At 55.6% G+C, this 57,671-nt stretch carries 43 protein-coding genes and 1 tRNA gene (2 of these 44 cut by a window edge); 20 read left to right on the top strand and 24 right to left on the bottom strand.

Features of this window, described 5'->3' with window-relative positions; genetic code table 11:
• The 3 genes from treC to treR all read right to left on the bottom strand — a co-directional run.
• On the bottom strand, positions 1–1,152 hold the 5' portion of the coding sequence (gene treC, locus ABLU86_RS15615; RefSeq protein ID WP_047037338.1) for an alpha,alpha-phosphotrehalase. The gene continues 504 nt to the left of window position 1, outside the view; only the first 1,152 of its 1,656 coding nucleotides appear in the window; the start codon lies at positions 1,150–1,152; its stop codon lies beyond the left edge, outside the window.
• Positions 1,153–1,203: 51 nt separating this feature from the next.
• A complete protein-coding gene (gene treB, locus ABLU86_RS15610) occupies positions 1,204–2,622 on the bottom strand; it encodes a PTS trehalose transporter subunit IIBC (protein WP_015368560.1) in 1,419 nt (472 codons plus the stop codon).
• Between the two features lie 131 nt (positions 2,623–2,753).
• Positions 2,754–3,701 carry a trehalose operon repressor TreR gene (gene treR / locus ABLU86_RS15605; RefSeq protein WP_015368559.1) on the bottom strand — a complete coding sequence of 316 codons (948 nt, stop codon included), beginning with the start codon at positions 3,699–3,701 and terminating at the stop codon, positions 2,754–2,756.
• A 381-nt stretch (positions 3,702–4,082) separates the two neighbouring features.
• Here treR and mgtA point away from each other — a divergent pair, with 381 nt between their 5' ends.
• Together mgtA and ABLU86_RS15595 are read left to right on the top strand one after the other, a co-directional pair.
• The gene (gene mgtA, locus ABLU86_RS15600) at positions 4,083–6,791 is read left to right on the top strand and encodes a magnesium-translocating P-type ATPase (protein WP_348796215.1); all 2,709 of its coding nucleotides are present in this window, start codon (positions 4,083–4,085) and stop codon (positions 6,789–6,791) included.
• A gap of 158 nt (positions 6,792–6,949) precedes the next feature.
• Complete coding sequence (locus ABLU86_RS15595) at positions 6,950–9,343, top strand: family 20 glycosylhydrolase (RefSeq protein ID WP_126027730.1); 2,394 nt, start codon at positions 6,950–6,952, stop codon at positions 9,341–9,343.
• A gap of 57 nt (positions 9,344–9,400) precedes the next feature.
• Here ABLU86_RS15595 and ridA read toward each other — a convergent pair whose 3' ends face one another.
• The 4 genes from ridA to ABLU86_RS15575 all read right to left on the bottom strand — a co-directional run bounded on the left by ridA (position 9,401) and on the right by ABLU86_RS15575 (position 11,415).
• The gene (ridA, locus tag ABLU86_RS15590; protein ID WP_020079786.1) at positions 9,401–9,787 is read right to left on the bottom strand and encodes a 2-iminobutanoate/2-iminopropanoate deaminase; all 387 of its coding nucleotides are present in this window, start codon (positions 9,785–9,787) and stop codon (positions 9,401–9,403) included.
• Between the two features lie 73 nt (positions 9,788–9,860).
• Positions 9,861–10,322, bottom strand: a complete 462-nt coding sequence (gene pyrI, locus ABLU86_RS15585; RefSeq protein WP_015368555.1) for an aspartate carbamoyltransferase regulatory subunit — start codon at positions 10,320–10,322, stop codon at positions 9,861–9,863.
• A gap of 13 nt (positions 10,323–10,335) precedes the next feature.
• On the bottom strand, positions 10,336–11,271 hold the full coding sequence (pyrB, locus tag ABLU86_RS15580; protein ID WP_015704213.1) for an aspartate carbamoyltransferase: 936 nt from the start codon (positions 11,269–11,271) through the stop codon (positions 10,336–10,338).
• 36 nt (positions 11,272–11,307) lie between these two features.
• Positions 11,308–11,415: a pyrBI operon leader peptide gene (locus ABLU86_RS15575; RefSeq protein WP_020079785.1), complete on the bottom strand. Its 108-nt coding sequence runs from the start codon at positions 11,413–11,415 to the stop codon at positions 11,308–11,310.
• A gap of 191 nt (positions 11,416–11,606) precedes the next feature.
• On the opposite strand from ABLU86_RS15575, the gene ABLU86_RS15570 reads away from it, so the two are divergent.
• On the top strand, positions 11,607–12,059 hold the full coding sequence (locus ABLU86_RS15570; protein WP_015368552.1) for a YhcH/YjgK/YiaL family protein: 453 nt from the start codon (positions 11,607–11,609) through the stop codon (positions 12,057–12,059).
• Between the two features lie 56 nt (positions 12,060–12,115).
• Here the strand turns inward: ABLU86_RS15570 and argF are convergent, their stop codons facing one another.
• Positions 12,116–13,120 carry an ornithine carbamoyltransferase gene (argF, locus tag ABLU86_RS15565; RefSeq protein WP_015368551.1) on the bottom strand — a complete coding sequence of 335 codons (1,005 nt, stop codon included), beginning with the start codon at positions 13,118–13,120 and terminating at the stop codon, positions 12,116–12,118.
• A 163-nt stretch (positions 13,121–13,283) separates the two neighbouring features.
• On the opposite strand from argF, the gene rraB reads away from it, so the two are divergent.
• Both rraB and miaE read left to right on the top strand, forming a co-directional pair.
• Positions 13,284–13,709, top strand: a complete 426-nt coding sequence (gene rraB / locus ABLU86_RS15560; RefSeq protein WP_015368550.1) for a ribonuclease E inhibitor RraB — start codon at positions 13,284–13,286, stop codon at positions 13,707–13,709.
• 71 nt (positions 13,710–13,780) lie between these two features.
• Entirely contained in the window at positions 13,781–14,545 is a 765-nt protein-coding gene (gene miaE, locus ABLU86_RS15555) for a tRNA isopentenyl-2-thiomethyl-A-37 hydroxylase MiaE (RefSeq protein WP_042894224.1), read from the top strand.
• Between the two features lie 69 nt (positions 14,546–14,614).
• Here the strand turns inward: miaE and ABLU86_RS15550 are convergent, their stop codons facing one another.
• The 4 genes from ABLU86_RS15550 to pepA form a co-directional block, all read right to left on the bottom strand.
• Positions 14,615–15,118 (bottom strand): GNAT family N-acetyltransferase, encoded by a 504-nt coding sequence (locus ABLU86_RS15550; protein ID WP_015368548.1) that lies wholly within the window; start codon positions 15,116–15,118, stop codon positions 14,615–14,617.
• 123 nt (positions 15,119–15,241) lie between these two features.
• Positions 15,242–18,097, bottom strand: a complete 2,856-nt coding sequence (locus ABLU86_RS15545; protein ID WP_015368547.1) for a valine--tRNA ligase — start codon at positions 18,095–18,097, stop codon at positions 15,242–15,244.
• Positions 18,097–18,540: a DNA polymerase III subunit chi gene (gene holC, locus ABLU86_RS15540; protein ID WP_015368546.1), complete on the bottom strand. Its 444-nt coding sequence runs from the start codon at positions 18,538–18,540 to the stop codon at positions 18,097–18,099. The genes ABLU86_RS15545 and holC overlap by 1 nt, the downstream gene beginning before the upstream one ends.
• Positions 18,541–18,661: 121 nt before the next feature.
• A complete protein-coding gene (gene pepA, locus ABLU86_RS15535) occupies positions 18,662–20,173 on the bottom strand; it encodes a leucyl aminopeptidase (protein WP_008807121.1) in 1,512 nt (503 codons plus the stop codon).
• 390 nt (positions 20,174–20,563) lie between these two features.
• Between pepA and lptF the strand changes: the two genes are divergently transcribed.
• From lptF to ABLU86_RS15520, 3 genes are read left to right on the top strand one after another with little or no spacing between them, the layout of a single operon-like run.
• Positions 20,564–21,661 (top strand): LPS export ABC transporter permease LptF, encoded by a 1,098-nt coding sequence (gene lptF / locus ABLU86_RS15530; protein WP_020079782.1) that lies wholly within the window; start codon positions 20,564–20,566, stop codon positions 21,659–21,661.
• Positions 21,661–22,743 (top strand): LPS export ABC transporter permease LptG, encoded by a 1,083-nt coding sequence (gene lptG, locus ABLU86_RS15525; protein ID WP_015368543.1) that lies wholly within the window; start codon positions 21,661–21,663, stop codon positions 22,741–22,743. The genes lptF and lptG overlap by 1 nt, the downstream gene beginning before the upstream one ends.
• A gap of 55 nt (positions 22,744–22,798) precedes the next feature.
• Positions 22,799–23,278 (top strand): hypothetical protein, encoded by a 480-nt coding sequence (locus ABLU86_RS15520; protein WP_045360294.1) that lies wholly within the window; start codon positions 22,799–22,801, stop codon positions 23,276–23,278.
• Between the two features lie 94 nt (positions 23,279–23,372).
• Here the strand turns inward: ABLU86_RS15520 and ABLU86_RS15515 are convergent, their stop codons facing one another.
• Both ABLU86_RS15515 and ABLU86_RS15510 read right to left on the bottom strand, forming a co-directional pair.
• The gene (locus ABLU86_RS15515; protein ID WP_126027731.1) at positions 23,373–24,875 is read right to left on the bottom strand and encodes a helicase HerA-like C-terminal domain-containing protein; all 1,503 of its coding nucleotides are present in this window, start codon (positions 24,873–24,875) and stop codon (positions 23,373–23,375) included.
• Positions 24,876–24,962: 87 nt separating this feature from the next.
• Complete coding sequence (locus ABLU86_RS15510; RefSeq protein ID WP_126027732.1) at positions 24,963–25,784, bottom strand: TIM barrel protein; 822 nt, start codon at positions 25,782–25,784, stop codon at positions 24,963–24,965.
• Positions 25,785–26,139: 355 nt separating this feature from the next.
• Between ABLU86_RS15510 and ABLU86_RS15505 the strand changes: the two genes are divergently transcribed.
• Together ABLU86_RS15505 and iolB are read left to right on the top strand one after the other, a co-directional pair.
• A complete protein-coding gene (locus ABLU86_RS15505; protein WP_348796216.1) occupies positions 26,140–27,645 on the top strand; it encodes a CoA-acylating methylmalonate-semialdehyde dehydrogenase in 1,506 nt (501 codons plus the stop codon).
• A gap of 18 nt (positions 27,646–27,663) precedes the next feature.
• Positions 27,664–28,464, top strand: a complete 801-nt coding sequence (gene iolB / locus ABLU86_RS15500; protein ID WP_020079778.1) for a 5-deoxy-glucuronate isomerase — start codon at positions 27,664–27,666, stop codon at positions 28,462–28,464.
• An 84-nt stretch (positions 28,465–28,548) separates the two neighbouring features.
• Here the strand turns inward: iolB and ABLU86_RS15495 are convergent, their stop codons facing one another.
• Both ABLU86_RS15495 and iolC read right to left on the bottom strand, forming a co-directional pair.
• Positions 28,549–29,403 carry a MurR/RpiR family transcriptional regulator gene (locus ABLU86_RS15495; protein ID WP_015368536.1) on the bottom strand — a complete coding sequence of 285 codons (855 nt, stop codon included), beginning with the start codon at positions 29,401–29,403 and terminating at the stop codon, positions 28,549–28,551.
• Between the two features lie 148 nt (positions 29,404–29,551).
• A complete protein-coding gene (iolC, locus tag ABLU86_RS15490) occupies positions 29,552–31,465 on the bottom strand; it encodes a 5-dehydro-2-deoxygluconokinase (RefSeq protein ID WP_348796217.1) in 1,914 nt (637 codons plus the stop codon).
• A 527-nt stretch (positions 31,466–31,992) separates the two neighbouring features.
• On the opposite strand from iolC, the gene iolD reads away from it, so the two are divergent.
• The 5 genes from iolD (at position 31,993) to ABLU86_RS15465 (ending at position 38,493) form a co-directional block, all read left to right on the top strand.
• Complete coding sequence (gene iolD / locus ABLU86_RS15485) at positions 31,993–33,933, top strand: 3D-(3,5/4)-trihydroxycyclohexane-1,2-dione acylhydrolase (decyclizing) (protein ID WP_348796218.1); 1,941 nt, start codon at positions 31,993–31,995, stop codon at positions 33,931–33,933.
• Positions 33,934–33,980: 47 nt separating this feature from the next.
• A complete protein-coding gene (locus ABLU86_RS15480; RefSeq protein ID WP_015704222.1) occupies positions 33,981–34,994 on the top strand; it encodes a Gfo/Idh/MocA family oxidoreductase in 1,014 nt (337 codons plus the stop codon).
• Positions 34,995–35,035: 41 nt separating this feature from the next.
• Positions 35,036–35,920, top strand: a complete 885-nt coding sequence (locus ABLU86_RS15475; RefSeq protein ID WP_015368532.1) for a sugar phosphate isomerase/epimerase — start codon at positions 35,036–35,038, stop codon at positions 35,918–35,920.
• Positions 35,921–35,943: 23 nt separating this feature from the next.
• Positions 35,944–36,843 carry a myo-inosose-2 dehydratase gene (gene iolE / locus ABLU86_RS15470; RefSeq protein WP_020079776.1) on the top strand — a complete coding sequence of 300 codons (900 nt, stop codon included), beginning with the start codon at positions 35,944–35,946 and terminating at the stop codon, positions 36,841–36,843.
• A 153-nt stretch (positions 36,844–36,996) separates the two neighbouring features.
• A complete protein-coding gene (locus ABLU86_RS15465) occupies positions 36,997–38,493 on the top strand; it encodes a sugar porter family MFS transporter (protein ID WP_015368530.1) in 1,497 nt (498 codons plus the stop codon).
• A gap of 101 nt (positions 38,494–38,594) precedes the next feature.
• On the opposite strand, the gene ABLU86_RS15460 is transcribed toward ABLU86_RS15465, so the two are convergent.
• The 8 genes from ABLU86_RS15460 to ABLU86_RS15425 all read right to left on the bottom strand — a co-directional run bounded on the left by ABLU86_RS15460 (position 38,595) and on the right by ABLU86_RS15425 (position 46,941).
• Positions 38,595–39,905, bottom strand: coding sequence for an ABC transporter substrate-binding protein (locus ABLU86_RS15460; protein ID WP_045386809.1), 1,311 nt, complete (start codon positions 39,903–39,905; stop codon positions 38,595–38,597).
• Complete coding sequence (locus tag ABLU86_RS15455; protein WP_149271447.1) at positions 39,898–40,971, bottom strand: ABC transporter ATP-binding protein; 1,074 nt, start codon at positions 40,969–40,971, stop codon at positions 39,898–39,900. The genes ABLU86_RS15460 and ABLU86_RS15455 overlap by 8 nt, the downstream gene beginning before the upstream one ends.
• 5 nt (positions 40,972–40,976) lie before the next feature.
• Positions 40,977–41,801 carry a phosphodiesterase gene (locus ABLU86_RS15450; protein ID WP_046883295.1) on the bottom strand — a complete coding sequence of 275 codons (825 nt, stop codon included), beginning with the start codon at positions 41,799–41,801 and terminating at the stop codon, positions 40,977–40,979.
• Between the two features lie 10 nt (positions 41,802–41,811).
• Positions 41,812–42,699: a carbohydrate ABC transporter permease gene (locus ABLU86_RS15445; RefSeq protein WP_047078557.1), complete on the bottom strand. Its 888-nt coding sequence runs from the start codon at positions 42,697–42,699 to the stop codon at positions 41,812–41,814.
• Positions 42,689–43,561 (bottom strand): sugar ABC transporter permease, encoded by an 873-nt coding sequence (locus ABLU86_RS15440; RefSeq protein WP_348796219.1) that lies wholly within the window; start codon positions 43,559–43,561, stop codon positions 42,689–42,691. The genes ABLU86_RS15445 and ABLU86_RS15440 overlap by 11 nt, the downstream gene beginning before the upstream one ends.
• A 142-nt stretch (positions 43,562–43,703) precedes the next feature.
• Positions 43,704–44,723 (bottom strand): NAD(P)-dependent alcohol dehydrogenase, encoded by a 1,020-nt coding sequence (locus ABLU86_RS15435; protein WP_032709732.1) that lies wholly within the window; start codon positions 44,721–44,723, stop codon positions 43,704–43,706.
• Between the two features lie 113 nt (positions 44,724–44,836).
• Positions 44,837–46,306 carry a SulP family inorganic anion transporter gene (locus ABLU86_RS15430; protein WP_348796220.1) on the bottom strand — a complete coding sequence of 490 codons (1,470 nt, stop codon included), beginning with the start codon at positions 46,304–46,306 and terminating at the stop codon, positions 44,837–44,839.
• Positions 46,303–46,941: a carbonic anhydrase gene (locus tag ABLU86_RS15425; protein WP_045386821.1), complete on the bottom strand. Its 639-nt coding sequence runs from the start codon at positions 46,939–46,941 to the stop codon at positions 46,303–46,305. The genes ABLU86_RS15430 and ABLU86_RS15425 overlap by 4 nt, the downstream gene beginning before the upstream one ends.
• Before the next feature lie 571 nt (positions 46,942–47,512).
• On the opposite strand from ABLU86_RS15425, the gene ABLU86_RS15420 reads away from it, so the two are divergent.
• From ABLU86_RS15420 to ABLU86_RS15400, 5 genes are all read left to right on the top strand, one after another.
• Positions 47,513–47,597 (top strand) — tRNA-Leu (locus ABLU86_RS15420).
• 198 nt (positions 47,598–47,795) lie between these two features.
• On the top strand, positions 47,796–49,061 hold the full coding sequence (locus ABLU86_RS15415; protein WP_192986720.1) for an integrase arm-type DNA-binding domain-containing protein: 1,266 nt from the start codon (positions 47,796–47,798) through the stop codon (positions 49,059–49,061).
• A gap of 1,139 nt (positions 49,062–50,200) precedes the next feature.
• The gene (locus ABLU86_RS15410) at positions 50,201–54,910 is read left to right on the top strand and encodes a hypothetical protein (RefSeq protein WP_192986722.1); all 4,710 of its coding nucleotides are present in this window, start codon (positions 50,201–50,203) and stop codon (positions 54,908–54,910) included.
• Positions 54,907–57,138, top strand: a complete 2,232-nt coding sequence (locus ABLU86_RS15405) for a hypothetical protein (RefSeq protein WP_192986724.1) — start codon at positions 54,907–54,909, stop codon at positions 57,136–57,138. Before ABLU86_RS15410 ends, ABLU86_RS15405 begins: the two co-directional genes overlap by 4 nt.
• Before the next feature lie 251 nt (positions 57,139–57,389).
• Positions 57,390–57,671: the beginning of a DEAD/DEAH box helicase gene (locus ABLU86_RS15400; protein ID WP_192986726.1), read on the top strand. It continues 2,577 nt past the right edge of the window; 282 of the gene's 2,859 nt are visible here — the first part of the coding sequence; the start codon lies at positions 57,390–57,392; its stop codon lies beyond the right edge, outside the window.

Genomic DNA, 57,671 nt, shown 5'->3' with positions numbered 1-57,671 from the left:
GCTTTCCACGTCACGATAATCGCTGATGTTGCTGAAATGCGGGTTGGTCATGCCAATCTCTTCGCCCTGATAGATATAGGGCGTGCCCTGCATGCCGTGCAGTACCATCGCCAGCATCTTCGCCGCCGGCACCCGGTACTCGCCCTCGTCGCCGAAGCGCGACACGATGCGCGGCTGATCGTGGTTACACCAGAACAGCGCATTCCACGCCCGGTTATGCATCCCTTGCTGCCAGTGGCGGAATAGCGCTTTCAGCGCCACGTAGTCCGGACGGGCGAGGGTCCATTTTTCACCGCCGGGATAATCGACTTTTAAGTGATGAAAATTAAACGTCATCGACAGTTCGCGGCCGTCCAGCGCGGCGTATTGCTGACAGTGCTCAAGCGAAGTGGAAGACATTTCGCCGACGGTCATCAGGCCACGAGGGGTAAAGACATCGCGGCTCATTTCCTGCAGGAACTCGTGAACCCGCGGGCCATCGGTGTAGAAGCGGCGTCCATCGCCAACGGTATCGGAGGGGAAGTCCTGCTCCTTGGAGATAAGATTGATGACATCGAGGCGCAGGCCATCAACGCCGCGATCGGCCCAGAACTCGCAGACTTTTTTCAGCTCGGCGCGTACCGTCGGGTTTTCCCAGTTGAGATCCGCCTGCTCGGTGGCGAAAAGATGCAAATAATACTGTTCGCTTTCCGCATGCCATTGCCAGGCGTTACCGCCGAATTTCGAACGCCAGTTATTCGGCAATGCTCCCGGCTCGCCGTCGCGCCAGATATAGAACTGGCGGTACGGGCTCGCCTTATTTAACGACTGGCGGAACCATTCGTGTTCCGTCGAGGTATGGTTAAACACCATATCCAGCACGATGCGGATACCGCGCGCTTTCGCTCCGGCGACCAGTTGGTCGAAATCCTCCAGCGTGCCGTATGAGGGATCGATAGCGGTATAGTTCGCCACGTCATAGCCGTTGTCCACCTGTGGCGAGACGTAGAACGGCGTCAGCCAGATAGCATCGACGCCGAGCTTTTGCAGGTAGTCGAGACGGGCGGTGACGCCGCGTAAATCGCCGGTACCGCTGCCGGTGGTGTCCTGAAAACTCTTCGGGTAGATTTGATAAATAACGCCGTTTTGCCACCAGCGGGGAAGGGTATTCATATTACGTTCCTGCGAATATAGGGGGCGCAAGCGGCGCCCCGAAAGAAGACGTTAGATAATCTGCAAGGTGCCCTGACGGTACTTGCGTTGATAAACCACGGTGGTGAGGATAATCGGCACTACCACGGCGATGGCCATCGCCGTGGCGTAGACCTGCCAGTAGCTTGGCTGAATTGACAGGATGCCCGGCAGGCCGCCGACGCCGATACCGTTCGCCAGCACGCCGTTCAGGCCGCACAGCAGGCCCGCGAGGCCGGATCCGACCATCGCGCACAGCATCGGGAAGCGGTACTTCAGGTTGATGCCGTACATCGCCGGTTCGGTGACCCCGAGATAGGCGGAGATCGCCGCGGGTACCGATATTTCGCGTTCATTCTGTTTACGGCTGGCAATAATAATGCCGACCACCGCCGACGCCTGAGCAATATTCGACAGCGCAATCAGCGGCCATACCGGCGTGCCGCCCATGCTTTGAATCATCTGCATATCGATAGCGAGGGTGGTCTGATGTACGCCGGTGATCACCAGCGGCGCATAGAGGAAGCCGAACAGCGCGGCGCCGATCGGCGCGAAGCTGCCGGTTAACAAATGGCGCACCGCGAAGGCCACGCCGTCGCCAATCAGACGACCAAACGGGCCGATAAAAGCGTGAGCGAGGAACACCGCCAGAATCAACGAGCACACCGGTACCACCACCAGATAGAGGTAGTCAGGCACGATACGCTTGAGACGTGTTTCGATAAAGCCCAGTGCCAACCCCGCCAGCAGAGCCGGGATCACCTGCGCCTGATAGCCGACTTTCGCAATGGTAAACAGGCCGAAGTTCCATACTTCCGGCACCTGCTGGCCGAGCAGGTAGGCGTTCATCAACTGTGGAGAGACCAGCGTGACGCCAAGCACGATCCCGAGGATCGGCGTGCCGCCCATTTTCTTCACCGCTGACCAGCAGATCCCCACCGGCAGATAGAAGAAGATAGCCTCGCCAATCAGCCACAAGAAGTCATAAATCGTTTTCAACGACGGGTGCATTTGCGCCAGCGTCTGGCCGTTGCTCATTGGCAGATCGCCGATGACGTTACGGAAACCGAGGATCAGACCGCCGCTGATCAGCGCCGGCAGAAGCGGGAAAAAGATCTCGGCAAAGTGCGAGATCAACCGTTCATGCCACTTCATATTTTGCCGCGCGGCCTGTTTGGCCTGCTCTTTGTCGGCGGACGCCTGACCGGTGGTGGCCAGCAGCGCCTTATAGTAATCGCCGACTTCGGTGCCGATGACCACCTGGAACTGCCCGGCGTTAGTGAAGCATCCCTTCACCATGCGCAACTGCTCAATCTCTTTCGGTTTGGCGATGGCCGGATCGTTCAGCACAAAGCGCAAACGGGTAATACAGTGGCTGACGGTGGCAATGTTGCCGCGCCCGCCCACCAGTTCGATCAGTTTATCGATGTCCTGCTGGTTTACTTTGCTCATGATGAAGCCTCAAAAACAGAGGGGAGAGATGCCGTTTTTTACCTTGCATGCATCCTAACCGTTCCGTTGGGAATGCAAAATGGGAACGTTCCCGAAACTCGGCGAAGATCACATAAATCGCCCGAACGAGATTAATTCAGGGCAGCGGGAATGACGATTTGGCGGGGTTCGGCGTGGCCGGCGATCTGGTCGATCAGCTGCTGTGCCGCCTGGCGTCCGGCTTCGGCGTAGCCGGGATCGACGGTGAGGATCTCCGGATGCAGAAACTTCATCAGCGGCGTGCTGCCGACGCTGGCGAGTTGTAGCGTGTCGATACGCTGTTCCTGTAGATATTTACTGGCGCCGAGAGCGAGAGTATCGGTGGCGCAGACCAGCGCGCGGGTCTCGGGCGTCAGCACGCTGGCGACGCTTTCATAACCCTGCTTCATCGCCAGCCCCGGCAAAGCAGCGGTTGGCGTGAGCTTCTTTTGCGCGCAGAAATCGAGATACGCCTGATGACGGCGTTCCCCGGTGGTGACGTCGCTGTGCGGCACGCCGAGGAAGCTTATATGCCGGTGTCCGCGCTCATAGAGACGCTGCATCAGTAACTCGATCGCGCCATGATCGTCATAGCACACCGAAGCGAAGCCGGGGGCATCGCGCGCCAGCAGCACCAGCGTTTCGCGCCACGGCGCAAGCATCTCCTCGCTAATACCGGTAAAGCCGAACAGCACCACGCCGTCGATATTGCGCCGGGCGAGCATGCCCAGATGTTCTTCCACCAGCGCCGGAGAAAACTGGCTCTCCATCATGATCGGATCGTAGCCCTGCTGATAAAAGGCGGGCAGCATGGTCTGCACCGCTAAATTTTCCGACAGCGAATCCAGACGCGTGACGATAATCGCCACCACCTTATCGCTCTGACCACGCATGGCGCGGGCGGAGCGGGAAGGGGAGAAACCGTGCTGCTGCATCACCGCTTCCACCCGTTCGCGGGTGCGCTCGCTGACGCCGCTTTCGTTATTCAGCACGCGCGACACCGTCGATTTTCCGACGCCGCTTAAGCGGGCGATATCTTTGATTGTTAGCCGGTTTTGCATACGAGGTTCTCGCCATCGTCCGATTTGAGTGAGTCTAATGCTACTCAACGAATCCTCAATGAGCAAAGACTGGTTGATGTCTGGTTTAGTTGCCGGGCGGTATGATAGCCATAATAGCCACAAATAGTTTCCTGGTCGCGGTATACTCCGCGCCGTCTTGAGTCACTTACCGGAGAATTTTATGGACCCCGATCCCACTCCTCATCCTCGATGGAGCAACCTTTCTTTCCGGTAAGCCTGTTTAGCACTGCTTTACCGGAAAGCGTAAAGCAGTGACGTCCACGATGTCCCTGCCCTATAAAAATAATGCCTGACAGGTAAGGCTTTGCCGCGCCTGTTGGCAACGCTGCGTTCGCTCGCGCGAGCGCGGAGGGACTGTTTATGCTGAAAAATTTTACCCGGCAGCTGTTCGCGCAGCTTAGCCGCCATTTACCACATCGTTTGATCCAGCGCGATCCGCTGCCCGATGCCCGCAATCTGGCCAGCGCGCCGATCCCGGATTCACTCGGCAAGCGCTGCCTGGACGTGGCGGCCATGGATGAGCAGGAGATCTGGCGCGCGTTCGATAGCCACCCTGAAGGGCTGAACGACGCCGAAGTGGCGGCGAAAATCGCCCTGCACGGCGATAACCAAATCCCGGCGCAGAAGCCGTCGCCGTGGTGGATTCATCTGTGGACCTGCTATCGCAACCCGTTCAACCTGCTGTTGACGGTGCTCGGCATCGTCTCCTATTCCACTGAAGATCTATTCGCCGCGGGCGTTATCGCGCTGATGGTCGGCATCTCGACGCTGCTTAACTTCATCCAGGAAGCGCGCTCGACCAAAGCGGCGGATGCGCTGAAGGCGATGGTCAGCAATACCGCCACGGTGCTGCGGGTCATCAACGAACAGGGCGAGAGCCGCTGGCTCGAACTACCTATCGACCAACTGGTGCCGGGCGATATTGTCAGGCTATCGGCGGGAGATATGATCCCGGCGGACCTGCGTATCATTGTGGCGCGCGACCTGTTTGTCGCTCAGGCCTCGCTGACCGGCGAATCGCTGCCGATTGAAAAAGTCGCGCGCACCCGCGATCCGCTACAAACCAATCCGCTGGAATGCGACACCCTGTGCTTTATGGGGACCAACGTGGTGAGCGGCTCGGCGCAGGCCATCGTCTACGCCACCGGCGGCAACACCTGGTTCGGCCAGCTTGCCGGGCGCGTCAGCGAGCAGGAAAGCGAGCCGAACGCCTTTCAGAAAGGCATCAGCCGGGTCAGCATGCTGCTGATCCGCTTTATGCTGGTGATGGCGCCGGTGGTGCTGCTGATCAACGGCTACACCAAAGGCGACTGGTGGGAAGCGGCGCTGTTCGCGCTGTCGGTGGCGGTCGGCCTGACGCCGGAGATGTTGCCGATGATCGTCACCTCGACGCTGGCGCGCGGGGCGGTGAAGCTGTCAAAACAAAAAGTGATCGTCAAACACCTCGACGCCATTCAAAACTTTGGCGCGATGGATATCCTCTGCACCGATAAAACCGGCACCCTGACCCAGGATAAAATCGTGCTGGAGAACCATACCGATGTTTCCGGTAAATCCAGCGAGAGAGTCCTGCACACCGCCTGGCTCAATAGCCATTACCAGACCGGGCTGAAAAACCTGCTCGACACCGCGGTGCTGGAAGGCGTGGAGCTGGATGCCGCTCGCGGTCTCGCGGAGCGCTGGCAGAAGGTGGATGAGATCCCGTTCGACTTCGAACGCCGCCGCATGTCGGTGGTGGTAAAAGAGCAGGACGAGGCGCATCAGCTGATCTGTAAAGGGGCGCTGCTGGAGATCCTCAACGTCTCGACTCAGGTGCGCTACAACGGTGAAATCGTACCGTTGGACGACACCATGCTGCGCCGTATCCGCCGGGTGACCGATACCCTGAACCGTCAGGGGCTGCGGGTGGTGGCGGTGGCGACCAAATACCTGCCGGCGCGGGAAGGCGACTATCAGCGTGCGGATGAATCCGACCTGATCCTCGAAGGCTACATCGCCTTCCTCGATCCGCCGAAAGAGACCACAGCCCCGGCGCTGAAAGCGCTGAAGGCCAGCGGCATTACGGTAAAAATCCTCACCGGCGACAGCGAACTGGTGGCGGCGAAAGTGTGTCATGAAGTGGGGCTGGATGCGGGCGAAGTGGTGATTGGCAGCCAGATTGAAGCCATGAGCGACGACGAACTGGCGGCGCTGGCGAAACGCACCACGCTGTTCGCGCGCCTGGCGCCGCTGCATAAAGAGCGCATCGTGACGCTGCTGAAACGCGAAGGTCACGTGGTGGGTTTTATGGGTGACGGTATTAACGACGCCCCGGCGCTACGCGCGGCGGATATTGGCATTTCCGTTGACGGCGCGGTGGATATCGCCCGCGAGGCGGCGGATATCATTCTGCTGGAAAAAAGCCTGATGGTACTGGAGGAGGGGGTTATCGAAGGCCGCCGCACCTTCGCCAACATGCTCAAGTACATCAAAATGACCGCCAGCTCCAACTTCGGCAACGTCTTCAGCGTGCTGGTGGCCAGTGCCTTCCTGCCGTTCCTGCCGATGTTGCCGCTGCACCTGTTGATTCAGAACCTGCTGTACGATGTCTCCCAGGTGGCGATTCCGTTTGATAACGTCGATGATGAGCAGATCCGTAAACCGCAGCGCTGGAACCCGGCCGATCTCGGGCGTTTTATGGTCTTCTTCGGGCCAATCAGCTCGATTTTCGATATCCTCACCTTTGGTCTGATGTGGTGGGTGTTCCACGCCAACAGCGTCGAGATGCAGACTCTGTTCCAGTCCGGCTGGTTTATTGAAGGGCTGCTGTCGCAGACGCTGATTGTGCATATGATTCGTACCCGCCGCATTCCGTTCGTCCAGAGCCGCGCCGCGTGGCCACTGTTCGCGATGACGCTGCTGGTGATGGCGGTGTGTATCGCGCTGCCGTTCTCGCCGCTGGCGGGCTACCTGCAACTGCAGGCGCTGCCGCTCAGCTATTTCCCATGGCTGGTGGCGATTCTGGCGGGTTACATGGTGTTGACCCAGACCGTTAAAGGCTTCTACAGCCGCCGCTACGGCTGGCAGTAGCGGTTTCGCCCCTTTGCCGTTCGGCAGAGGGGCTTAGCGGTATTTCTCTTAAATCTCATCAAGTTGTGAAGCCCGTCATCACCATGTATTGACGCAATTTTGTGCGCATGTTAACCCAATGTTTTGCTTTTTTTGGCCCGTCATAAAAAGGAACATTGATGATTAACACCGTGCGTTACAGTCTGCTGACCAGCGGAATATTACTGAGCAGCATGGCGCTTGCCGCCCCGGCAGGCGATCTGCCGCTGATGCCGTGGCCCGCCCATGTGGAGCGCCCGCAGGCGCAGGGGGCGTTGGCGTTGAATAATCAGCTGACGATCAACGTCAGCGGCGACGATCTGGGCGAGGCGGCAAACCGCTGGCGTGAACGTCTTGCGCGGCAAACCGGCTGGACGCTACAGCCGCAGACGGCGCCGGCAAAAAGCCCAACCATTAACGTGATCGTCAGTAAGAAAGTGCCTTTCCTGCCGCAGCCTGATAGCGACGAAAGCTATCAGCTAACCGTTAACGCCGAAGGCGCGACCCTGAAAGCCAATACGCGTTTTGGCGCGCTGCGCGGCATGGAAACGCTGCTACAGCTGGTACAAAACGGCCCTGACGGCACCACCATTCCTTATGTCGCCATTGACGATGCGCCGCGCTTCCCGTGGCGTGGACTGCTGCTGGATTCCGCCCGTCACTTTATGCCGCTGGCGGCGATCAAGCGGCAGATTGATGGTATGGCGGCGGCGAAGCTTAATGTACTGCACTGGCATCTGACCGACGATCAGGGCTGGCGCTTCGCCTCCAGCCGCTATCCGAAGCTGCAGCAGCAGGCCAGCGACGGCCTGTTTTATACCCAGGCGCAGATGAAAGACATTGTGCGTTACGCGGCTGAACGCGGTATTCGCGTGGTGCCGGAAATCGATATGCCGGGCCACGCCTCGGCGATCGCCGTGGCTTATCCGGAACTGATGAGCGCGCCGGGGCCTTACGCGATGGAGCGCCACTGGGGCGTGCTAAAACCGGTACTCGATCCAACAAAAGAGGCCACCTACGCGTTTGCCGAGGCGATGGTCAGCGAACTGGCGGCTATCTTCCCCGATCCGTATCTGCATATCGGCGGTGATGAAGTCGATGACAGCCAGTGGCGCGCCAATCCGGCTATTCAGAAATTCCTCAAAGAGAAGGGGCTGGCGGACAGCCACGCGCTACAGGCGTACTTCAACCGGCGGCTGGAGAAACTGCTCGAGAAACATCACCGGCAGATGGTCGGCTGGGATGAAATCTACCACCCTGATTTACCGAAGAGCATTCTGATTCAGTCCTGGCAGGGGCAGGACGCATTAGGCGACGTCGCCAAACACGGCTATCGCGGCATTCTCTCCACCGGTTTTTACCTCGACCAGCCGCAGTACACCGCCTATCACTATCGTAATGAGATTATCCCGCAGGGGCTTAACGGTGTGGATACGATTACCGATAACGACAGCGCCCAGAGCTGGCAGTTTTCGATGCCGCGCCTGAAGGGCAGCGCGGTTGAGGGCAGCTTTACGCTGGTAAAAGGCGATAGCGGCTGGCGTGGATTTATTGATTTTAAAGGGAAATCACGGCGTGCCGTGCAGGAGATTGAATGGCTCGGCGACAATCAGGTCACGTTCCGCATCGATACCTGGATGGGCGAGACCCGCCCGGTGCTAACCATTAACGACGACAAGCTCGCAGGCTACTTCCTGCTTGGCAACACCCGTTATCCCATTGACGGCAAGCGGCTGGATGCCGTACCGCAGGGCATTCAGCCGACGCTGCCCGACGCTCAGCAACAGAAGAATCTGCTGGGCGGCGAGGCGGCGCTGTGGGCGGAAAACGTCGCCGCGCCGGTCATCGATATCAAGCTGTGGCCTCGGGCTTTTGCGGTGGCGGAGCGGCTGTGGTCGGCCGAAGACGTCAAAGACAGCGACAATATGTATCAGCGCCTGCAGGCGATGGACAGTTGGTCAACGGTCTCCGTCGGCCTGCAGCAGCACACTCAGCAGCTGGAGCAGTTCACCCGCCTGGCGAACAGCAGCCATACGCTGGCGTTGCAGATCCTCGCCGAGGCGCTTGAGCCGGCGCATTACTACACCCGCCAGCATCTCAAGTTCCAGGCGAACAATTACCATCAATTTGAACCGCTTAACCGGCTGGCCGATGCGTTACCGGCGGAGAGCGACACCGTACGCAGCCTGAACCAGTGGGCGGAGCGGCTGATCAGCGATGCCGAAGACACTGAGAGCGCCGATGCGCTGCGCCACGTCTTTACCCGCTGGCAGAACAACAGCGGCGATGCGCTGGCGCTGACCGACAATAACTATCAGCTGGCGGCGATTAAACCGGTGGTGCAGCAGGTTGATAAGCTGGCGAGCCTCGGGCTGCGCTTGACCGATCTGGTGGCGCGGCAGGGAACGCTGGACGATAAAGAGTACGCCTCAATCCAGGCGCAGCTGGATACGGCGGCGAAAACCCAGGATGAGCTGGTGATTGCGGCGGTCTATCCGCTGGAGAAACTGCTGCGGGCAACGAAGATAAAATAGGGCATTTCCCTCACCCCGCGGATGGCGCAAGCGCCTGGGGTGAGGGCAGAGAAGCGCTTAGCGACGGATCGCGATAGCTTCAATCTCAATCTTCACGTCTTTCGGCAGACGCGCGACTTCTACGCAGGAACGCGCCGGGAAAGTGGCGTTATGCTCGGTGAAGAACGCTTCATACGCGGCATTCACGGTGGCGAAATCGTTCAGATCTTTCACGAAAACGGTGGTTTTCACGATATCGCCCACTTTCAGGCCAGCGGCTTCAACGATAGCTTTTACGTTGTCCAGGGACTGACGCGCCTGCGCGGCGACATCTTCCGGCACGCTGCCGGTTTTCGGGTCTACTGGGATCTGGCCGGAAGTGATGATCATGCTACCCAGATCAACACCTTGTACATATGGGCCGATAGCTGCTGGTGCCTTTTCCGTCGCAATAGTTTTGCTCATAATATCTCCAGATGAACTGCAGTAATTAGGTCGTAGCCATTATAGGGAGGGCCGGTATTAATACCAACCGCAATTAGTTGGCCAGCACCACATAATGGGAAAACTCTTTTTCACAGTATTTGCATTTGAGTGCGATGTCATCGGCGCGTTTTTTCACTGCGAAACTCGACGAAACCGGCTCAGCGTGACTGATGCAGTTGCTGTTCGGGCAGACCAGCACGCTGTTGATGCGCTCCGGCAGGCTCGGGCGGGATTTGCCCACTACTTCGTAATCATCGATACGGTTAACCGTTGCGTCCGGCGCATACAGCGCCAGCTGATTGACCTGCTCATCGGTCAGGAAGGTGTTCTCGATTTTAATCAAATCTTTACGGCCCATCTCGCCGGACGGCAGGTTCAGGCCGATGGTGATGCGCTGGTCGGTTTCGGTCAGCTTGAACAGGGTCAACAACTTGAAGCCGACCTGGGCCGGGATATGGTCGATCACGGTCCCGCGTTTAATGGCTTCTACTTGCAGTTTATTGTCGTGTGTCATCTCTCATTCCCCCTTATTGTGCCAGCTCGCTATTCAATACCAGTGCCAGTAACGCCTGGCGGGCGAAGATGCCGTTACCGGCCTGCTGGAAGTACCAGGCGTGCGGCGTTTTATCGACGTCGGTGGTGATTTCATCAACGCGCGGCAGCGGGTGCAGCACCTTCATGTTGACGCGGGCGCCTTCGAGATCCGCGGCGCGCAGCACGAACTGCGCCTTCACGTTGGCGTATTCCGATGGGTCAAGGCGCTCTTTCTGCACGCGAGTCATATACAGAATATCGACCTCTGCCATCACTTCGTCGATGGCGCTATGCAGGCTCCAGGCGATGCCTTTTTCATCCAGCATATCGAGAATGTACTGCGGCATCGCCAGCGCGTCTGGGGCGATGAAGTAGAAGCGGTTGCCGTTGAATTTGGCCAGCGCCTGGGTCAGCGAGTGTACGGTACGGCCATATTTCAGGTCGCCGACCATCGCGACATTGAGGTTCTCAAGGCGGCCCTGAGTTTCCTGAATGGTGAACAGGTCGAGCAGGGTTTGCGTTGGATGCTGATTGGCGCCGTCGCCGGCGTTGAGAATCGGTACGTTGCCGGAGAATTCGGTTGCCAGACGCGCGGCGCCCTCTTGCGGATGGCGCATCACGATAGCGTCGACGTAGGTGCTGATAACCGAAATGGTGTCGGCCAGGGTTTCGCCTTTCTTGCCGAGCGAGGTGTTGCTGCTGTCGGAGAAGCCAACCACGCTGGCGCCGAGGCGATGCATGGAGGTTTCAAAAGAGAGGCGAGTACGGGTGGAGGCTTCAAAGAAACAGCTGGCGATAACCTTATGCTTCAGCAGCTCGGGTTGCGGATTGGCTTTCAGCTTTGCGGCTGTCGCCAGCACCAGTTCGAGGTCTTCGCGGCTGAGATCGTTTATGGAAATGATATGTTTTTGATATAGCGGGTTAGCCATGCTTATCTCCTGACGCCTGAGCAAAAAAAAAGCCCCTTAAATAAGGGGCTTCGAGAATTCATTGAGCAACGGAAAGAAAAACGCCAAGCCAGCGCCTGCTTTCAGACGCGGTAAGACACAGCAATGTCGTACGCAATTGACCATATTTCCTCCCGGCAAAACGGCTGGCATTATACGCAGCTTTGATGAGCAATCAAGCGATTAATCCACAATCAGGGAAACGTTTGCCTGCGAAGGCTGCGCCAGCGCAAAAAACCGCGATAAAAATGTGGTCTGGCAGTGGTAAGCAGCGTATAAAACAAAAATGAAAAGCTGTTTTATATTTGAGGGCTACTATGATTATCGGCAATATTCATCATCTGCAATCCTGGCTGCCGGACGCGCTGCGTCAGGCGATTGAGCATGTTAAAGCCCACGTTAGCGAGTCGACGCCGCTCGGCAAGCACGACATCGACGGCAATAATCTGTTCTATCTGATTTCTGAAGACAGCACCGAAGCGCAGGCCGAGCGTCGCGCCGAGTATCACGCCCGCTATCTGGATATCCAGATTGTGCTGCGCGGTCAGGAAGGGATGACCTTCAGCACCTTACCCGCAGGCGAGCCGCAGACTGACTGGCTGGCGGACAAAGACATCGCCTTCCTCGCCGAGGGAGCGCAGGAGAAAACCGTTATCCTTAACGAGGGGGATTTTGTGGTGTTTTATCCAGGCGAAGTGCATAAACCGCTCTGTGCGGTCGGGGCGCCGGCGAAGGTGCGCAAAGCGGTGGTGAAGGTGTTGATGGCTTAAAACGGGTAGCCCGGATACGCGTAGCGCGCTATCCGGGAACCTACCGTGATTAATGGTTATTTTCCAAGCGTCGCCACCATCACCGCTTTGATGGTGTGCATACGGTTTTCCGCCTGATCGAAGACGATGCTCGCTGGGGATTCAAAGACTTCATCGGTCACTTCCATACCGCCGTGCAGTCCATACTCCGCCGCCATCTGTTTGCCGAGAATGGTCTGGTCATCGTGGAACGCGGGCAGACAATGCAGGAATTTCACCTGCGGGTTGCCGGTTAATTGCAGCATGGCTTTATTCACCTGATAGCCGCGCAGCAGGGCGATACGCTCCGCCCATTTCTCTTTCGCCTCGCCCATCGATACCCACACGTCGGTATAAATGAAATCGGCGCCTTTTACGCCCGCGGCGATATCTTCCGTCAGGGTAATATTGCCGCCGTGCTTTTTCGCCAGCGCAGTGCATTCCGCCACTAAACCCTCTTCCGGCCAGCAGGCTTTCGGCGCCACCAGACGCAGGTCCAGCCCGGTCAGCGCGGCGGCTTCCAGCATGGAGTTACCCATGTTGTTACGCGCGTCGCCGGCGTAGACCAGCGTCATTTCATTAAATGCCTTACCCGGCAGGTGCTCTTGCATGGTCAGCAGGTCGGCCAGGAGCTGCGTTGGGTGGAATTCATCGGTCAGGCCGTTCCATACCGGCACGCCGGCATACTCCGCCAGGGTTTCCACCAGCTCCTGGCCGTAGCCGCGATACTGAATACCGTCATACATGCGGCCCAGCACGCGGGCGGTATCTTTCATGGATTCTTTGTGGCCGATTTGGCTTCCGCTGGAACCGAGATAGGTCACGCGGGCGCCCTGGTCGTAAGCGGCAACTTCGAAAGAGCATCGTGTGCGGGTTGAGTCTTTTTCGAAGATGAGCGCGATGTTTTTGCCCTTCAGTTTCTGGGCCTCGATGCCGTTTTTCTTATCGGCTTTTAATTGCGCGGCCAGGTCGACAAGGCCGGTAATTTCTGCAGCAGTAAAATCCAGTAATCTCAAGAAATGCTTCTGATATAACGCGGACATAATTCCCTCACCTGGCAAACGCCATTATTGAATTAAAATTCACTTTATATGTATGAATATTCATTTGCAACCCCGAGTTAGAAATCTTTTACACAGAAGGTGGAGGCAATCACGGCGGTATGTGACAATAGGAGTATCTGCCGCACATTATGAGGAACGAGCCATGGCAAACCCGGAACTACTGGAAGAACAGCGTGAGGAAACGCGTCTGATTATCGAAGAGCTGCTGGAAGATGGCAGCGATCCGGACGCGCTGTATACCATTGAGCATCATCTCTCTGCCGACGATTTCGAAACGTTGGAAAAAGTGGCGGTAGAGGCCTTCAAGATGGGTTATGAAGTCACCGAGCCGGAAGAGCTGGAAGTCGAAGAAGGTGAAGTGGTGATCTGCTGCGATATCCTGAGCGAAAGCGCGCTCAATGCCGATCTGATCGATGCCCAGGTTGAACAGCTGATGAACCTGGCGGAAAAATTCAACGTCGAGTACGACGGTTGGGGTACCTACTACGAAGACCCGAACGGCGAAGACGATGACGGCGAAGATGACGAAGATTTAATTGACGAAGACGATAACGGCGTACGCCACTAAGTCGTCAACGGATACGGCGGCGTCTGCCGCCGTATATACCCGTCCTGATTAGGGTATAGCCTGGAGCTTCAATGGATTACCCGCAAATACTTTCCCCGATTTTAGCATTCCTGCACTGCCCAACGCCGCAGGCGTGGATTGACGAAGCCCGTAAACCGGAAAACCTGCCGCTGCTGTTGACCGACCATATGGTATGCGAGCTGAAAGCGGCGCAAAACGCCATGCTGCTGGTACGCCGCTACGTCGCCGATAAAGATGGCGCCGACGAGCTGTTGGAATGCCTGAAACCGTACGAAGACTTTACCTATCGCCGTGGGCCGGAGCCGGATTTTGTCGCTCTGCATAAACGGATCAACAAAAGCGCCATGCCGCGAACCAACGACCCGTGGGGCAGCCAGTTGCTCGACAGCATGATTCTGCTTATCAAAGAGGAGCTGCACCACTTCTGGCAGGTGCGTGAGATCATGCTGGCGCGGGATATCCCTTACGTCAAAATCACCGCCAGCAACTATGCCCGCGGTATGCGCCGGGAGGTGCGATCCCATGAGCCGGTGATGCTAATCGATAAGCTGATTTGCGGCGCCTATATCGAAGCGCGCTCCTGCGAGCGATTTGCCGCGCTGGCGCCGTGGCTGGATGATGATCTACAGAAGTTTTATCTGTCGTTGCTGCGCTCCGAGGCCCGGCATTATCAGGATTACCTGGACCTGGCGCAGAAGATAGCGGGGGGAGATATCAGCGAGCGCGTACGCCAGCTTGGCGAGGCGGAAGCGGCATTGATCCTCCGCCCGGAGCCCGAGTTCCGCTTCCACAGCGGCGTGCCGACGGCGTTGTAGCCCGCGGTATTCGGCCCCTGTAGCCCCGGTAAGCGCAGCGCTACCGGGGAGGCCCACGGTAGCGAGGCGTTACAGCGTTTTCAACATCCGCACTTCGCAATCGACGTGGCCGGTGCAGCCCAGCGGCTCGTCAATATGCTCAAACCCGAGATGCTCATACAAGCCAATCGCTTCTTTCAAAAAAGCGGTGGTTTCCAGATAGCAGCGTTTAAAACCCTGCTCGCGGGCGTAATCCATCGCCATCAGCGCCAGCTTTTTCGCCAGCCCTTTGCCGCGCGCCGAGGACATAAAGTACATTTTCTGCAGCTCACAGATATCGGACTCGCTACACGAAAGCGGCGCCACGCCGCCGCCGCCGACCACTTCGCCATTCTGCTCAACGACCCAATAAGCGGAGCCAGGTTGGCTATAGAGCTCATAGAGTTCATCCAGATTCGGGTCAGCGACCGTATAGCCTTTGTCGGCGGTCAGGCCATATTCCGCGGAGACCTGGCGGATAACATTGGCAATCGCCGGATTATCAGTGGCCGTGATGCGGCGCAGGGATAGCGTTAGGGTTGCGCTCGTATTCATTTGAAGACTCATTACATAATAATGACGGATGATGTTGTTAATAACACTGCGGGCGGGGAGAGTGCAAGCGAGGATCTTTCATAAAATAACGCCCCTTACCGGATGGGATAAGGGGCGGGAGGATTACAGCGCGGCGATCACTGCCTGCTGTTCAATCAGTTTCGCTTTCGCTTCCGCGTAGCCTTCCAGCTTCTCACGCTCTTTGGCGATAACCGCTTCCGGCGCGCGGGCCACAAAGCCTTCGTTGGACAGCTTGCTTTCGATACGGCCGATTTCCGCTTCGACTTTCGCCACTTCTTTTGCCAGACGCGCCAGCTCGGCTTCTTTGTCGATAAGACCCGCCATCGGGATCAGCAGCTCGGCGCCGTCGATAATCTTGGTCACGGAAACTGGACCTTTATCATCGGCAGGCAGCACGGTGATGCTTTCCAGACGCGCCAGGTTCAGCAGGAAGCTGCGGTTGTCGTTAACACGACGCTCGGCATCTTTGCTGCAGCCGCGCAGCAGCAGTTCCAGCGGTTTACCCGGAGCGATGTTCATCTCCGCACGGATGTTACGTACGGCGACGATCGCCTGCTTCAGCCATTCGGTGTCGGCCAGCGCCGCTTCATCAACCTGAGAAGCCTCGTACTGCGGGAACGGTTGCAGCATGATGGTATCGGCGGTGATACCGCAGATTACTTTCACGCGCTGCCAGATGGTCTCGGTGATGAAAGGAATAATCGGGTGCGCCAGGCGCAGCAGACCTTCCAGCACGGTCACCAGAGTATGACGAGTCCCGCGCAGCTCCGCTTCGCTGCCACCGTTCATGACCGGCTTGGTCAGTTCGAGATACCAGTCGCAGAACTGGTTCCAGGTAAATTCATACAGGATGCCCGCGGCGATATCGAAGCGGAAGTTATCCAGCGCTTCGCGGTACGCTTTCACGGTCTGGTTGAATTCAGCCAGGATCCAGCGGTCGGCCAGGGACAGCACCATCTCGCCGCCGTTGAAACCGCAATCCTGATCTTCGGTATTCATCAGTACGAAGCGGCTGGCGTTCCACAGCTTGTTGCAGAAGTTACGGTAACCTTCCAGACGCTTCATATCCCAGTTGATGTCGCGGCCGGTAGAGGCCAGCGCCGCCAGGGTGAAACGCAGGGCGTCGGTGCCGTGCGGCTCGATGCCGTTCGGGAACTGTTTCTCGGTGCGCTTACGGATTTTTTCCGCCAGCTGCGGCTGCATCATGTTGCCGGTACGTTTCTCCAGCAGCTCCGGCAGGGTGATACCGTCAACCATATCCAGCGGGTCAATGACGTTACCCTTGGATTTGGACATCTTCTGGCCTTCGTCGTCGCGGATAAGGCCGGTCATGTAGACGGTCTTAAACGGAACCTGCGGCTTGCCGTTTTCATCTTTGATGAAGTGCATGGTCATCATGATCATGCGGGCAATCCAGAAGAAGATAATGTCGAAGCCGGACACCATCACGCTGGTCGGGTGGAACTGACGCAGCGCGTCGGTGTTTTCCGGCCAGCCGAGGGTGGAGAAGGTCCACAGCGCGGAAGAGAACCAGGTATCCAGAACGTCTTCATCCTGACGCAGCGCGACGTCGGCGCCGAGATTATTTTCCTGGCGTACTTCGTCTTCGGTGCGGCCAACGTAGACGTTGCCCTGATCGTCGTACCATGCCGGGATGCGGTGACCCCACCACAGCTGACGGGAAATACACCAGTCCTGAATATCGCGCATCCAGGAGAAGTACATGTTTTCGTACTGCTTCGGCACGAACTGAATGTCGCCATTCTCAACGGCTTCGACTGCCGGCTTGGCCAGCACGTCCGCACGCACGTACCACTGGTCGGTCAGCATCGGTTCGATAACCACGCCGCCGCGGTCGCCGTAAGGCACGGTCAGGTCGTGCGGTTTGATCTCTTCCAGCAGGCCCAGCGCGTCGACGGCGGCAACCATTGCTTTACGCGCGGCAAAACGTTCCATCTTCTGGAATTCAGCCGGGATCTCGTTGGAATAGACGTCGGATTCATTGCCTTTGGTATCGTAGACTTCCGCGCTTTCGCGGATGTCGCCATCAAAGGTCAAAATATTAATCATCGGCAGCTGATGACGGCGGCCAACTTCGTAGTCGTTAAAGTCGTGCGCCGGGGTGATTTTCACGCAGCCGGTGCCTTTTTCCATGTCGGCGTGTTCGTCGCCAACAATTGGAATGCGGCGGTTAACCAGCGGCAGCACCACGAATTTACCGATAAGGTCTTTGTAACGCGGATCTTCCGGGTTAACGGCCACGCCGGTATCGCCCAACAGGGTTTCCGGACGGGTGGTGGCGACCACCAGGTAATCTTTACCGTCAGCGGTTTTCGCGCCATCGGCCAGCGGATAGCGGATGTGCCACATGGAACCTTTCGATTCGCGGTTCTCTACTTCCAGGTCAGAGATGGCGGTGCGCAGTTTCGGGTCCCAGTTGACCAGGCGCTTGCCGCGATAAATCAGGTCTTCTTTGTACAGGCGAACGAAGACCTCTTTCACCGCGTTGGACAGGCCTTCGTCCATTGTGAAGCGCTCGCGCTCCCAGTCTACGGAGTTGCCGAGGCGGCGCATCTGGCGGGTAATGGTGCCGCCGGATTCCGCTTTCCACTGCCAGATTTTATCGATGAAGGCATCGCGACCGTAGTCGTGGCGGGTTTTACCTTCTTCAGCGGCAATCTTACGCTCAACCACCATCTGGGTGGCGATACCCGCGTGGTCGGTACCGGCCTGCCACAGGGTGTTTTTACCCTGCATGCGCTGGTAGCGAATCATGGTATCCATGATGGTTTGCTGGAAGGCATGACCCATATGCAAACTGCCGGTGACGTTCGGCGGCGGGATCATGATGCAGAAGCTCTCCTGGCTTTCATCACCATTCGGTTTGAAATAGCCCTGCTTTTCCCAGTGCTCGTAAAGCGGCTGTTCGATATCTTGTGGGTTGTATGTCTTTTCCATTATTTCCAGGTTGCCGTGTTCAGGTTGAAACCAGCCATGCGGTACGCTTTATAGCGTTCGCGCGCCAGTTGTTTCAGAGAATCTTCGTAAGGGACAAAGTCTATCACTTCTGTGAAAGCGGTGGCAAAATCTGCAAAGTTTAGCCGCAGGCTGATAAGAATATCCCGCGGGCTGCTGTTGCGCTTTTGCGGCCAGGCAATTTCTACCGGCGCGCCGCCTCTCGGGCCTTCGCCCGCCAGGTTATGCGGCACAAAGCTCTCCGGCGGCCGCGTCCACAGCGCTTCGTCGAGGCGAATAGCCTGCTGTTCATCTTCACAGGCGATCAATACGCGCTTGCCGTTGCGCCAACGTTCTGCGGCAATTTCACACACCAGCTGTTCGACGGCGCTGAGCTCGTCGACGATGGTGTCATTGTCCAGAAGATAGAACGTTGCGTTTTTCATATATGGGGCTTCTTGTTGTGGATTTAAATGCAAAGCCGGGTGGCGCTACGCTTACCCGGCCTACAAACGGCATCTTTCCGTAGGCCCGGTAAGCGTAGCGCCACCGGGCATCAGACGGCAATCACTCTTCGCCGTTAAAACCCGCACGATTGAGCAGGAACTGCGACAGCAGCGCCACCGGGCGGCCAGTCGCGCCTTTGGCTTTTCCGGAACGCCAGGCGGTACCGGCGATGTCGAGGTGCGCCCAGTTGTACTTGCGAGTGAAGCGTGACAGGAAGCAGCCAGCGGTAATCGCGCCGCCAGGACGGCCGCCGATGTTCGCCATATCCGCAAAGTTGGACTCCAGCTGATCCTGGAACTCGTCGGCCAGCGGCAGACGCCATGCGCGGTCGCCGGCCAGTTCGGAGGCGCCGATCAGCTCATGAGCCAGCGGGTTATGGTTCGACATCAGGCCGGTGATGTGATGGCCGAGGGCAATCACGCAGGCGCCGGTCAGCGTCGCCACATCGATAACCGCTTCCGGCTCGAAGCGCTCAACGTAGGTCAGCACATCGCACAATACCAGACGGCCTTCGGCGTCGGTATTCAGCACTTCAACGGTCTGCCCGGACATGGTGGTCAGAACATCGCCCGGGCGATACGCGCGACCGCCAGGCATATTTTCACAGCCTGCCAGCACGCCGATGACGTTTAACGGCAGCTGCAGCTCGGCAACCATTCGCATTACGCCGTAGACCGCCGCCGCGCCGCACATGTCGTACTTCATCTCGTCCATGCCTTCGGCAGGCTTGATGGAGATACCGCCGGAGTCGAAGGTCAGGCCTTTACCGACCAGCACGATAGGGCGCGCGTCTTCAGACGGGTTGCCTTTATACTCGATGACCGACATCAGCGACTCGTTCTGCGAACCGTTACCGACGGCGAGATAGGAGTTCATTCCCAACTCGCGCATCTGCTGCTCGCCGATCACGCGGGTGATGACGTTCTTGCTGTAAGTGTCGGCCAACTGGCGCGCCTGGGAAGCAAGGTAAGCCGCGTTACAGATATTCGGCGGCATGTTGCCGAGATCTTTCGCCGCTTTGATACCGGCGGCGATCGCCAGGCCATGTTGAATGGCGCGTTCGCCGCTGGTGAGCTCGCGGCGAGTCGGTACGTTAAAGACCATTTTACGCAGCGGGCGACGCGGCTCGCTTTTGTTGGTCTTCAACTGATCGAAGCTGTACAGCGTCTCTTTGGCGGTTTCAACGGCCTGGCGAACTTTCCAGTAGTTGTTGCGGCCCTTAACGTGCAGTTCCGTCAGGAAGCAGACGGCTTCCATCGAACCAGTATCATTCAGAGTATTAATGGTTTTCTGAATAACTTGTTTATACTGACGTTCATCCAGTTCGCGCTCTTTACCACAGCCGATGAGCAGAATGCGCTCAGACAGGATGTTCGGCACATGGTGCAGTAACAACGTCTGGCCTGGCTTGCCTTCGAGCTCGCCGCGACGCAGCAGGGCGCTGATGTAACCGTCGCTGATTTTATCGAGTTGTTCGGCGATGGGGGAGAGGCGGCGTGGTTCGAAGACGCCGACCACGATACAGGCACTCCGCTGCTTCTCCGGGCTACCGCTTTTTACACTGAACTCCATGCACTATGCTCCTGAATCTTAAAGACAACAGTGGTGGCTACGGCTATACTCGTCGCCTTTCCAGTTGCAGATGCGTTGGCTACGCCTGCTTACCCCTGACGCTGGCTGATGCCGCTTTGGGGCTTCACAGTCCTGCCGCCTTTCTACAACTCGAAATCCTTTGAGTATATAATTGCAAGCTTTCGTAACTCATGTCCGCTGTTGCGGTGACTTCGTGTTAATCTTAACGTTATTACGGCCTTGGTTCGTCAGAAAAGCTCCTGATACGCAGAACCGATGAGTCATTTAATCTTAGCGATGTTTTCGACGACAAAAGAGAATAAATGACGTTTAAGCCATGAAACAAGCAATTTTCCTGCAATAAGACGGGTTTTTACGGGCGTATTTATAGTGATAATCATAAGATATCTGGTTCGTGAGACGCTGAAAAGCCAGTTGGCGATCCTATTCATCCTGTTACTGATTTTCTTCTGTCAGAAACTCGTCAGGATCCTTGGCGCCGCGGTAGATGGCGATATCCCGACCAACCTGGTGCTCTCGCTGTTAGGGCTGGGCGTACCGGAAATGGCGCAGCTCATTCTGCCCCTGAGTCTTTTCCTCGGGCTGTTGATGACGCTGGGCAAACTGTATACCGAAAGCGAAATTACGGTGATGCACGCCTGCGGCTTAAGTAAAGCCGTATTGATTAAGGCGGCAATGATCCTCGCCCTGTTTACCGGCGCCGTCGCGGCAGTCAACGTGATGTGGGCGGGGCCGTGGTCGTCGCGCCATCAGGATGAAGTGCTGGCGGAAGCCAAAGCCAACCCTGGAATGGCGGCGCTGGCTCAGGGCCAGTTCCAGCAGGCCAGCGACGGCAGCGCGGTGTTGTTTATCGAAAACGTGAACGGCAACCGCTTTAGCGACGTATTCCTTGCGCAATTGCGGCCAAAAGGCAACGCGCGTCCTTCCGTTGTGGTGGCGGATTCCGGCGAACTGTCGCAGAAAAAAGACGGATCCCAGGTGGTCACTATGACTCAGGGGACGCGTTTTGAGGGCACGGCGATGCTGCGCGATTTCCGTATTACCGACTTCAAAAACTACCAGGCGGTAATTGGCCATCAAGCGGTAGCGGCCGATCCCAGCGACACCGAACAGATGAATATGCGCACCCTCTGGAAGACCGATACCGCGCGCGCGCGCGCCGAACTGCACTGGCGATTTACGCTGGTGGCGGCGGTGTTCATGATGGCGCTGATGGTTGTCCCGCTTAGCGTGGTGAACCCGCGTCAGGGCCGCGTGCTGTCTATGCTGCCGGCGATGCTGCTGTATCTGGTGTTCTTCCTGCTGCAAACGTCGATCAAATCGAACGCGGGTAAAGGCAAAATGGACCCCGCTATCTGGATGTGGGGCGTGAACCTGCTCTACTTCGCGCTGGCGGTGCTGCTTAACCTGTGGGATACGGTGCCGATGCGTCGTTTCCGTGCCCGGTTTAATAAAGGAGCGGTGTGATGCAGGCGTTTGGCGTACTTGACCGCTATATCGGTAAAACCATTTTCAACACCATCATGATGACGCTGTTCATGCTGGTGTCGCTCTCCGGCATTATTAAGTTTGTCGACCAGCTGAAAAAAGCCGGACAGGGCAGCTATGATGCAATGGGCGCCGGGCTTTATACCATTCTCAGCGTACCAAAAGATGTGCAAATCTTCTTCCCCATGGCGGCGCTGCTTGGCGCATTGCTGGGGCTGGGGATGCTGGCGCAGCGCAGCGAACTGGTGGTGATGCAAGCTTCCGGTTTTACCCGTATGCAGGTGGCTCTGGCGGTGATGAAAACGGCGATCCCGCTGGTGTTGTTAACCATGGCGATGGGTGAGTGGGTGGCGCCGCAGGGCGAACAGATGGCGCGTAACTACCGTGCGCAGCAGATGTACGGCGGTTCACTGTTGTCGACCCAGCAGGGGCTGTGGGCGAAAGACGGGCATAATTTTGTCTACATTGAGCGGGTGAAGGGCAATGATGAGCTGGGCGGCGTGAGCATCTACCAGTTTAACGATAACCGTCGTCTGCAATCAGTTCGCTACGCCGCTTCCGCTAAGTTTGATAATGAAGCTAAGATCTGGCGCCTGTCGCAGGTGGATGAGTCTAATCTCACCGATCCAAAACAGGTCACCGGTACGCAAATGGTGAGCGGCACCTGGAAGACCAAGCTAACGCCGGACAAACTCGGCGTGGTTGCGCTGGATCCGGATGCGCTGTCAATCAGCGGCCTGCATAACTACGTGACCTATCTGAAGTCCAGCGGCCAGGATCCGGGCCGTTACCAGCTCAATATGTGGAGCAAAATTTTCCAGCCGCTGTCGGTGGCCGTGATGATGCTGATGGCGCTGTCGTTCATTTTTGGCCCACTGCGGAGCGTGGCGATGGGCGTGAGAGTGGTTACCGGGATTAGCTTCGGCTTCATCTTCTACGTACTCGACCAGATATTTGGCCCACTAACGTTGGTTTACGGCATACCGCCGATAATCGGCGCGCTGCTGCCAAGCGCAAGTTTCTTCCTGATTAGCCTTTGGCTGATGATGAGAAAAGCGTAGTACAATAGAAGGGTGCGAAAGCACCCTTTTTTTTCGTCTTTGCATGGAGGCATTGATGTTTGGTAAATCCCTGATATTCATTCTGCAGGTCGCTGCCGGAATCTTGTGGATCCCGGATATTTTTATCATCGCCACCATCTTCTTCGGCGCGTTGCATCCAGAGTGGGCCAGCGGCTGGTTCCTGTTTGAAGGCACAGTTTTTCTGCTTATGTTGGTGTTTTTTATCTGGTCGCTGAAACGAGCGGATGTGCTGAGCCTGACGACGGGGCTGGTGCGTGCGGGCACAGCAGAAGAGCAAAAAGCCGATCGGGTGCTGTTTTGGTTCGATCTCAATGGCACGTTAGCGGGGGTTATACTGTCGCTATCGATATTCGCTTTTCTGTTTGCTTTCGTGGTGTTAGACAAAGGCCTGCCGCTATATCTTCATCAGGTTGCGGTGGTCGCCGTGCTGGCGCTGTGCTGGCACGGCAATCACCGCCTCGAAGCGCGCAAAAGCGCGCGGGGATATGGGGATTATGTTAAGACAACCCCCTGAGGCGACTAAGGCCTAACGCTTACGCTCACCGAGCCAACAAAGAACCCGGATGAGGCGCAGCGCGCCGCAATCCGGGGTCGGCATCCTTCTTACGCTAACGGCGCCTTCCGCCGAGCAGGCTTCCCAGCATGCCGCGGACGATCTGGTTGGTTACCTGACGTACGGCGCTTTTGGCCGCGGTCTGCACGATACCATCTCGTTTACCGCCGCGCGGGCCGGTAGTGCCGAACAGAATATCTTTCAGCCCACCGAGTAGCCCGTCGTCATCACCGTTTTGTTGACCTTTTGCCGGCGGTGCCGACTGCTGCTCTGTGGCGACCTGCACCCCTTTTTGCAGCATTTCGAAGGCCGACTCGCGGTCAATCTCTTCTTCATACTTGCCGTACAGCGCCGAGTGGTTAATCAGGCCATTTCGCTCATCATCGGTGACCGGCCCCATCCGTGAACATGGGGCGATGACCATTGCGCGCTCGACGACCGACGGGCTGCCTTTCTCGTCGAGGAAGGAGATCAGCGCTTCGCCGGTACCGAGCTCCTGAATGGCCTGCTCGGTACTGAATGCCGGGTTGTCGCGCATGGTCTGGGCGGCGGTTTTCACCGCTTTTTGATCCTTCGGAGTAAAGGCACGCAAGGCATGCTGTACGCGGTTGCCCAACTGGCCGAGCACGGCATCCGGGATATCCGACGGATTCTGCGAGACAAAATAGACGCCGACCCCTTTAGAACGGATAAGGCGAATCACCTGCTCGATTTTATCCAGCAGTACCTGCGGCGCATCGTTAAACAGCAGGTGGGCTTCGTCGAAGAAGAACACCAGCTTTGGTTTTTCGAGGTCGCCGGCTTCCGGCAGGCGTTCGTAGAGTTCGGAGAGCATCCACAGCAGGCTGGCGGCGTAAAGCTTCGGCATCTGATAGAGCTTTTCGGCACTGAGGATATTAATCACCCCTTTACCGCTGGCATCGACACGCATCCAGTCCTGAATATCCAGCATCGGTTCGCCGAAGAAGTGCTCTGCGCCCTGCTGCTCAAGGGTTAACAGTCCGCGCTGGATAGCGCCGACCGACGCGCTGCTGATGTTGCCATACTGGTTCTGGAAGGCTTTGGCGTTATCACCGATAAACTGGGTGATGGCGCGGAGATCTTTAAAGTCCAGCAGCAGCAAGCCGCGATCGTCAGCAATACGGAAAATAATGTTTAGCACGCCGCTTTGTACTTCATTCAGGTTGAGCAAGCGGGCGAGCAGCAGGGGGCCGAGATCCGACACCGTGGCGCGCACCGGGTGGCCCTTTTCACCAAAGATATCCCAAACAACCACCGGGTTGGCATGCGGCTCCCAGTCGGTAACGCCGATTTTTTCCAGACGCGCCTGAAGTTTCTCAGAGCTCTGGCCTGCTTCCGCGATACCGGTCAGGTCGCCTTTCACATCGGCCATAAAGACCGGTACGCCGATCTCGGAAAAAGACTCCGCCAGTTTCTGCAAAGTTACGGTTTTACCGGTGCCGGTGGCGCCGGTAATTAGGCCGTGACGGTTAGCCATTGCAGGCAGCAGATGCAGTTGTTTATCCAACGTGCGCGCAATCAGCAGGGGTGAGCTCATGATCGATTCCTCCATTTATCCTGCGTCGATTATAGGCAACCTGACAGCAAAAAGATGGAGGAAATCGATAACTCTCAACGTTTAATCTCAGGCGCAGTGGCGCTGAATCAGCGCGATGCTCTGTTCAATCTCGCGGCGAATCTCCTCTTCGCGCCATGACGCCAGCTGCGGAGCGAAAGGCTCGAAGGCGTAATCTCCCTGGTATCCGCGGGCTTCGAGATGTTTTACCTGCTGGCAGGTCAGCAGCCTATCTTGTGGTGTCAGCATGATGCGCTCGTCGTCGGTCAACTGTTCGCGTGGGCGGGGATCGTCAACGCCGGAGAGGTGAACCAGACCTATCTCAGCAATGTCCAGCTGGCTGAATTCCTCTTCAGCTTGTGGATACAGGTGGTGGTGGAAAGTATCAATTAACAGCTTAAACGGCACCTGGGCGTCGCGAATGAGCGCCTGCGCCTGCGCCGCCGAGCGCAGCGAACTTTGTGGGAAGCCCAGCGGCTCGACCAGGCCCTGAACGCCATATTGTTCGAACAACGGCGCCAGCTCGCGCATAGCGGCAAGCGTTTCTTGCGGCGCTACAACGGTGCCATCATTTAACGGGCACATCACCAGCGATTTGGCGCCAATAGCCTGCGCCTCTTTTAGCAGCGACTCCGTCAGCTGACGTACTTCAGCGCTGTGGCGGTTGAAGGGATAGACGGCATTGATCGTCAGAATTTCAAGCTGGTATCGGTCGGCCAGCTTGCGCACCTGCTGGTGGGTAAGCTCATCGGTGACTTTACCGCTGGGTAAATCATTACGCAGCTCGACCTTATGCAGCCCGAGTTCGCTTACCAGACGGAAAAACGCTTCAATGCTAAGCGATGGCGCAATTTTACGATTGATACAGAAACGCTGCAGGGCAATGGCCATTTGACACTCCTGACAAGATGTTGACTGGTTTAGTTCGCTTGCCTGATAGTTAAAATGTTTATTTCATCATTGGCAATGGATGAAATGATGGTTGTTTGAGCACGATCGCAAAATAGTTGCTGCGCCATTTCATAGTTTACATCAACGTCAACCCCAGAAAATCTCACCTTCACTACCGCTGCGATATGAAATCATGTAGAGAGAGGCTTGCTGAAAAATGCGACAGCTATCACCAAAGTGGAATTTCATTTTATCTGTTTATTGAAATATAAATTTCATTTTACTACGGTTATAGCACAGCACAATCAGCGACGGGCCGTAACTTGAACGGCCTTCTACACTATGAGGCGAGAAGATGACTTTCACAGGTAACTTTATTGGTGGGAAAACGGTAACCAGCAGCAGCCGGGAAACGATGCCGGTGTACGACCCGGCCACTGGCGATGTGGTTCGCGAAGTCACGCTTTCCACCGCGCAGGAGGTTTCCGACGCAATCCAGGTCGCTCGCGACGCTTTTGACAGCTGGTCCCGTACCACGCCGCTGCGCCGCGCCCGCGTGCTGTTCAATTTTAAAATGCTGCTTGAACAGCACGTCGATGAACTGGCGGGAATTATCGTTAGCGAGCACGGCAAAGTGTGGTCCGATGCGTTGGGCGAGCTGACCCGCGGCATGGAAGTGGTTGAGTTTGCCTGCGGCATTCCGCATCTTATTAAAGGTGAGTTTTCTTCCGACGTAGGTACCGGCGTCGACAGCTATTCGCTCATGCAGCCGCTGGGCGTGGTGGCGGGGATAACGCCGTTTAATTTCCCGGCTATGGTGCCGATGTGGATGTTCCCCATCGCGTTGGCCTGCGGCAACAGCTTCGTGCTGAAACCACCGGCGCTGGCGCCGACCGCGGCGGTACGCATGGCTGAATTACTGAAAGAAGCCGGTCTGCCGGACGGCGTTTTTAACGTCATTCATTGCAGCAATGAAGATGCCGAGCAGCTTTATACCGACCCGCGTATTGCCGCCGTCAGCTTTGTCGGCTCCTCCGGCGTGGCGGAATATATCTATAAAACCGCCAGCGCTCACGGAAAACGCGTCCAGGCGTTTGGCGCGGCGAAAAACCATGCCATCGTGATGCCGGACGCCGATCTTGATGCGACAGTGAATGCCATCATGGGCGGTGCGTATGGTTCCGCAGGCGAGCGCTGTATGGCCCTGCCGGTAGTGGTGGCCGTCGGTGACGAGACCGCAGATAAGCTCATTGCCCGCCTGAAACCATTAGTCGAGTCGTTGAAAGTGGGCCCTGGTTGCCTGCGCGGCAAAGACGAAAACGAAATGGGGCCGGTAGTATCTGAAGCGCATCAGAAAAAAGTACTCGGCTATATTGATAAGGGCGTCAGCGAAGGGGCGTCGTTGGTGGTGGATGGCCGCAGGCTGCGCGTGGCCGGGCATGAGGACGGATATTACGTTGGCGGTACGCTGTTTGACCATGTCACTCCGGAAATGACCATCTGGCGTGAAGAGATTTTTGGCCCGGTGCTGGGGATCGTCCGCGTTGCTGATTACCAAAGCGCGCTGGCGCTGGTAAACAGCCACGAATTTGGTAACGGCAGCGCCGTCTTTACCAGCAATGGCCATACCGCCCGCGAGTTCGTTCATGATGTACAGGCCGGCATGGTTGGCGTCAACGTACCGGTGCCGGTGCCGATGGCCTTCCATAGCTTTGGCGGCTGGAAGCGCTCGGTATTTGGCGCGCTGAACGTCCACGGGCCTGACGGCGTTCGCTTCTATACCCGTATGAAAACTGCCACCGTGCGCTGGCCGCAGGGGCAGCAAACCGTATCTGAATTCAGTATGCCGACGTTAGGTTAATCGGCGAAGGAGAACGCTATGTCGTTATTGGCTAAAGCGCAAAAAGAGGGACATATCCAGCACATCACCCCGCAGAGCGCGGGGTGGCATTATATTGGCTTTGATGTCTGGATGTTAAAACAGGGGCAAACCGTGACCCTGGAGAGCGGTGATCGTGAGCTATGTCTGGTTCTGGTCTCCGGGCTGGCCTCGATCAAAACTCAGCACGCCGATTTTCCCGACCTTGGTAAACGCATGTCGCCATTCGAGCGTACGCCGCCGTGGTCGGTCTATGTGCCGCCGCAAGATAAGGTCGAGGTCACTGCAGATTCCGATCTTGAGCTGGCGGTTTGCAGCGCGCCGGGCAAAGGCAGCTTCCCGGCGCGAGTGATACGGCCTGAGGATGTTGGCGTAGAACATCGCGGTAAAGGGCGTAACCAGCGGCTGGTACATAATATTCTGCCGGATAATGCGCAGGCGGATTGCCTGCTGGTAGTGGAAGTCTACACCGAAGAAGGGGCGACCAGTTCCTGGCCATCGCACAAGCACGATACCGCGCTGCCGGGGCAGGAAACCCAGCTGGAAGAAACCTACTACCACCGTTTCGATCCGCCGCAAGGTTTTGCCTTTCAGCGAGTGTACACCGATGACCGCAGTCTGGATGCCTGTATGGCGCCCTATAACCATGATGTGGTGATGGTGCCGCGCGGCTACCATCCGGTAGCGGCGATCGCCGGTTACAACAGCTACTATCTGAACGTGATGGCGGGGCCGGATCGTAAGTGGCTATTTACCTGGGAAGACGATCACGCCTGGATCAACAGCGATCGCTATTCATAGTGCGCGATATACGAGAAAAGCCGGGGATGTCCCCGGCTTTTTTGTCTATTGATTGCCCCTGTTTACCGCTAGCGCAACGGGCAATCAGGCGCGGTGCTGCTGCGGCTCTTTGCTGCTATTCAATGCCAGCGATACCGCCAGCGTCTGCGCCAGGCACAGCGAGGCCACCTGTGAACGGAAACCATCGACCTGCGCTTCACGCACCACAAAGCACACATCACTGAAGGCGGCAAGCGGGCTTACCTGGCTATCGGTAATGGCGATTTGTCGCGCCTTGCGCTGGGCGCCAAGCTCAACCAGCTCCACCACTTCACGGGCATAAGGCGAGAAGCTCACCGCCACGACCACATCCTTCGGCCCCACCAGACTGAGCTGCTCGGTGAACATCCCGCCGAGGCCGTCGATCAGGAAGGCTTTGCGATCCAGATGGCGCAGTGCGTAGGTCAGGTAAGAGGCGACGCTGAACGAGCGACGTAGACCGATAACATAGATATTTTCCGCATCCGCCAGTAAATCTACCGCCCGGTTGAGGTCTTCGCCGGAGGTCTGCATTGCCAGTTGCTGCAGCGCCTGGGTATTGACCATGCTGAACATGTTGAGGATTTCCGTCGGCGTTTCCGGCGGCGTTGTTTCGTCGTTAGTAGTCTGGCGGAACAGACGTGCGCGCTCGGTGTAGTTGGCGGTCTCTTCCATCAGATGCTGCCTGAACATCTGCTTCATTTCGTTAAAGCCGCTGAAGCCAAAGGCGTTAGCGAAGCGAATCAGCGTTGAGGGCGGAACGTCAGCCTGTTGCGCAATGGAGGCTACGGTATCGAAAGCAACGCTATTACTGTTATCCAGTATATAGCGCGCCACCTGCTTCAGACGTTTGCTGAGCGTGTCGTAGCGCCGTCTGATTTCATCCTGCAGGATGGTCAGTTGGGTCGGATTATTAGCCATAAGTTGCGCTCTGAGAAAATGGAAGGAATATGGCTTCCAGTGTACCAAATGAAGCGAATTTTTCATTTTTTGCGATGAAATACGCGATTCATTTCACGAAGAAACCGCAGGCCCGCCGCTTTCAAGGAAGTGGCGGGCCTGAAGGAGGTTAGCCGCGCGCTTCGCGCCAGTAGCCGATGAGCCGCAAATAGTTACGCTTCACTTCATCGATTAGCGCTGCGTCATCCAGTTCGCCCTGCATCCAGCGGCGCGAAGGCTGGCCAAAGATGGTGCGGCCGACGGCAAAACCCTTGATCATCGGGTGCCCGGCCGCTTCGGCGAAACCTGAACGCAGGCGATCCGATGGCGCATCCAGCCCCAGGAGCAGGATGCCCCGGCACCACGGATCTTCGCGCTCGATAAGCGCTGAGATCCGCTCCCACTGGGCGCTGGCCAGCGGCGGCAGCTTCCACCAGTCCGGCTGGATGCCCAACTGATAGAAGTGCTCCAGCATAGTGTGGTAGTGGCGTTCATCTTTGTCCGGTCCGTTCTCCGGCAGGATCACTTCCAATAGCAGCTCGTGCCCGGACTTATTGCAGGCCTGCCAGACTTCCAGCAGCAGCGCATCCTGCTCGGCGCGCAGCGCCGCCGGGTCATCCGGGTGGTAAAAGACCAGGCATTTGACGACGTGCTCAAGCGGCCAGTCGATCAGCTGTGAGCCAATATTACCATGTTCAAGACGTAGCGGACGCGAGCTGGGGAGCTCAATCGGCCGACCGATCCACCAGCCTTTACCGGTAATGGCGTTAAGTGAACGTTGACCATAGGTACCATCGGCGAGGATGCCGCTGCGCCGATCCAGCCCGGCCTCTGTGGCGGCCGCCTCGGCGGCGGCCAACAGCAGCAGTTTGAGTTCGGGAATACAGGCCGGGTCGCGCCCGGTTTCTAATGCCAGATCCGCCAGCTGTTTACGATGGTCAAAGGCGAAGATACACAGTTCCGGCCACGGCTGGCGCCGGCTGGTCACCCGGTGCAAATGATTTAACCGCGCGTCGATATCCGGGCGCGGAACGGCATCGGCCCGCGATAAATAATCATCAAGCTCTACTTTTGTCGGCATCGCCGGCGCGCAGCCGTGGCGCGAAACCACTAAGGCGCCGCAGGCGTTGGCGTAGCGGCAGGCCTGCTCCCAGCCCTCATCGTTAAGCCAGCCGCGCAGTAGCCCGGACATAAAAGCATCGCCGGCACCGAGCACGTTGAGTACTTCGACGCGAACGCCTTGCTGCAACGGCACTTCGTCCCAGCTATCCGGGATGGCGCCCTCCAGCACCACGCAACCCATCGGCCCGCGCTTGCAGACCAGCGTCGCTTTGGTGGCATGGCGAATGTTTTTCAGCGCGGTGAGGGTATCGGTGCTGCCGCCGGCGATATGAAACTCCTCTTCAGTGCCGACGACTAAATCGAACAGGTGCAGAACTTCCTGCAACTGACGGGTCACCGGACCCGACTCAATGAAACGCGTTTCACCGTCGCCCAGCGAAGTAAGCCCCCACAGCACCGGACGGTAATCGATATCCAGCGCGGTACGCAGGCCGTGGCGGCGGGCGTATTCCAGCGCCTTCAGTACCGCATCGCGGGTATTGGCGTGTGAAAGGTGGGTGCCGGTCACCGCCAGAGCGCGTGAAGAGGCGATGTACTCCTCATTGATATCGTCAGGCGTCAGCGCCATATCGGCGCAGTTGTCGCGGTAGAAAATCAGCGGGAAGGTATCCTGATCCTTAATGCCCAGCATCACCAACGCGGTCAGCCGTTCTTTATCCGTGATCAGATATTCGGTATCGACACCTGCGCGGCGGAGGGTTTCACGTAGAAACCGGCCGTTGTGCTCATCGCCCACCCGCGCCAGCATCGCCGATTTTAATCCCTGAATCGCGGTACCAAAGGCGACGTTGCCCGAGGAACCGCCGAGATACTTGGCGAAACTGGCCACATCTTCCAACCTTGCCCCTATCTGCTGGGCGTAGAGATCGACGGCCACCCGGCCAATACAGATGACGTCGAGCCGCTTAACTGCTGCATTCATCGCTAGGGTTTCCTTTTGCAAATCTGCTGCCAGGAGAAGGTCGCATGAGTGACGGTCTGCCGTGAACAGCCTGATGGTTATTAGTTATCTCTAGTTTGAGAAATAAATATTTCATTTTCAAATCTAATCGAAATTAAAAAACCAAAAGTGTGAAGGATCTACCACTCTGCGTGGGTACGCAGCTGCCCACCCATACATGCTGTCTGCGTCCCGCTTACCCATGTTCTCCTTTTTTTAATACCAATATTATCCATAATTTTCATGTAGATAATCTTGTTTTTCCTCTTTTGTTTGGAAACCTGCTCGCGAAGGAGATGTAAGTGAAACGTGTGAAATGGGTAGAGAGTTTGATCCTTCTCGCAAAATGAAACATTTCTTCTGTATTTGTGTTTAATGAAAAAAATGTTTGCCTATAATCCAAAAATATTCCAGTGGACGTTAACGGCTTTCCCTCACCTACGCCATCTTCTTTGGCGAGCAAAGCGCTAACTCACACGACAAATACTGAACGATAAGGATTAGGCAACATGGGCAAACTGAGACTGACAATGGCGCAGGCGCTGGTGAAGTTCCTTGATAACCAGTATCTGGAGGTGGACGGCGAAGCGCAGAAATTCGTGAAAGGGATTTTTGCTATTTTTGGTCACGGCAACGTGTTGGGCTTAGGCCAGGCGCTGGAAGAGAACAGCGGCGAACTGCGGGTTTACCAGGGGCGTAATGAACAAGGCATGGCCCATGCGGCCACCGGCTTTGCCCGCCAGTCACTGCGCCGGCAGATCATTGCCTGCACTTCTTCCATCGGTCCGGGAGCGGCCAACATGATCACCGCCGCGGCGACGGCAACGGCCAACCGTATCCCGTTGTTATTACTGCCGGGCGATGTATTCGCCACCCGCCAGCCGGACCCGGTACTGCAGCAAATCGAACAGAGCTACGATCTGAGTATCACGACTAACGACGCATTTCGCGCGGTGAGTAAGTACTGGGATCGTATTATCCGCCCGGAACAGCTCATGAGCGCCTGCATTAATGCCATGCGCGTGCTGACGGATCCGGCGGAAACCGGCGCCGTCACCTTGTGTCTGCCGCAGGAGGTGCAGGGGGAAGCCTGGGATTATACCGAGTCCTTTTTTGCCCGCCGTGTCCACCGTCTGGATCGCCGTCCGCCAAGCGCGGCGCAGTTGGCGGATGCGGTAGCGGCAATTAAAGCCAGCCGTAAACCGCTCATCGTCTGCGGCGGCGGCGTGAAATATTCCGCGGCAGGCGAAGCGCTGGTGAGCTTCGCCGAACGTTACGACATCCCGTTTGCGGAAACGCAGGCCGGAAAGGGCACGGTGGTTTCATCGCATCCGCTGAACGTCGGCGGCGTTGGCGAAACGGGCTGTCTGGCTGCCAACCTGTTGGCGAAAGAAGCCGATCTGGTCATCGGTATCGGCACGCGCTTTAGCGATTTTACCACCTCCTCGAAATGGATATTCCAATCCCCGGGCGTGCGCTTTCTTAACGTTAACGTCAGTAATTTTGATGCCTGGAAGCTGGACGGCATCCCAATGCTGGCGGACGCCCGCGAGGCGCTAAGCGCGCTCAGCGCAGCGCTGGCGAACGAGTCCTGGCAGGCAGGATGGGGCGCGCAGATTGCAAGCGTGCAGAGCCGGCAGATGAAAGAGACCCAGCGCGTCTACCGGGCGGTCTGGCAGGAAACGGATTTCGTACCAGAAATTGACGACCATATTGACCGTGAATCGGTTTATCGCGAATTCCGTCAAATCACGGATTCCACCCTGACGCAAAGTAGCGTTCTTGGCCTACTGAACGAGTCGCTGGCGGCGGATGCGGTCATTGTGGCGGCGGCGGGCAGCCTGCCGGGGGATTTACAACGCGTCTGGCGCAACCGCGCGCCGAATACCTATCACGTCGAGTACGGCTACTCGTGCATGGGCTATGAGGTCAACGCCGCCCTCGGCGTTAAGCTGGCGCAGCCGCAGAGCGAAGTCTATTCGCTGGTCGGCGATGGCTCCTTCATGATGCTGCACTCTGAGCTGGTCACCTCCCTGCAGGAGCGGGCGAAGATCAACGTCATTCTGCTCGACAACATGGCGAACGGCTGCATCAACAACCTACAACTGGAACACGGTATGGATAGCTTCGGCACCGAGTTTCGCTACCGCTCGGCGGAAAACGGCCAGCTGCAGGGCGGGCTGGTACCGGTAGATTTCGCCACGATTGCTTCCGGCTACGGCTGCAAGACCTGGCGGGTCACCACCCTCGATGAGCTTCGCCACGCGCTGGATGCCGCTCGCCGTGAAACCGTCAGCACGCTTATCGACATTAAAGTACTGCCGAAAACCATGGTCCACAAATACGGTAGCTGGTGGAACGTTGGCGTGGCGCAGACGGCGCTGTCGGAACGTATCCGTAAAGTCGCTGAAATGATTAATGAAAAACGCGCCCAGGCGCGGGATTACTAACAAAGAACACGAACCCTGAACCCTACAGAACTACGGAGAGAACCATCATGTCACTCAAATTAGGTGTCATCGGCGCAGGCGCCATCGGTAAAGAACATATCCGTCGCTGCACCCAGGTCCTACAGGGGGCGACTGTGGTCGCCGTTTCCGATATCAACGCCGATAACGCCCGTGCGGCAGTAGCGCTGCCGGGCGTGCAGGCGGAAGTCTACGCCGACGGTCATGATGTGATTAAAGCCAGCGACGTTGACGCCGTGCTGGTGACCTCCTGGGATCCAACCCATGAAGAGTACACCCTGGCGGCTATTGAGGCCGGTAAGCCCGTCTTTTGCGAAAAGCCGTTGGCGATGAGCGCGGAAGGCTGCCGCCGCATCGTTGATGCTGAAATGAAAGCCGGGCGTCGCCTCGTTCAGGTCGGCTTTATGCGCCCGTACGATGAAGGCTATCTGGCGCTGAAGAAAGTCATTGATGACGGCGATATCGGCGCGCCGCTGATGCTGCGCTGCGCCCACCGCAACCAGTCGGTCGGCGAGAACTACACCACCGATATGGCGATCACCAACACCCTGATCCACGAACTGGACGTGCTGCGCTGGCTGCTAAATGACGACTACCGCTCCGTACAGGTACGCTTCCCGCGCTCGACCTCCCATACCCATGCGCGGCTGAAAGACCCACAGATCGTCTCGTTTGAAACGAAAAAGGGCACCCTGATCGACGTCGAAGTCTTCGTAAATTGCCAGTACGGCTACGACATCCAGTGCGAAGTCGTTGGCGAAACGGGCATTGCGCGCCTGCCGGAACCGTCGGCGGTGGAGATGCGTAAAGCCGCCAGCCTGTCGACAGCCATCCTTACCGACTGGAAAGACCGTTTCATCAAAGCCTACGACGTCGAACTGCAGGCATTTATCAATGATGTGAAAGCCGGCAAGCTGCAGGGCCCCTCAGCCTGGGACGGCTATGCGGCATCGGTTGCCGCCGACGCCTGTCTGAAGGCGCAAGAGTGCAACGAACCGGTAGCAGTATCGCTACCTGAGTGCCCGGCATTCTACCAACGCTAAATCCTCCTTCACCGACGTAACGTTTCAAACAGGTAACGACGATGAAAATTGCTTTTGATGTCGATGTGATTCGCGATCTCGGGATCACCAGAATGGTTCAGCAGGTGGCGGAGTGGGGCTACAAATACATTGAACAGTCGCCGCACCCGCAGATTAACCCATTCTACAAACATCCGCGCGCCAGCCGGGAGATCATGGCCGAGTATAAGCAGGCGCTGCGTGACAACGGCGTTGAACTCTCCTCGTTCATCTGCGTTTATCGCTGGTCCGGCCCGGATGAGCTGCGCCGTCAGGCGGCGGTGAAGAACTGGAAGCGGCTCATCGAAGTAGCGGTAGAGATGGGCGTGCAGGTTATCAACACCGAATTTTCTGGCGATCCTAACCAGCCGGAAATTTGCGAAGAAATGTTCTACCGCTCGATGGAAGAATTACTGCCGATATTCGAACGTGAAGGTATCCGCGTCGAAATCCAGGCCCACCCGTGGGACTTCTGCGAAGAAAACAACGAGACGGTGGATATCGTGAAGTCCTTCCGTAGCGACAACGTGAAGTACGTCTACAGCGTGCCGCACACCTTCTTCTACGACAAAGGTAAAGGTGAAGTCGAGAAGATGCTGCGCTATGCCGGTCAGGACCTGTCGCACGTGCTGATTGCCGATACCCGCAATCACACCAAACACTGCCGCTATATCGTTAATCCGCCGGGCGTTGACGCCGCCGTACATCAGCACGTCGGCGTCGGCGAGGGGGATGTCGATTTCGATGCTCTGTTCCGCACCCTGCGCGATATGCGCTTCGCTGAACAGACCTTCAAAGTTGGCGGTGAACCGATCGTCTGCACCTCGCTGTTTGGTTACCCGGAAAAGATGAAATACCAGGCCGTGGAAACGCGTGAACTTATCGAACGTGAACTGCTGCGCCGGTAAGGCGCGGCGGCAGGAGCATCAAAATGAACAAAGACAACGTCAAACTGGCTATCGCCCCTATCGGTTGGACTAACGACGATATGCCTGAGCTGGGGAGCGAAAACACCTTCCAGCAAACGGTCAGCGAAATGGCGCTGGCCGGTTTTACCGGCAGCGAAGTCGGCAGCAAATATCCGCGCGATCCGGCGGTGCTGAAGCCGATGCTGGATATTCGCGGCATGCAGATTTGCAACGCCTGGTTCAGCACCTTCTTCGCGAATGGCCAAAGAGAAAAAACCATCGATGAATTCGTTAACCACATGAATTTCCTCCATGCGATGGGCGCAAAGGTGATTGGTTGCTCTGAACAAAGCGGCAGTATCCAGGGGCTCGATAAACCGATTCTCGGCGATGTAAAACCGTGCTTTAGCGACGAAGAGTGGCAGCGGGTAGCTGAAGGTTATAACGCGCTTGGCAAGCTGGCGGCAGAGAAGGGGATGCAGGTTTGCCTACACCACCATATGGGCACCGGCATTCAGACTACCGCGGAGATCGACAAGTTTATGTCGCTGGTGGACGAACGCGTCTTCCTGCTCTACGACACCGGTCACGCCTGGTATTCAGAGGGCGGCGAGGCGCCGATGCTGGCGATCCTGAAAAAATATCTGCCGCGCATTAACCACGTGCATCTGAAAGACGTCCGCCCCGCGGTAATTGAGCAGGTGCGCCGCGAAGGGCTCTCATTCCTCGACGGCGTCAAGAAAGGCACCTTTACCGTACCGGGAGACGGCGAAATAGATTTCCGTCCGGTCTTCCAGTTGCTGGATGACTACGGCTACAAGGGGTGGATGGTAGTGGAAGCCGAACAAGACCCTGCGCTGGCGAACCCCTTCGAATACGCCGTAAAGGCGCGTAAGTACATCCGCGAAACGGCAGGAATCTGATCGTTGATGCATTTCGGGCCACACAGCTGCGTGGCCCGCTTTTTCTAAACCTCAAGAGAACCACACGAGAACGACACGTCCGTGAGGCAGGAGGCCTCTGTATTCAGACAAGAGCATATCTTCCCCCTACAAGGTAGGTTACTGGAGTCTTCTATGTCACAGGAACAATATCTCACACTCAATAAAGCGTCGGGGCCGAATAGCGACGCCCCGGCAACGCCGTTTGTTAAGATCGTTGCGTTGATTGCGACCTTAGGCGGTTTACTCTTTGGCTACGACACCGGGGTGATTTCCGGCGCCCTGCTGTTTATGGGTAAGGAACTGCATCTCACGCCCTTTACCACCGGGCTGGTGACCAGCTCGCTGCTGTTCGGCGCCGCATTCGGCGCACTGCTTTCTGGCCATCTGGCCAGCGCCGCAGGCAGAAAGAAAATCATCCTCTGGCTGGCGGTGATCTTCGCTATCGGTGCGGTGGGAACCGCCCTCGCGCCGGACGTCAACTGGATGATTTTCTTCCGCCTGGTTCTCGGCGTAGCGGTTGGCGGTGCGGCGGCAACGGTGCCGGTTTACATCGCTGAGATGGCGCCCGCCAACAAACGCGGGCAACTGGTCACGCTGCAGGAACTGATGATCGTCTCAGGCCAGCTGCTGGCCTATATCTCTAACGCCACCTTCCATGAGTTATGGGGCGGTGAAAGTACCTGGCGCTGGATGCTGGCGGTGGCGACGCTACCAGCCGTGCTGCTGTGGTTTGGCATGATGTTTATGCCCGATACCCCGCGCTGGTATGCGATGAAAGGCCGACTGGCGGAAGCGCGCCGGGTGCTGGAGCGTACGCGGCGTAAAGATGATGTCGAATGGGAGCTAATGGAGATTACGGAAACTCTCGACGAGCAGCGCAATCTTGGTAAGCCAAAAATTCGTGAAATCATGACTCCGTGGCTGTTTAAGCTGTTCATGATCGGTATAGGCGTGGCGGTTATTCAGCAGCTTACCGGCGTCAATACCATTATGTACTATGCGCCGACGGTGCTGACCTCGGTCGGTATGACCGATAACGCCGCGCTGTTCGCCACCATTGCCAACGGCGTGGTTTCGGTGCTGATGACCTTTGTCGGCATCTGGATGCTGGGGAAGATAGGTCGTCGCCCGATGACCATGATCGGCCAGTTCGGCTGTACTGCCTGCCTGGTGTTTATCGGCGCGGTGAGCTACCTGCTGCCGGAAACGGTCAATGGTCAGCCGGATGCGCTGCGCGCCTATATGGTGCTGGCGGGAATGCTGCTGTTCCTGAGCTTCCAGCAGGGGGCGCTGTCGCCGGTGACTTGGCTGCTGTTGTCGGAAATTTTCCCAACCCGGATGCGCGGGATGTTTATGGGCGGGGCGGTGTTCTCAATGTGGATTGCCAACTTCCTGATCTCGCTGTTCTTCCCGATGCTACTGTCGTGGGTCGGCCTCTCCGGAACCTTCTTTATCTTTGCGGCAATCGGTATCTTCGGCGCGATCTTCGTGATCAAATGCGTGCCGGAAACGCGCAATCGCAGCCTTGAGCAGATCGAGCACTATCTGCGTGAGAAGCTGGATACCAGCCCGGCGGGAAAAGCCTACGCGCGTAAATCCTGGGCTTCGTCGCAGGCGGATAAAATCTAAGGCTTCGCAAAAACTTTCCGGCGCATTCTGCGCTGGGGGGCGGTTGGTCACCCGGCTTGGGCGTTTACGCCGCAAGCCGGGCGCCCCGCAACAGACCTGTGCTACTTCACTTCTCCCAGCGCGGTCTTATCAACATAAGGTTTCATTAGCGCGTCAGCTTCCTTCTGTGCCGCCTGTACCGCTGCTTCCGGCGTTACTTTGGCATCGTTGACCACTGCCGCCAGTTGGTTCTCCATCGCCTTACGCACGGCGACGGTCTCCCAGGTGGAATACCACGGATGCGCGTACTTCAGCTGTTCAAGTGCGATCGCCGCCCGCGGATCCTGCTGCAGATATGCTTTCATCTCCGGCGTATCGTAAGAAGCCTTGCGCGGCGAGAAGTAGCCGGTAAAGCGGCTCCACGCGCCGTTTACCTGCGGGCTCACCAGATAAGTCAGGAACTGGTAGGCCGCTTTCTTCTGCGCGTCGTTGATGCCTTTAAAGCTCACAAGGCTGGCGCCGCCAATCGGCACCGCGCGCTGCTCTTTGGCTGGTAGCATGGCGACCCCGAGTTCAAAATCTTTACTGTTCTCGCGCATAAAGCCCAGTGCGCCGGTGCTGAGCATCGCCATGCCAAGTTTGCCGGAGAAGAATGAAGCGCTGATCTGCTTCGAATTCAGTACCCCGGAAGGCATCACTTTGTCTTTGTAGATCAGATCCTGCCAGAAGCGCAGAGCGCCGATAGCGGTCGGCGAGTTGTAATAAACCTCACCCGGATAGTCTTCATTGAAATATTTACCGCCGTTGGCCCGCACAAGCGCCGAGAAGATCCAGCCGCCGTAGTCGTCGTTGGTCGACGGCAGCATGATCCCCCACTGGCCTTTGCTCTCATCGGTCAGCTTTTTGGCATCAGACAGCAGCTCGGCCCAGGTCTGCGGTGGTTGCGCGATCCCGGCCCGATCGAACAGCGTCTTGTTGTAGTAGAGTATCGGCGTCGAGTTATGGAACGGGATCGCATAGGTGGTGCCCATCACCTGGGCGTTCTTATGCATCGCGGGCCAGAACTCCTTTTGCAGAAAATCGCCAGCCTTTTGCTCGCCATATTTAAACAGCTCATCCATCGGCAGGATCTCATCCTTCAGCGCCAGATCGGTGGTGAAGTTGGCGGACATGATCACCAGCGCCGGGGGTTGCCCGGCCTTCTGTGCGGATTCGGCTTTGATCTTGGTGGTGTCATAGTTGCCGGTGAAGATGCCGCGCACTTCGACATCCTGCTGCGACTCGTTAAAGGCTTTAATGACGCGTGTCATCTCCATCGTCAGCTTGCCGTCTACCGGAGCCGGGAACATGAAGTCTATTTTCTCTTTCGCCAGCGCCGCGCCGCTCAGGGCGAGGCTGAGCCCAACCGTCAGGGCGGTGAGGGGGTTAAACATGATTACACTCCATCAGTAAATTATGCTGGGTCTCAGCATGAAAAAGATGCACATCGGCAGGCGAGAAGCCGAGGATCAGCGATTCGCCTTTTTCAGGTACCGTGCCGCGGTGGCGGCGGCTAAAGCGAAGGGTGCCGATCGGGGTGCTGACGTGGAGCAGATAATCGGCTCCCATCAGTTCTCGTTGCAGGACGGTGCCCGGCAGGCGCAGATGGCCTTGCTCCACGCGGTCGGTAATATGTTCCGGGCGAATGCCCAGCCAGATGCGGGTCTGGCTGCGGTGGCGCGGCGGTAGCGGATGGCGTAGTTCGCCAAGCTGAACGTTGCCGTCAACGCAGGGGAGCGATAGCAGGTTCATCGCTGGCGAACCGATAAATCCGGCCACGAACAGATTGGCCGGATTGGCATACAGATATTCTGGCCGTCCTACCTGTTGCACGTGGCCGCCGTTCATCACCACGATGCGGTCAGCCATCGACATGGCCTCGGTTTGATCGTGGGTGACGTAGACGGTACTGGTTTTCAACTGCTGGTGGAGGTCCATAATGCTGTCGCGGACTTCGCTGCGCAGGCGGGCGTCGAGGTTGGACAGCGGTTCATCCATTAAGAACAGCCGCGGATTACGCACGATCGCCCGCGCCATCGCTACCCGCTGCCGTTGGCCGCCGGAGAGCTTCGCCGGTTTGCGATCGAGCAGCGCCTCCAGCTGCAGCATCTGCGCCACTTTATCTACTCTCGGCTGCCAGCCGCTTTTCTCTTCCTTGCGTACCTTCATGCCGAAGGTGATGTTGTCGCGCACCGAGAGATGTGGAAACAGCGCATAGTTCTGGAAGATCATCGCAAAATTGCGTTCGCGCGGCGTGGTGTCGGTGATGTTCTCATCATGCAGCCAGATTTCGCCTTCGCTGACCTGATCCAACCCGGCAAGCAGGCGCAGTAGGGTGCTTTTACCGCAGCCCGACGGGCCGACCAGCACCACGAATTCGCCTTCGTGAATATCAAGCGACAGCGCGCTGAGCGCGGGTTTACCGTCGAAATGTTTACTGATGTTTTGCAGACTGAGCATAGTGGTTAGCGCTCTTCCGTTGGACAACTGATGTTTTCGTCGTACAGCCACGGCCCGGCGTAGTGGGCCAGCGAGTGCTGGTAGCTCACCCACTGCTCGCCGACCTGGCGGTGCATCAGGCACGAAGCCGGCGAGAGATCGTAATACGGGCGAGTGTCTTCGTGGCAGTACGGTACCTGATGGACGGTGCCGGGGAGGGTGGAGATCAGCGCCTGGCGATACTGGGTCATGGTCAGGCTATGGTTATGGCCGCAGAAGATGCGCGTCAACGACGGGAAACGCTCCACCAGCGCCAGCAGACGGTGGCCGTTTTCGCAGGCAATCGGGTCCATCTGCGCGTTGCCCAGCGGCAGCGGCGGGTGGTGCATAAACACCGTGGCCGGTTTGTCGCCGCCGTCGAACAGCTGCGCTTCCAGCCAGCTAATGGTCTCGTCGGTCAGCCAGCCTTTTGAAGTGCCGGCGCGGCTGGAGTCGATAAACAGCAGGCGGGTAGCGAAGTCGTCAACCGCATAGCGCATATTATTGGCATCGCTACCGAGCTGTGGGCACAGCGGCTGCAGGTACTCCAGAAACAGCGCTTTATCATCGTGATTGCCGGGGATGAGATACAGCGGATAGTTCAGGCTGCCGAGGATCTGGCGGGCCACCTGATACTCCTCCGGACGGCCGCAGTTGACGATATCGCCGCTCACCACCACCGCATCCGGGCGTTCGCGCAGCGCGTTAAGTTGAGAAACCACATCAGCATTGGCGGCATTGACGTCGATAAAGCCGTACAGCTTCTCGCCGCGGCTGCGGAAATGGGTATCGGAAATGTGCGCTAACAGCATGAATAACTCCTTATTTGATCCCGGAGAAGCCGAAGCTTCGCAGGAACTGTTTCTGGAAAAGGATGAACGCCAGCATCAGCGGCAGGCAGACCATCAGCGTCCCGGCGCCGATGGTGCCCCATTGGCCGCCGGATTCAGCGCCCATGGCGAAAGAGACCAGCCCGACCGTCAGCACCTGCTTATCGGGATCGTTGAGCATCATCAGCGGCCACAGGTACTCGTTCCAGTGGTAGGTAATGCTGACGGTGGCGAAGGCCAGCACCGATGGCCAGGACATCGGCAGCAGTACGCGGAATAGCACCTCCCACCAGCGGCAGCCCTCCATCAGCGCTGCCTCTTCCAGCTCTTTCGGGATGGCGAGGAACGCCTGGCGCATCAGAAACACGCCGAACGCCGAGGTAAAGTAAGGCATCATCACGCCGGTCAGAGTGTTGAGCAGGCCGAAGGTTTTCAGAGTCAGCATGTTCGGCACCATCATCACCACCGGCATGATCATCAGCTGGACGAGGAACAGCAGAAACAGCGTTTTCTTGCCGCGAAATTCGTGGCAGGCGAAGACGTAGCCGGCGGTGGTGATGGTGAGTAGCTGCACGAAGAAAGTGCCGAAGGTAAAGATAAGGGTGTTGGCGTACAGGCTCAGCCAGTCGGCGCTGTCCCACGCGTCGCGGAAGTTATCGAGAGTCAGCGGCAGACGGGGCAGCAATGAGGCCATATCTTCGCCGAAGGTGGTGGCGCTGAACGAGGTCGCCAGCATCCAGATAAACGGGCTCACCCATAGCAGCGCCAGGCAGCACATGATTACCGTCAGGGTAAAGGGCTGTGAGCGACGCAGGCGCAACCACAGCGGACGCGCAGCGGTGGGCGAGCGGACCATCAGCGGCGAGATTTCAGCGCTCATAGTGGGCTCCTTTTTCCAGCAATTTCAGGTTAATCAGCGAGAAGGTAAACAGCCCGGCCAGCGTCAGGAAGGTGGCGGCGGAGGCTTTGCCGAGGTCGTGGGTATCCCAGGCGAGATTCTGGATGTAATAGAGCAGCACGGTCGTGGCGTTATCCGGCCCGCCGCGCGTCATCACCGCGACGTGATCAATCTGGGTAATAGAGTAAATCAGCGCGGTGGTGATAACAAAGCTCAGCGTCGGGCGCAGCAGCGGCAGCGTGACCTTAAAAAACACCTGGGTGCGGCTGGCCCCTTCCATCAGCGCCGCTTCCCGCGTCGAGGCCGGAATGCTCTGCAACCCGGCGAGGAAAAACAGCATGTAATAACCGGCGAACTTCCACACGCCAATCAGCGCCAGCGCCAGCAGCGCGCTGTTGCTGCGCCCCAGCCAGTTGTTGTTCAGCGGACCAAATAGCTTCGCCAGATAGTGATCGAGCAGGCCGAGGCCGGGCATAAAGATAAACAGCCACAGCGCGGCGGCGCTGACCATCGGGATAATCATCGGGAAGAAAAATGCGGTGCGCAGCCAGCGGTTGACGCGGTGATTCTCGCTCAGCGCCACCGCCAGCAGCAGAGCGAGCGTCACGCCGGGTACCACCGTCAGCAGGATATAGAGCAAATTATTGACCAGCGATTGCCAGAAAACGCCGTCGGCAAACAGGCGGGCGAAGTTATCCAGCCCGACGTACTGTGCGCCGTCGCTGGCCATGCGGGTATCAAACAGGCTGTCATAGACCGAACGGCCAAGCGGAAACCAGGTAAACAGCAGTAAAAACAACAGGGAAGGCGACAGTATCAGCCAGGGGAGCCAGTGCTTATTCATGGTGACGGGCGTCTCGTTCAGGCGTTTATGGAAGCCCGGATTGTGGGAAGCGATGACTACAGGGGAATGGCGGGGAGATGACGGTTTGATGAAGCAAGAAGAAAAGCGCCGGGCGCACGGGACGCCCGGCGGTAAATACCAATCAGAAGTCGGCTTTTAGTACCGCGCGATAGCGGGCTTTGCCTTCGCGCACGTGTTTCAGCGCTTCGTTAATTTGCGACATCGGGAACAGTTCGGTTGTTGGCGCCACTTTGCTACGCCCGGCGAATTTCATCAGCTTACGCAGTTCGGACGGGTTACCGGTCGCCGAGCCGGAGATGCTGCGGTCGCCGCCGATCAGGGTAAAGGCCGGTACCGGGAATGGCTTCATTACCGCACCGACGGTGTGGAAGTTGCCGCCGTAGGCCAGCGCCTGGAAGTACGGCTGCCAGTCAAGGTCCACCGCCACGGTGTTGATGATCAGATCGAACTGACCGGCCAGCGCGGTTAACGCCTGCGGATCGCGGCTGTTCACCACACGATCGGCCCCCATTGCCAGTACTTCCTGCTCTTTAGCCGGGTTGGAACTGAAAGCGGTCACTTCCGCCCCCATAGCCCGCAGCAGTTTAATCGCGATATGGCCGAGGCCGCCGATACCAATCACACCGACGCGGCTGGTGGCTGTAACGTGGTGGGTCAGCAGCGGTTTGAAGACGGTAATGCCGCCGCACAGCATCGGGCCGGCGGAAGCCAGATCGATGCTCTCCGGCAGCGGGATCACCCATTGCCAGTCGGCGCGCAGCTTATCGGCGAAGCCGCCGCGGTTCATGATGGTCGGTACCGAGCCTTCCAGGCAGTTGATCTGATTACCGCTGATACAGGCGTCGCAGTGGCCGCAGCTGCGCGCCGTCCAGCCAATACCAACCTTCTGACCAATCTTCAGCCCTTTATCCTGCGCCGCGCTGCCCAGCGCCGCCACCCGGCCAATCACCTCGTGACCGGCGACCAGCGGGTAGCTCGACATGCCCCATTCGTTGTCGATCATCGACAGGTCCGAATGACAAATCCCGCAGTACTCCACTTCGACTTCGACATCTTCCGGCAGCAGTTCGCCGGCATCGTACTCCCACAGCGACAGATCGGCGCCCGCTTCTTTGGCGGCGTAACTTTTAATGATGCTCATGTTTGTTTCCTTGGGGTTGGCGTAGTAACGAAGAAAGTGTAGAGCATGGCAACAGGCGTCGCTTGGCATTAGGAGGGGTGGATAAGCGGGCGGACCAGCCGCCCGGGAGACGGTCAGCGGCTGGCAAGCGGCCACTGATTGAGGCGGATACCGCGCTGCGGCGCGCTCTCGGCAAAATCATCCAGCACCGCCTGCACATCCGGGTCAAGATAGCCGACGTTATCGTGCTCGACGATCACCACGCTCTTTTCCGGAATTTTCGCCAGCAGCGCCAGCAGATGTGGATTGTGTAAAAAGGTCAGGTTCTGCTGGATGCGCAGCACGTAGTGGTCGTCGTAACGGGCCAACTGCAGCGAATGGCGATGGCTACGCCAGATGCTGAACGCCACCTGGGTGGCGAGGCCAATCCCGATCCCCGCCAGCATGCCGAAGCCGATAATCCCGCCAATGGTGGCAAGGAAGGGGACGTACTGTGCAGCGCCCTGGCGGAACTGTTCAATGAACAGCCGCGGCGTCGCCAGCTTATAGCCGGTGTACAGCAGCACGGCAGCGAGGCTGGCGAGCGGGATTAACGTCAGCAGGCCGCTAAACCACAGTCCGCAGATCAGTAGCAGTACGCCGTGGATAAAGATCGACAGTTTGCTCTGCGCGCCATTGCTGACGTTAACCGAACTGCGGACGATGACCGCGGTGATCGGCATCGCCCCGAGTATGCCGGAGAGCAGGTTGCCGACGCCCTGGGCGACCATTTCGCGGTTCGGCGAAGGCGGCGGATTTTGCGGACGCAGTTTTTTCAGCGCTTCCTGGCTGAGCAGGGTTTCGAGGCTGGCGACCAGCGCGAGGGTCAGCGCCACCACCCACACCGACGGATTACGCCACGCGCTCCACGCAGGAGATTCCAGCTCGCCCAGCAGATCGCCGAGGCTACCGAACTCCGGCAGGGTAATGCGCGGCAGAGCGGCAAGCTGCTGCGGCGCGGCCTGGGTCATTAATACGGTGGTGGCACAACCGAGTAGGACAGCGATCAGCGGGCCGGGGATCCAGCGCAGGCTCTTCACCCGGCGGATAAGCGGCGAACCCCACAGCCATAGCACCAGCAGGCCGCCAAGGGCGACGGCGATAGCACTGAGGGAGAAGGTGGCGTTACCCTGTACGATATCGGCGAGCCCGGTCTCTTCTGCGCTGCCAAGCGCGACGGGGATCTGCTGCATAATCAGCAGGATGCCGATCGCCGCCAGCATACCTTTGATGACGCTGGCGGGAACCAGCGAGATAAAGCGCCCGGCCCGCAGAATGCCAAACAGCAGCTGCAGCACGCCGGCCAGCACCAACGCCATCAGGAAGACGGAGAAGGAACCCAGGGATTCAATGGCGGCGACGACGATGGTGACCAGTCCGGCGGCGGGGCCGCTGACGGCGAAGTGGGAGGGGCTGAGGGCGGTGACGACCAGGCCGCCGATGATACCGGTCAGCAGACCGACAAAGGGCGGTAAGCCGCTGGCCTGGGCGATGCCGAGGCACAGCGGCAGGGCGACAAGGAAGACGACAATGCCTGCGAGAGAGTCCTGACGAAGAGTATTCATGGGGCATGCTCCTGAGGTGAGAGGTGTTCGACGAGAGTGGTCAGATGGCCGGATGTCAGATCGTAGACGCAGCCGTGCAGGCTGAGCGGCCGTCCGCTGGCGAGCAGCGTCTGTACGGGGTCACAGTCAAGCAGGCGGCTGAACTGGGCGCGAACGTTGGCCTCCACCAGGGCGTTGAGCGCTTCGGCCGCGTCGGTGTCAGTGTCAGTGGGTGTCAGATTAGCGATATCACCCTGCAGGGTATCGCGCAGCGAGCCGATGCGGCGGGCCAGCGCCGAGGACTCGTGGGCCAGCGGCATCTCCGGCAACGAGAGCGCCGCCTGTACGCCGCCGCAGCCGTAGTGGCCGCAGAGCACCACCCGTTCGACCTCGAGATAGTGGAGGGCATATTGCAGTACGCTCATAAAGTTGTCGTCGGCGGGGTCAATCATGTTAGCGATATTGCGGTGGACGAAGAGTTCGCCGGGATGGCTGCCGGTGAGCACTTCGGCGGGAACGCGGCTATCGGAGCAGCCAATCCACAGCGAATGTGGCCGCTGCCCGGCTACCAGTTTTTCAAAATATTCCGGGTCATGCTGGCACTTCTGCAGCGCCCAGCTGCGGTTACGCGCCAGTAAAGGTTTTAAGGTAGTCACAGTCTTTCTCCTGATTAAAATCACCGAGTGAAAATGTCCATCGAGACTCGTACAGCGACTAGTAAAAATAGTATTTACCGGAACTTTCACGCCTGAGGAAAATCCTGGAATAAAGAGTGAAAACAAAACTTTTCATTAATGTAAAGTTATAAAAATATTGACGTAATTAATAAATCCTTAAGGATTGCGGTAATAAGAAAAAGCGATGGGGTAGTTTTTTATGGAATATATAAATCAATTACATTAATTATTCTGGAATCTTATATTGAATGCTCGATGAAGCATAAATGCTTATGGTTGGCAGCGATAAAACGGTGGCGCGATGAGGGTGTAATGTGAGATGGGTTTGAGAAAAATTGGAGCGGGATTGTGATGTGTTGGTCGTAGGGGCAGGGAAGCGAAGGCCAGGGAGCCGGTTTGCTGCGCATTGATGGGTAAAAATGTGACGCCGCACCGCTCGTTTGTGGGATTGCGCTGTTTTTTTCAACACTTAGCACTACTGATGCACGCTGTCGCTTGCATGGTGGCTATCGACAGGTATAATCCAAAACGTTTTCCGTATCCCTTCAGTGCCGAAGTGGCGAAATCGGTAGACGCAGTTGATTCAAAATCAACCGTAGAAATACGTGCCGGTTCGAGTCCGGCCTTCGGCACCATCGGAACATCAATAGACGTCAACGGACGTCTTTTTTTGTGCCTGAAATCCAGTATCCGCAAGGCTTTCCTCGCTTTTTCACTCTACCTAAGTCAACCTGATTCAATCTACATCAACTTACTGATGTGGGTACAACTGCGGGTATATCCCGGTTCGATAATGTTTGTACCCACACAGAACCCTTGAAAGGATACTCATCATGGCTCTGAGTGATGTGAAGGTTCGTTCGGCTAAGTCTGAAGCAAAAGCCTATAAACTAACTGACGGTGAAGGCATGGTTTTGCTGGTTCACCCTAACGGTTCCAAATATTGGCGGCTTCGCTATCGCTTCGGCGGCAAAGAGAAAATGCTGGCGCTGGGGAAATACCCTGATGTGTCATTGGCAGATGCCAGAGCTCGCAGGGATGAGGCCCGTAAGCTATTAGCGAATGGCGTCGATCCCAGTGAGAACAAGAAAGCTGTTAAGGTAGAACAAGAGCAAGAAGCGATAACGTTTGAAGTGGTCGCCAGAGACTGGCACGCCAGCAATCAAAAGTGGTCTGAGTCGCACAGTGCTCGTGTATTGAAAAGTCTCGAAGACAATTTATTTGCTTCAGTTGGGAAGCGAAATATCAAAGATATTGGTACTCGTGACTTACTGGTCCCAATTAAAGCGGTGGAAAAGTCAGGACGCCTTGAAGTGGCTGCGCGTCTTCAACAGCGAACAACGGCAATAATGCGCTTTGCGGTACAGAACGGCTTAATTGATTACAATCCTGCACAAGAGATCGCTGGTGCGATCGCAACAGCTAAACGAAAGCATCGCGCTGCGCTAGATCTCAACCGCATTCCTGAGTTACTCCATCGTATTGATCGCTACTCCGGTAGGCCGTTAACTAGATTAGCCGTCGAACTCACATTGTTGGTTTTCATTCGTTCAAGCGAACTGCGTTTTGCCCGCTGGTCAGAAGTGGATTTTGAAACGGCTATGTGGACGATTCCTGGTGAGCGTGAACCACTGGAAGGTGTTAAACATTCTCAGCGTGGTTCAAAGATGCGAACACCTCATCTCGTTCCCTTGTCGCGCCAGGCGCTGGCCATTCTGGAAAAGATCAGAAGTATGAGTGGGAATCGAGAGCTGATTTTTGTGGGCGATCACGATCCGCGTCAGCCTATGAGTGAGAACACGGTGAACAAGGCGCTACGCGTAATGGGGTATGACACGAAAACGGAAGTTTGTGGACATGGTTTCAGGACAATGGCATGTAGTTCTTTGATTGAATCGGGATTGTGGTCGAGGGATGCGGTGGAGCGGCAGATGAGTCACCAGGAGCGTAGTTCTGTACGGGCAGCTTACATCCATAAGGCGGAGCATCTGGGTGAGCGTAGGCTGATGCTGCAGTGGTGGGCGGATTATCTTGATGCGAATCGCAATGAGGCCACATCACCTTATCTCTATGCAAAGATTAATGAACCCTTATCTTGATTGAATATAAACAGCCATTCAGTTATTTATCAATGAAATGGCTGTTTATACCCGTGTTGTGCGCTGTATCGTCAACGGCATTACGACCGCCAGGCAACCTTTCTCCTTAAAGGCGGAATTCAACATATTTTTATAATACTCTTTTTTGATGACTTCGCTGCGCCGGAGGCCATGTGTAACGTGGTTTAGAGTAAGTAATGTTGATGATCTACCCCGAGATAGATTCTTCTAGCCATTAATTAAAATTTATAACTGTTGGCTAACAACGCTGAACGGTTCTCTGCCAACGGTGGAGATAATCGGCTAGGTGTTGAAGGTATCATATTCTTCCAGCAACCAAGTGGATTTGCCGACATTGCTGCTCGTGCTTGTTGAGCTCATCAAAAAATTAATCGCTCGAACGCGGCTATTGGATTGGATTTTATACTGTCTATTTATCATTCAACTAAAACACATAAACCATGTTAATGATATTGTTTTTATGCTTGTTCTTCAGCTCAGTCACGGTATGATTTAACAATTCGCCCTTCAGTTTATGCTATATGACTTTGCTATAAGTAAGCAATTTTGGGAAGCATGATCAGCTATTAATAGCTTGAAATAGCTTATCAAAAGTCAACTTACTCCGGTGATATTAGACTGATATGTAACCAATATTTTTTTGTCGTGGTCGCTTCGGAAGGTAGTCGAAATCGTTAGTAAAAAAACATCAATGTTGAGGCGAAAAATAGTTGGCAGCTACTTTGATCAGGCGATGAGGAGATGTGCGTTCATGTTGTTGTTCGTCAGGGACGGTTCACCATTTATCGGAAAGGTGACTGCCCTATCACAGTGTGTGCTCAAATAGTAAACACGTTGTAGATATGGCCTATCCTGCACGGTTTTAAGACCGTCTCATTTGCTGCCGTAGTTGAAGTTGAAAAACACGCTCGGGAAAGTTAAGCAGACGCTAAGCAATGCACTACAGGAAGGTTTGTCCTCCTGAGTTCCGTCTTGCCAAGAGCATCTCTGAAAAGTGCCTCGAAAATATGATGAATATTTATCGAAAACGTTTTTGGCGTGGGAGTATGGATTACGGGTTTTGACGTTGAGCGTTTGGCTGAGTGGTTGCAGGTGCATTTATATTAAGGGGGAGAAGAATGAGAAAAAGCTGGACTATAAAGGAAGATTGTAAGCTGCTTACCTTGGTACGTCAGCACTTTTCCGCGTTGGTCAGCCATAACCGGCTGAATGCCACAATGCCATTTAGCCAGCAGCTTCACGATGCATTTGACTCACCTGATCGCGATGCCGCAGCATTGTTGTATCGACTCGAACAGGCAAAAATCCTGGGATTTGCCAGCCGTCCTGGAGGCGATCCCACTAAACAGCGGTTTCGCTGTCTGATAAACAATGATTTGGCGCTATACGATTATAGCCTCACCTTTCCCACTCTCAAAAAAGCATTGCATCCAGATACCGTTGCAGCAGCACTAAACCACTTCACGAATAGCAATCCACACGAACCACTGTCCAATACTATCAATGAAATTGCAAAAGCCTTGCATCTTTCCTCCATGCAGATAGAAAAGCTTCTGATCGACAGTGGCCAAATAACCATCAATAGTTACCGTGAGTGTGAGCGTGTTGGAGAGATAACTATCAATAATAATCTGCAAGATCTTATCTCCAGGCAAATTCCTGACATAACGCTGGTTGAAGATATTAACGCTTGCCGCGCCCAAGTCTCTCAACTTTACCACGTGCATGAACGTGATGGTGCTGAGGTCATATTCAGTTCCGATGGTACGGGATTCGGCAAAAGTTATGGCGTAATTCAAGGGTATGTCGAATATCTAGAGTGTTTCGCCAAAAACCAAAAGTCAGATGATCTGTTTCCCGAAGGTGGCTTTACCAACCTGCTGTTCATGTCGCCGCAAAAATCACAAATCGACTTGGATAGCAGCCAGAAAGACAAAATTCTGGCTTCTGGCGGCGAATTCATTTGCGTTCTCTCTCGTAAGGATATTGCCGATCTCGACTTCATGGACTGGGCCACGGGCTTGAAAAATCGCGACCGCTATATTCAGTGGTACGAAGGGGCGAAAGGTAGCAAATATATTGGCAGCGCAATGCGTTCGCTCAATTACCATGTCTCACAAATTGATCGCTGTGAAGAGCAGTTAAAAAAGCTGACAACATACGGTTCTCAGGATACCAACTACGAAAGAGAAATTCTTGAAGAGCAGCTAAAAAACTGTCGTCATAGTATCCGCAATACGATTGAGTCAGCCTGTAAATTACTATTTGGACCAGATAGTGAAAAAGCTTCCATTAAAGAGTACATTCGTCGCGGGCTCCAGGCGCGCCAAGAGCGAATGCAACACGTGGAGACAGCACGAAAACCAAGCAAGTCTGAACTAAGCGTACACGAAGTCTACTTCGAGCTTATCAAACAGGTATTGCCTTTCGAAGTTTGCCAGTACCGCCCGTCGGTGCTATTAATGACTACAAATAAGTTCGACACATCAACTTACCGACTGGCGCCTCGTCAGCGAGGTGAAGGCGTGCGTTTTGAGTCCGTAGGTTTCGACTTGCTGATTGGCGGCAAGCTGACTCCCAAAGATCCACAGATCAGCACCGTTGCGGCAGCTGGCCATACCGGGCAGGTTGCCTATCTTCGTGATGAACACTTCAGAAGTAATCCAGACTGCCCTTTTCGCCAGAAAAATATTCGCTTTACGGTAATCATTGATGAACTACATGAAGCCTACACCCGCCTTGAAGAAACATGCCATGTAAAGCTAATCACACAGGAAAATAATCTGGCGCATGTTATCTCTGTCGCGGGACGTATTCACAATGCGGTACTCAGCCTGGAGCGCCGGAAAAAGCCCAAAGAAGCGCAAACGACCTTTGAGCAAGAGATGGTCAAATTCATCACCATCCTTCGAGATCTACTGGCGAAAAAGTGCGAATTATCACCCGGTACGACGCTGGGCTCGATACTGGAGATGTTTCGCGACCAGTTAGGAGCATTCGAAGTTAACGGCGACGCCGCCGAACGCATCATTTCCATTACCCGGAATGTGTTCAGCTTTAACCCCAAAATGTACGTTAATGAAGAGGGGCTGAAACGTATTCGTATGCGCAACAGCGAAGGCGACATAACGCGCACCGAGCTGTATTACGAAGTCGAAAATGATGCCAGCGACACCAATCCCACCCTGCACGATCTGTTCCAATTGGTCTCCGTCATCCTCGCCGCCTGTTCTGATATCACCAACCGACACTTTAAGCGCTGGGTAAAAAATGGTGGCCAGGATAACTCCAGCAGCCAGAATACACCCTTGGGCCAATTTGTTGACGCAGCCAATAATGTAGCTGGAGTGGTGCGACATATCTTCGATCGCACCACCGATAAAAACTTGTTGATTGATCATTTCTACACTTATCTGCAACCCAAAACTGTATTCACGATGACGCCGATAGTTGAACTCAATTACGTGAACAGTGGAGCCGAGCGTACAATTATTCTGGCGTTCGAGATGGATCTGGTACAAGAGTTGCCTGAAGCCATGCTGCTACGTTTATTAACGGGCACGCACAATAAAGTGATTGGACTTAGCGCCACCAGTGGTTTTAGCCACACCAAAAACGGTAACTTCAATCGTCACTTCCTGGAGCGCTATAGCCGTGACCTTGGCTATCGAGTCATTGAACGTAAAAAAACAGATATCGATACGCTTAGAGCACTACGCGCGTTGAGAGCCAGTATCCGCAACGTCGACTTCAGGGTGTTCGATGATAAGCAGTTAAAATTGACCGATATCTACCAAAATTGTGAGATCTATAGCAGGACGTATGACAACTTTTTTGACGCGCTGAAGAAACCGCTGGAGTACGACCTGAAAAATGCCTATAAACGGCGTCAGTACCAGCGGGAACTTGAAGCGTTATTGCTTGCCGCCTACGAGGGTAAAAACAGCCTGATTTTGTCCCTTTCAGGGACATTTAAGCGGGCCTTTATCAGCGCCTGGCGCACTCATCAATCAGCCTGGCGTCAGCAGTACGGTATGCACTCCCGGTGCGATGAAAAAACGGATAACGATAAGAAACATGACCAGATCCTGACCTTTACCCCATTCAAAGGGCGTCACACAGTCCATTTAGTCTTTTTCGATTCACCACTGGCTAATGTCGAAGATATTAGGCAAGAAACCTATCTCCAGAACAGCAATACCGTACTGGTATTTATGAGCAGCTACAAAAGTGCAGGCACCGGCCTCAACTACTTTGTGAAATACCATGACGGCGATATTAATGATATCAATGCACCACGTCTGGATGTCGATTTTGAGCGCTTAGTGCTCATCAACTCCTCGTTTTACAGCGAAGTAAAGGACAACAGCGGCAACCTTAATACATTACCTAACTACGTTACCGTGCTTAAACACTACGCTGATGACGATATTACCGTCCACAAGCTGGCCGATTTCAACGTTAATTTCGCCCACGGCGAAAACTATCGCCTGTTAATGGCCGAACATGATATGAGCTTATTCAAAGTCGTCGTGCAGGCCGTAGGGCGAGTCGAGCGTCGCGACACTCTATTGAAAACAGAAATCTTTTTACCTCGCGATGTGTTCCGTAATGTTGCATTCCAGTTCGCCGCTCTCAGTGAAGATAGCGGTAACGAGGTAGTATCAGAAAGCATGTCCTTGCTTAACCACCGCCTAATGGAGGAGTGCGAAAAGCTGAGTCAGAACCAGTCATTTAGTGATGCAGAACAGCGGTATGCGTTTGAACAGGCTATCGTAGAAAATGGTCGCCGCATCGATGCTGTTCATAAGCGAGTCCTGAAAACCGACTGGATAAATCAGGTACGCGCCGGCAACCTTGAATATCTCGAATTGTGTAATTTATTCCGCGATTCTGACTCCTTTACCGATCCCATGCGTTGGCTGGAAAAACTTCAGGCTAATTCCTTGTATGCCGCCAATCGGCAAATGCAGTCAATCCACCACGCCCTGTTTATCGACCGCCATCAGGGCAACCAAACTATTTTACTTTGCCACAAACGCGGCCCGGATGGACTTGTCCACAGAGATTATTCCGCCCTGTCGGATTTCGCTGGCGGCGCAAGAGAGTACCGGCCTGAGCTCACCCTCTTTCCGCAGTATAGAAACGATGTCGATTTTACCCCCGGCAACCTGGTCGGCGAGTTGATTCGTGAATGTGACAACATCCAGGAAACGGCATTCAAAAAATGGGTACCCAACCCCAGGCTAGTTCCGTTGCTCAAAGGCAATGTCGGTGAATATCTCTTCGATAAAGTGCTAAAAAGCTATGGCGTTACCCCACTTTCTGATCAACAGGTGTTTGAACGCCTTGAACCGCTAGTATATGAGTTTTTTGACCGCTTTATTGAAGTGGGTAACGACCTGCTCTGCATCGACGTTAAACGCTGGGCGACGCAGTTGGATGATTTAACGCGGGCAGAAGAAACGCTTGAGAAAAGCAACAACAAGATTCGCCAGATCCGTAATATCACCAGCCAAAAGGCAGATACAGAGGGGCAGAAACAGCTTCAGGCTGTGCTGTCAGGCCGTTACGAACGCATTCGATTTGTCTATCTGAACGTCGCCTACAGCCAGAACCCCAATAATCTGATGTGGCAAGATAACGTGGATCACACGATCCACTACCTTAACCTGTTGCAAACCGACTACCAGTACTATCAGCCCAAAAATCGAGAGAGCGGACGAGCTCAGGAAAACTCGAAACTGAGCATGACATTGGACATTAACCCAATGTTACTAACCCTGCTGGGTGTAGAAAAGTTGCCGACTAAAGGAAAAGTCTCATGATCCCTAATCTGAATGAACTGACGGATACTCCGATTGCCCGAACCAATTTGATCAAGCTTGAAGAAGATCAGCTGACGACTATCCAGCGTCTCTTGGCCCCTATATCTAATATCTATACGATAGACTTTATGGTTCAGCGCTTTACTAAAGAGCGAAAAGAAAAATCCGCTGATTACTATGCGCGAATTCATCAGGAGGTAAAATCTTGCGTGCGGCAGAAGCTTGGGCTGGAAGCCGGGCAGGAGGTAAAATATGAACTGCATTGCTTACCAAATTACCATCACGTCTTTTTTTTCCTGGCGCCTGCAACTAACCCGAACAGTCAGGCTCATAGGACGTTGGCAGAACGTATTGAAACGCTTTGTCAGCAACTCACCGCTGAAAATCATGACCTATCTCGCCTGATTCAGGGATTATTTAGCCTGCATTTGAAAATGGTAATGCTGGAAAAAGCCAGTGAGCGCTTTTCGGTATCGCCGACTTACTTCAACTCAACGCTTTACCTTAACGCTCGTCTGAGTCAGCCCGTCACACAAAAAAAAGGCATCGGGGTGATGGAAGCCTTTGAGCTCGACATTTATGCCTCAGAATATAATGAACTCGCTTTTACCCTGCACAAACGAAAATTCTTGGTCGAACCGGCGGATGAGATGCACCTATCCCTGGACGATACCAGCGTGTGGTTTAGCATCGATAATCGTCGGCTTAAAGCTCGGCGCAAACTTGATGCCCGTGATAGCAAACTGGATTTTTTTCGTGAGCGCAGCGGTTATGGCGAATGCCAAGCCTATACCTATAACGTGGTCATGAATGCTGCCTGCGAGCGGCTCAGTGAACTAGAGATCCCCCATCAACCTATCCCATTTCAGGCTACACACGAGGTCAATCAGTTTGCTACCGACCTCGATCAACAGCTGGCTAATACGCTGTTGGTGGTTAATAACGGCGTCGAATTCAGCGTCACGCAAGAAGCTTATTTCTTTGATGCATTAGCCAACCAGTTCCCCGGGTATCAACTCTGGTCTCTGGCATCGCTTAAACATTCCCGACAAACCGGATTTGCTGAGCTGCCTGCTAATACATCTATTCTGGTACTCAATGCGGTAGAGGAAGAACGAAGCAACAGCATCCGGCAGCAAGAGAATGAATCTGTTGAGTACAATGATTTCTATTCAGCCTTTGCCGACGCCCGAAAACAACCTGAACTCAACTGGGATATTTATACCCAGCTTAAGTTAGATCGTTTGCAAGGGTGGCTAAATCAACAACCACTGCCTGTGGTTTTACAAGGAATGAACATTGATCGTAAGTTGCTGGATGCGATTGATTTTATTAATGAACAATTGATAAGCAACCCTGCTCAATACGAAATCGAACTTACGAAACCACACAGTCGTCTCAAGTCAGCAGTTACCTTATTGAAAAGTAAGGTACGCCGAACGAAAACTGAACTATGGTTCAAAGAGAGCTTACTCAATCAACATCACATTCCACTGCCAGACTTGGCGAACGGGCACTATACCGCCTATGCGGTACGCAAAACGAAAAGTAATATCCACCTGCTTGGGTATGTTGAACTAAAAATAGAGCACGGCCAACTTAGGGTGGTTGATACCGGGATCGTCGAAGGTGAATTCGAGTATCTATCTGTTGATCATCCAGCTCTGGGACGACTAAAGAAATTATTCGATAAAAGCTTCTATCTCTACGACCATACAGCAGATGTGCTGCTTACCACCTATAACAGCTCCCGCGTGCCGCGCCTGATTGGCCCGGCGCAATTTAATATCGTCGATTCATACGCTTATCAGGAACAAGAAAAAGCGCTGGCGGAGCGTCAAGGTGATAAATTTAACGGGTATACTATCACCCGCTCAGCAAAATTGGAGCAAAACGTACTGCCCTATCTGATATCACCGGGCCGCTCGAAATACGACTCGTTGACTAAAACTCAAAAGATGAAGCATCACCATATTTACCTGCAACCGCATGAGAATGGAGTGTTTGTTCTGGTAAGCGATGCTCAGCCTACAAATCCTACTATTGCACGGCCTAACCTGGTAGAAAATCTGCTGATATGGGATGCCCAAGGTAAGGCCGTAGATGTATTTAATCACCCGTTAACTGGTGCTTACCTCAATAGCTTCACCCTGGATATGCTAAGGAGCGGCGAAAGTAGTAAGAGTTCGATTTTTGCCAAGCTTTCACGATTGATGGTTGAGAACTAACACGGTCTATAACCTTCGTCCCTTAATCACGAATTCTCCCCCACCGACTCAGTGTGGGGGAGTTGACCCAGCTCACTTTTTAACTATCGTTGTTTGAAATTTATGCGTGATTTCTGCGCATTACATTCCATTTTATCCCCCTGACGCTGCCCTTCATGTTATCTTTAAGGCCCTCTTTTTTATCGCAGTGTGCCGCACCACATCGCTCGGGATAGTGTTACCGCCACTGCCTCATACAGACAGAAAAACCGATGAATAAGCAAAATTATGCACCTGGGATGCGGGTGGTTATTCGTGATGCAGAGTGGCGCATTCGCCGGGCGGATGACAGCGGAGATGGTGGTCACCTGCTGACCTGTGATGGAATTTCGGAGCTGGTACGCGGTAAAGAAGGGCTATTTCTGACAAAGCTGGAGCAAAAAGTCGAGATTCTCGATCCAGCAAAAACAAATCTGGTGGAAGATGAGTCAGCCAATTACCAGGCCGCTCAGTTGTACATAGAGGGCCAGCTACGCCAACGCGTCCCGACTGAC

Origin of the sequence: Klebsiella sp. JN_Kp121, from assembly GCF_040062145.1 — a bacterium.
In the GTDB taxonomy this organism is placed as follows: Bacteria; Pseudomonadota; Gammaproteobacteria; order Enterobacterales; family Enterobacteriaceae; genus Klebsiella; species Klebsiella aerogenes.
The sequence above is the reverse complement of the archived record's forward strand: the minus strand, read 5'-3'. Positions and strand labels throughout refer to the sequence as shown.

Excerpts from the sequence above, each read along its gene's own strand:
- ABLU86_RS15505 (WP_348796216.1), top strand. The coding sequence starts at position 26,140 with ATGACTTTCACAGGTAACTTTATTGGTGGGAAAACGGTAACCAGCAGC.
- ABLU86_RS15475 (WP_015368532.1), top strand. The coding sequence starts at position 35,036 with ATGAAAATTGCTTTTGATGTCGATGTGATTCGCGATCTCGGGATCACC.
- ABLU86_RS15435 (WP_032709732.1), bottom strand. The coding sequence starts at position 44,723 with ATGAGCATCATTAAAAGTTACGCCGCCAAAGAAGCGGGCGCCGATCTG.
- ABLU86_RS15445 (WP_047078557.1), bottom strand. The coding sequence starts at position 42,699 with ATGAGCGCTGAAATCTCGCCGCTGATGGTCCGCTCGCCCACCGCTGCG.
- ABLU86_RS15570 (WP_015368552.1), top strand. The coding sequence starts at position 11,607 with ATGATTATCGGCAATATTCATCATCTGCAATCCTGGCTGCCGGACGCG.
- iolB (WP_020079778.1), top strand. The coding sequence starts at position 27,664 with ATGTCGTTATTGGCTAAAGCGCAAAAAGAGGGACATATCCAGCACATC.
- ABLU86_RS15440 (WP_348796219.1), bottom strand. The coding sequence starts at position 43,561 with ATGAATAAGCACTGGCTCCCCTGGCTGATACTGTCGCCTTCCCTGTTG.
- lptG (WP_015368543.1), top strand. The coding sequence starts at position 21,661 with ATGCAGGCGTTTGGCGTACTTGACCGCTATATCGGTAAAACCATTTTC.
- pyrI (WP_015368555.1), bottom strand. The coding sequence starts at position 10,322 with ATGACACACGACAATAAACTGCAAGTAGAAGCCATTAAACGCGGGACC.
- argF (WP_015368551.1), bottom strand. The coding sequence starts at position 13,120 with ATGTCCGCGTTATATCAGAAGCATTTCTTGAGATTACTGGATTTTACT.
- ABLU86_RS15520 (WP_045360294.1), top strand. The coding sequence starts at position 22,799 with ATGTTTGGTAAATCCCTGATATTCATTCTGCAGGTCGCTGCCGGAATC.
- ABLU86_RS15545 (WP_015368547.1), bottom strand. The coding sequence starts at position 18,097 with ATGGAAAAGACATACAACCCACAAGATATCGAACAGCCGCTTTACGAG.
- ABLU86_RS15510 (WP_126027732.1), bottom strand. The coding sequence starts at position 25,784 with ATGGCCATTGCCCTGCAGCGTTTCTGTATCAATCGTAAAATTGCGCCA.
- ABLU86_RS15465 (WP_015368530.1), top strand. The coding sequence starts at position 36,997 with ATGTCACAGGAACAATATCTCACACTCAATAAAGCGTCGGGGCCGAAT.
- treB (WP_015368560.1), bottom strand. The coding sequence starts at position 2,622 with ATGAGCAAAGTAAACCAGCAGGACATCGATAAACTGATCGAACTGGTG.
- ABLU86_RS15455 (WP_149271447.1), bottom strand. The coding sequence starts at position 40,971 with ATGCTCAGTCTGCAAAACATCAGTAAACATTTCGACGGTAAACCCGCG.
- ABLU86_RS15415 (WP_192986720.1), top strand. The coding sequence starts at position 47,796 with ATGGCTCTGAGTGATGTGAAGGTTCGTTCGGCTAAGTCTGAAGCAAAA.
- ABLU86_RS15550 (WP_015368548.1), bottom strand. The coding sequence starts at position 15,118 with ATGAATACGAGCGCAACCCTAACGCTATCCCTGCGCCGCATCACGGCC.
- ABLU86_RS15450 (WP_046883295.1), bottom strand. The coding sequence starts at position 41,801 with ATGCTGTTAGCGCACATTTCCGATACCCATTTCCGCAGCCGCGGCGAG.
- ABLU86_RS15515 (WP_126027731.1), bottom strand. The coding sequence starts at position 24,875 with ATGAGCTCACCCCTGCTGATTGCGCGCACGTTGGATAAACAACTGCAT.
- pepA (WP_008807121.1), bottom strand. The coding sequence starts at position 20,173 with ATGGAGTTCAGTGTAAAAAGCGGTAGCCCGGAGAAGCAGCGGAGTGCC.
- rraB (WP_015368550.1), top strand. The coding sequence starts at position 13,284 with ATGGCAAACCCGGAACTACTGGAAGAACAGCGTGAGGAAACGCGTCTG.
- mgtA (WP_348796215.1), top strand. The coding sequence starts at position 4,083 with ATGCTGAAAAATTTTACCCGGCAGCTGTTCGCGCAGCTTAGCCGCCAT.
- ABLU86_RS15480 (WP_015704222.1), top strand. The coding sequence starts at position 33,981 with ATGTCACTCAAATTAGGTGTCATCGGCGCAGGCGCCATCGGTAAAGAA.
- ABLU86_RS15495 (WP_015368536.1), bottom strand. The coding sequence starts at position 29,403 with ATGGCTAATAATCCGACCCAACTGACCATCCTGCAGGATGAAATCAGA.
- iolD (WP_348796218.1), top strand. The coding sequence starts at position 31,993 with ATGGGCAAACTGAGACTGACAATGGCGCAGGCGCTGGTGAAGTTCCTT.
- ABLU86_RS15460 (WP_045386809.1), bottom strand. The coding sequence starts at position 39,905 with ATGTTTAACCCCCTCACCGCCCTGACGGTTGGGCTCAGCCTCGCCCTG.
- miaE (WP_042894224.1), top strand. The coding sequence starts at position 13,781 with ATGGATTACCCGCAAATACTTTCCCCGATTTTAGCATTCCTGCACTGC.
- ABLU86_RS15575 (WP_020079785.1), bottom strand. The coding sequence starts at position 11,415 with ATGGTCAATTGCGTACGACATTGCTGTGTCTTACCGCGTCTGAAAGCA.
- ABLU86_RS15410 (WP_192986722.1), top strand. The coding sequence starts at position 50,201 with ATGAGAAAAAGCTGGACTATAAAGGAAGATTGTAAGCTGCTTACCTTG.
- ABLU86_RS15595 (WP_126027730.1), top strand. The coding sequence starts at position 6,950 with ATGATTAACACCGTGCGTTACAGTCTGCTGACCAGCGGAATATTACTG.
- ABLU86_RS15405 (WP_192986724.1), top strand. The coding sequence starts at position 54,907 with ATGATCCCTAATCTGAATGAACTGACGGATACTCCGATTGCCCGAACC.
- ridA (WP_020079786.1), bottom strand. The coding sequence starts at position 9,787 with ATGAGCAAAACTATTGCGACGGAAAAGGCACCAGCAGCTATCGGCCCA.
- iolE (WP_020079776.1), top strand. The coding sequence starts at position 35,944 with ATGAACAAAGACAACGTCAAACTGGCTATCGCCCCTATCGGTTGGACT.
- treR (WP_015368559.1), bottom strand. The coding sequence starts at position 3,701 with ATGCAAAACCGGCTAACAATCAAAGATATCGCCCGCTTAAGCGGCGTC.
- ABLU86_RS15430 (WP_348796220.1), bottom strand. The coding sequence starts at position 46,306 with ATGAATACTCTTCGTCAGGACTCTCTCGCAGGCATTGTCGTCTTCCTT.
- holC (WP_015368546.1), bottom strand. The coding sequence starts at position 18,540 with ATGAAAAACGCAACGTTCTATCTTCTGGACAATGACACCATCGTCGAC.
- pyrB (WP_015704213.1), bottom strand. The coding sequence starts at position 11,271 with ATGGCTAACCCGCTATATCAAAAACATATCATTTCCATAAACGATCTC.
- iolC (WP_348796217.1), bottom strand. The coding sequence starts at position 31,465 with ATGAATGCAGCAGTTAAGCGGCTCGACGTCATCTGTATTGGCCGGGTG.